Origin of the sequence: Bacteroides stercorirosoris, from assembly GCF_900142015.1 — a bacterium.
Lineage (GTDB): Bacteria > Bacteroidota > Bacteroidia > Bacteroidales > Bacteroidaceae > Bacteroides > Bacteroides stercorirosoris.
The window spans coordinates 57,672-110,450 of sequence record NZ_FQZN01000022.1 but is presented as its reverse complement, the minus strand read 5'-3'; the positions used below and the strand labels follow the sequence as shown (position 1 = coordinate 110,450).

Sequence of the window (52,779 nt, the reverse complement as noted above, 5' to 3'; positions counted from 1 at the left end):
GTTTAGGGGAGTCGGAGATATACCATTCTTTATTTTTAGATTATGCAAACTGACAGCGTAAATTTAACATACCCACAGGGTTTTCGGACTGACCCTTTTGTATATCCTAATTCTTTAAAGTTCAACGAAGGGGAAGAAAGAAATCCTGACAGCCAATTAACTGGTTATCAGGATTATTTCAGATGAGCGGCAAGCGAGGTTCGAACTCGTGACCCTCAGCTTGGGAAGCTGATGCTCTACCAACTGAGCTACTGCCGCATTGCTTTCTTTGAAAGACGCTGCAAAGGTAAAAAGAAGTTTTTTATATTCAAAAATAAAAATGTAATTTTACAGCCACAAAATTGAAAAATTAATGAAACGAATCATATTCATCACAGGAGGTGCCCGCTCGGGCAAAAGTACTTATGCAGAAAAAATGGCGTTAAGTCTCTCTCCTAACCCCGTTTATCTGGCCACTGCACGCATCTGGGACGAAGAATTCCGCCAACGAGTCATCCGCCACCAACAAAGACGCGGACCAGAATGGACAAACATAGAAGAGGAAAAGCAATTAAGCCGCCACCAATTGACAGGGCGAATTGTATTGATAGACTGCGTAACTCTGTGGTGCACCAACTTCTTCTTTGATGTAAATGCTGACACGGATAGGGCCTTGACTGCCGCCAAAGAAGAGTTCGACCGCTTCACCCGGCAAGATGCCACCTTTATTTTCGTAACGAATGAAATAGGTATGGGAGCGACTTCGGATAATGAGATCCAACGAAAATTCACCGATATGCAAGGCTGGATGAATCAACACATCGCGGCACAGGCTGATGAAGTTTGGTTGATGGTATCGGGGATTCCGGTGAAGGTGAAATAAAGGAATGGCAAGATACACAGAGCGATGAAAATAATAAACTGACAGAGTAATAGAGTGAGAAACATATGAAAACATTTAAAATTGTACGCCCGGATGAGAATATCCGTCCGGCATTGATAGATAAAATCAATAATCTGACCAAACCGAAAGGGTCACTAGGTACTCTTGAAGAATTGGCCCTGCAAATGGGATGGGTACAACAGACACTGTCTCCTACCCTGCAACATCCGCAAAATATCATCTTTGCTGCCGATCATGGCATTGTGGAAGAGGGCGTCAGCCTTTCTCCCAAAGAAATCACCTGGCAACAAATCAGTAATTTTCTGCACGGTGGCGCAGGGGTGAACTTCCTCTGTCGTCAACATGGGTTTACGCTAAAGATTGTAGATGCGGGAGTGGATTATGATTTGCCTTATGAGAAAGGTATTATCAACATGAAAGTTCGCAAGGGCACCCGAAACTATCTGCATGAAGCCGCCATGACGGAAGAAGAAATGGAGCTCTGTCTGGAACGTGGTGCAGAAGTTGTACGCCGTTGTCACGAAGAAGGAAGTAATGTACTCAGTTTCGGAGAAATGGGCATCGGAAACACCTCTTCATCTTCCATGTGGATGACTTGTTTCACAGGGATTCCTCTGGAACAGTGTGTAGGTGCCGGTAGCGGACTGGATAATGCAGGCATCCGCCACAAATATGAGGTCTTGAAACAATCTTTAGACAATTATCAAGGAAATAGTTCTCCCCGCGATATCATCCGCTACTTCGGCGGGCTGGAAATGGTGATGGCCGTAGGCGGCATGCTTCAAGCCGCCGAGTTGGGAATGATTATTCTGGTAGATGGCTTCATCATGACAAACTGCATCCTGGCCGCCAGTAAACTATATCCCGAAGTTTTGGATTATGCCATCTTCGGACATTGCGGAGACGAAACCGGACATAAGTTATTACTCAACCATATGGGAGCAAAACCGCTGCTGAACTTAGGACTTCGCCTGGGAGAAGGAACCGGGGCAATCTGTGCGTATCCTATCGTAATGTCTGCCATACGGATGATTAACGAGATGGATAACTTCGCACATGCATCCATAACGAAATATTTCTAATGATATGAAGATTCTTGCAGCATTCATCTTTTTCACACGTTTGCCTTTTTGGAGGATAAGGGAAGTTCCGGCGGAATACTTCAAACGAATTGTTCCCTACTGGCCCCTGGCAGGATGGCTGACGGGCGGTATTATGGTCGGTACATTATGGCTGTCCGCCCAGGTTCTCCCGATATCTATTGCATGGCTTCTTGCAATCATCTCCCGGCTACTTGTCACAGGGTGTCTGCATGAAGACGGGCTGGCGGACTTCTTCGACGGTTTCGGTGGAGGAACTACGCGTGAACGGACACTCGCCATCATGAAAGACTCACATATAGGCAGTTATGGTGTCATCGGATTGATTGTTTATTTTCTGCTGATGTTCCTGCTCTTAGAAAATCTGCCCCTGAAACTGGTTTGTGTCCTCGTTATCTGTGGTGATTGCTATTCTAAATTCTGTGCGTCGCAAATCATTAATTACCTGCCTTATGCGCGAAAAGAAGAAGACAGTAAAGCGAAAGTAGTTTATGACCGCATGACGCTGCAAGAATCACTGACAGGGCTTGTCTGCGGCCTATTGCCGATTGTAGTTTTCCTGCCAATCGTTTTCTGGCCGGTAATGTGTTTCCCGCTCCTCACTTTCACCGCATTGTGCAGACTGATGAAACGCCGTCTTCAAGGTTATACCGGAGATTGCTGCGGAGCCATGTTCCTGCTTTGCGAACTCTCGTTCTATCTTGGTGCCGCCATTCTGCTATACACACATATCAGATACGGTAATCCGGACTTTATCAACACCTATTTAAAATAGTAATCATATGGAAGTTATTTTCATCAGACATACTTCGGTTGATGTACCTCCCGGAGTATGCTACGGACAATCAGACGTCCCCTTGCGTGGCAGTTTCGAACAGGAGGCTGCCGTCACCTCAGAGAATCTGGAGAGTTATCGCCCGGAAGGTAGGGCTTTTGACCATGTATATACCAGCCCCCTATCCCGCTGTGTACGCCTTGCCACCTATTGTGGTTATCCCGAAGCCGAACGGGATAATCGCATTATGGAAATCAACTTCGGTGACTGGGAGATGAAGAAGTTTGATGAAATAACTGATCCGAGATTGCAAGAATGGTATGCCGATTATATGAATGTACGTGCCACGAACGGCGAATCATTTGCCATGCAATATCAGCGTGTTGCCGATTTTCTGGACGAACTGAAAGAAAAGGATTACGAAAAAGTAGCCGTCTTTGCGCATGGAGGCGTATTGATTTGTGCACAACTTTATGCAGGAACCATAAAGCCGGAAGAAGCATTCAGTGCACTGACCCCATACGGGGGGATTGTCAGATTAAAACTTGAACACAGAGGTACGGAGTTTTAATTTATTTTTGATGAGTTTTGATGCACCACAGATTACACAGATTTACACAGATTAGGGAAGATATCTCTGATTATTAATAAATTAAATCTGTGCTAATCTGTGTAATCTGTGGTGAAATAATTCATTTCTGCACAGTTATTCTCTTATCTGAATACTAAACGAAACCCACGGTCCTTCCGCCGTATCTGCCTGTACCTTATAGATACCACCAAAAGCATGAATGAAGTGCGCATTGATTTCATGACGGATGAGTGCTGTCTTATTCTCAAAGCGCACTTTCGCAAGAGGTGTACCAACCACTTTAAACAGTAACAGATTCTTTTCCCGGTCATGTTTGATGCGGATAACAATATTGTACGAATCTTCATCACTCTCCACCGGTACCAGCAAACTGGTTAACAATGAAGAAAACCAATTTTTATCCGTACTTATCATCAGACTTTCTATATCCGTCTTTAAACGAACAGCCACGTGCCCATTGCCGGACTCTATGGCAGTAGCGATTTCTTTCCGGCACAAAGCTATCACCTCGCACTCTTCCTGCATATATTGCGTCTTGCCGGATTCCAAACGGGAAAGTTCCAAAATACTGTTGACATACTTCAGGAGATTCTCCGCATTCTCCTGAATCATCTTGCCATATTCCATCTTCGCTTCCGCCGTAAGCTCTTTAGGCTCCGTCAGCAGCTCGGCAAAACCTACCACCACATTCAATGGCGTACGTATATCATGGCTGATTTCTGATTGCAGACGATCCTTGGTTACATTGTCCGCTTCCGCCTGCATGGCAGCATCCGCCGTTATTTTTTCAGCCGTGACAATCTTCCGGGATAAATAACGCGTATACAGATAAAAGATAAGCACCAGTACCAGCAATGTGACCAAAAACAGGAAACCACGTTTGTAATTGATATCTTTTATCTTCTGTTTTTCCATAAGAAGATCATCTATATGGTAAATTTCCTTCATCTGCTGCAATTGATTTGTAGAAAAAGCATTATCCAGGGAGTCCTGAGCCCGTATCAAGTAACGTCTTGTTTCGATTGCTCCGTCAATATCACCCTTGTTGATCTGGGTAGACGCTTTGTAATTAATCAGTGTAGCAAAAGTAGATACATAATGATTCAACACTATAGGCGTCACCTCATCTACCAATGCGATACTTTTATCATACTCCTTCGTACGTGCATAATATTGTAACTGCACAAGCTGGACATTGAGCCAGAAAACAGGATCGACATGGTCTTCCAACAATGCTTTAGCCTTGTCTATATGCTCTTGTGCAACATGAAAATCCCCCCTATTCATAGATAGAAGGACGTACTTAATCTGACAGTCGATTTCGAAGTTGCTCCAATTCTTCCGTGCCTCGGGTTCACGTTTTACGACTTCCTGCAATTCTTCATCCATTTGTTGCAAATAAGGTATTCTCAGACTGTCTCTGCCTGTATTTCCATACACCTGGGCTATGCGCGAGAGAATATCCACACGTAAACTGACCTTTGTCTGTGGAGTAAAACGCCGATAAGCTTTCAAGAAAACCTCCAAAGCTTCATCTACTCTACTGGACACCCCATAAGCACACCCCAAGCTGTTGTATGAGGCTATTTCGCCATTATTGCTATGATACTTCAGAGATTCTTCCAATGCCTCCTTTGCCACATATACAGCCTTTTCTATTTGCCTTTTAGAAGCCAGAGCACGGCTGATGGCAGCTTTTTGTTCCAGATAATAATCATAAGTTCCCACTTCGGGAGCATATCCTTTCAGTTTATCCACCCAATATGTCAGGCTGTCCGGATCATGCCGCTTATCATAGCAAGAAGCCAGATAATAAGCGCCCAGGTTCTCGTAGATTACATTTTCCTGAGCACAGGCTTCTTCATATAAAGCGGTAGAGAAAGCCTTGTTATAGGGGGCATATTGATGCCTGTAAGCCATATCACGCAGATAAGTCAGTCTGGCGAGCGTATTCGGCATGGCTTGTGATCCTTTCAGGATGCTGTCCTGATATTGTTGCGCATGGGTATCTTCCGCATACAGCATATCAGGACGTATGCCCAGCAAACAAAGCAATATTATTACGATATGTTTCATGATACAGCTCCCTCCGTTTTAGGTTTATACTTCAACGGATGCGTAAAACAGAAGCGAGCACCCTGTGTATAGTTGCTATCCACCCATATCCGTCCTCTCATGTGAGTCACAATCAACTGGCAAATGGAAAGTCCTAAGCCTGTTCCCTGTGCAAAGTCATTCAATTTTTCGAAACGTTCGAAGATTACTCCCTGTTTTTCAAGAGGAATACCGCACCCTGTATCGGTAACGGAGAAGAAAGCCGTATTGCGGTCGGATAACTCCAACTTCAACACGATTGAACCTTCTTTGGTAAATTTGGTGGCATTCACCAGTATATTAATCAAAACCTGGCGAAGACGGGCATCATCCGTCTCTATCATCAGCTCAGGAAGCTCTGTATCAAAACGCAGTTCAACCTCAAGTTTGCGGGAAGCGGACACGGTTTCCGTAGCTTCTTTGCAAAGCTTCACAGCGTCATAAGGGCGGACGTTGAATGTGATATTGTCACTTTCAAAATCAGAAAAATCGAGAATATCATTTATCAGTTTCAGCAGTTGGAAAGAATTGACCTTGATGATTTCGCAGAATTCCTTGCGTGAGTCTTCATCAAACGAGTCATCATCCGAAGCCAATACCGCGGAGAAACCGACAATGGCATTGAGTGGCGTACGAACTTCGTGACTCATATTCGAAAGAAACATGTTTTTCTTCTGAATGGCCCGCTCCGCTTTCTGTATCATCACTTCCTGCGAACGTTTCGACTCTTTCAGGCGGAATATCTTTCTCCAGCTGAGATACAGGAAAAGAAGCAGAGTAAGCGTACAGACCACGATGCCTCCCAGATAAAGACGATAAGAGAACAGTCGGTCGCGCTCATTCTGGTAGGTCAGTTGATCGGCTTGAAAGCGGGTAGTCAGTTGATCTATCTCTTTAGGATAGTTCTTTTCGAACGACGATTTGATGTAGGAAAAGACTTCACCATATTGTTCATATGCTTCCTCTTTTCGCCCCATCTTTACAAGCAAATCCGCCCTATTTTGTAATACCTCTTTATATAGGCTGCTGTTGATTTCGGCATTATCGGCATCAAAAAAGGCATCGTAAGTAGCCAAAGACTTTTCATACTCTCCGGTCCGTTCCCAATACATGGCATTCGCTATCAGGAGATGCTGACTGATGCCGGGAACCAATTCCTCCTTCAACGGCTCTACCGCATCCAAATGCTGGCGGGCTATCTTCACAGAACCATTAAACAACTGGCAATAGGCATTGAAGACATGGCGTACGGCCTGCTCCTGCCCCGAAAGCTTATCTGTCGGAAAACGATTCAGACGGGTCATGAAATGCGCAGCCTGATGGAAATTGCGGATGCGGAGATTGTATTCTATAAGTTCCACCAACAACATGCGGACGTGTATTTCTTCACCATGCATCTGGTCGAACATTTCCAGTGCCTGCACATGGGCGGCACCAGCCTCCTTGTTCCGACCGGTATAGGAATAAACTTCACCAATGGCATTCAGGGCAAGAGCCGTCCCCAAAGCATGGGAGAGTACACTTGCCTTTGAATACATCTGTTCGCTCCAGACAATGGCCAGGCGGATTTCCCCCCGAAAGAGATACGACTTTATAAGTATCCTTTCCAGTTCAAAATAAGTTCTATATTGTTTAGTGGATTCCAGATAATTGAGAATGCTGTCTATTTTGATTGCCTCACCTTCTTCCTTGGTCAGATAATCGAATCCCATGCTGCTGTGAAAGGCGTCTACCACTTCATTCAGCCGGGCGTCGTGATTGGCTTCTGCCGGACTGCCCTCTCCTGCCGACAAAGGGGAAAGACACCCAAAGCATAGTATATGGAATATAAGATATTTCAGTAAGTTTCTCATGAAGTTTTTTGTTTCGTGCTGTGTGGTGTTTGTGTTGTCATTCACCGCATACGTGGCAAATATATTCATTTTTTTTCAAAGAGACAAAAATAGTGAACCACTAAATAAGAAAAGAAACCAAAGTGGCAGTCATTACCAAAATTATTATCATTATCCCCTCGGCACGGAGGTTGACGCGGGTTGCAATCTGCATATCTTCGGTAGTTAGAAGCCTGCCGTTACTGCCGATAGATGGTTTCCAAACTTCTTCACCAAAATAATTGTGCGGACCACCGAAACGACAGTCCAGAATACCGGCAAGAGCAGCTTCGGGATAACCGGAGTTAGGGCTGGCGTGCTGATTACCGTATCTGCCGACAAACTTCAGCAAATACAGAAAACCACCCGGTTGGAGAGAGCCGTCTCCGGAAACAAGATGCAAGGGAGTGTTTTTACGAGTCCGGGGGATAGCGGCAAGTATCATCAGCATGGCGGTCAGGCGGGCAGGTATATAATTTGCCACATCGTCCAGGCGGGCGGCAAAGCAACCGAAAGCACGGTAACGGTCGTTACGATAGCCAATCATAGAATCAAGAGTATTCACCATTTTATAGGCCAACATGCCGGGAACACCTAAAAGCATATACCAGAATAAGGGAGCAATCACTCCATCGCTCAGATTTTCAGCCAGAGTTTCGAGAGCAGCAGTACGTACTTCCTGAGCGGACAGTTCGGAAGTATCACGCCCCACAATACGGGCTACTTGCATTCTGCCATCTTCCAGAGAGCGCTCTACGGCTCCGAATACCATGCGGACTTCACGAATAAGAGTTGTGCCTGCCAGACAGAAAAAGACAGCAAGTATCTGCAATGCCAGAAGCATGACCGGAGAGAATGCAGCAGCCCAGCGAAGTAGGAAGAAAGCTGCGAAATAAACAATAAGGACGAGGAAAACAGCAATGAATGCACCTTTCAATCGCCGGCATTTCCCTTTATTCAAAAGATGTTCGGAGAATGAAATCATCTTGCCGAATGCAACAACGGGATGAGGCAAACAAGCAGGATCGCCCAGCTGGCGATCGAGAAGCCAGGCCACAAGCAGCGGCAGATTAAGATGAAAGGCAACGCCTAAAATAACGAGAATATTTTCCATTGCATCCATATTAACTTTCAAGCCATTGCCTTATTGCCTGCACAAGACGGTCATTCTCTTCCGGCGTCTGAGTAGCAATGCGGAAGAATTGCTCATCCAAGCCTTCAAAATTGGAGGCGTCACGGATAAGAATGCCGTGTTCATTGGCAAGATATTCCTTCAATGCAGCAGCCCTTCCGAAACGGAGGCGAACCAGCATGAAATGCGTCTTTGTCGTCCATATTTCAAGACTGCCCAGACGCTCCAAAGCATCATGCAGACGGGCTGTTTCCTTTAAGTAAGCAGGCACATCCAGAGGATTGGGAACATCTTGTCTCAGAAGATGAAGTCCGGCTTCGATGGCAAGTTGATTCACCGACCAGGGCATACGATGGGTACGCAGACGGCTGAGCAACCCGGCATCTCCTGTGATATATCCCAAGCGCAACCCGGGAACAGCATATCGTTTGGTCATGGAATGCAGCAATAATACATTCGGATATTCCGCAGCTTCTTTCGGAGTGAATAGCGGCTGCAAAGTGAAGTATTCGTATGACTGATCGATGATGAAACAGACTTGCGAATTGTGCTTGATTAACTCTCTCAGATACTCTTTATCAACCACCGTCCCTGTTGGATTATTAGGATTACAAAGCCAGAGCATGCGTATATCTTCCGGCAGGAGGTATCCGTCTTCTTCCGGTGCAGGAAGCTGATAGAGTGAAGTAACCCGGTGCCCGTGCATACGGCAGGCATCAGCGTATTCGCTAAAGGTTGGTTGCAAAATGGCAGTATTCGTCCCGCGGAAAGTCTGTGCAATGAGGTAGATGGCCTCAATGGCACCGTTGGTCACACAAACGGCATCAGCAGGCAGATGATATCCAGCGGCAAGGCGGGATTCAAGAGTATAGGGTTCCGGTTCGGGATAATTCCCGATAGCGTCAATCCGTGTACACAGATGTGCTTTCAGTGCGGAAAGGTCTACTTTACTATAGACGTTAGAGCTGAAATTAGCAGTTATCGGGCGCTGGTATTTATAGGAGTCATCTCCGTGTCCTTCAATCATGAGTTGTCAGTATTTTATAGATAAGCGGCAAGTCGACATGGCTACGCACATGGTCGGCAAGTTTATCGTATTGTTCTTCTTTGAATTGATGATAATCGAAAGATTTCCCGGCATCAGCAAGTTTATCGGCGAAAGGTTCCAGAAGGAAGTCGATGAACGGGGCATTGTCAAGAATTCCATGAATATAGGTTCCCATACAAGTGCGGTCAACAATATAGCCGTCGGTACGGCCGTCTTCCAGAAGATTCAGCGGAGAAGTCGGGGCACCTTGGGTGGGGACGGTGGTGCCCATGTGGATCTCATAACCCTCTAATAATTGACAATTGACAGTTGACAATTGAAAACGGACTTGCCGGGTGACTTTCACACCTGTCATATGGGTGCTGACGGGCAGAAGGCCTAATCCGGGCAAGCGTTCAATCTCTCCTTCCACATGGTCGGGATCGCAAACTTCTTGCCCCATCATTTGATATCCTCCACAAATACCCATAACCGTAGTTCCTTCGCGGTGGGCACGGATGATGGCTTGAGCCACACCGTTGCGGCGCAGCTCGTGCAAGTCGGCAAGGGTACTTTTACTTCCCGGTATGAGTATGATATCGGCTTTTGCCAGCTCATCGGTGTTGTTGGTATAAAAAAGATGAATACGCGGGTCGCGTTCCAGCACATTGAAATCGGTAAAATTGCTGAGATGGCGCAGCAGGACAACGGCTATATTGACTTTACCCAGTTCGGCCTGCACAGATTTTGTGGCAAGAGCAAGGGAGTCTTCTTCTTCGATATATATTTCCTTATAATAAGGAACAACCCCTATCACCGGGATGCCGCAAAGTTCTTCGAGCATCTTGATGCCGGGCTCGAACAAGCGGATATCGCCACGGAACTTATTGATAAGAATACCCTTAATGCGTTCACGCTCGTGAGGGCGAAGCAACAGCAACGAACCGTAGACACTGGCAAAGACACCGCCCCGGTCGATGTCTCCCACAAGGATAACATCTGCTCCGGCATGCAGGGCCATAGGAAGATTTACCAAATCAGTGTCCCGCAGGTTTATTTCGGAAATGCTTCCGGCACCTTCCATCACCACAGGATTGTAGCGGGCAGACAGACGGTCGTATGCGGCACAGACTTCGCGACGCAGTTCATCACGGCCTTCGACACGGAAATAATCGTAGGCATCACGGTTACCGATGGGACGCCCATTGAGCACAACTTGTGAGGTATGGTCGGAAGAAGGTTTCAATAGTAAGGGATTCATATCCGTATGGCAAGGCACACCTGCGGCTTCGGCCTGAACGGCCTGGGCACGACCTATCTCCAGCCCTTCGGGTGTGGCGTAGGAGTTGAGCGCCATATTCTGTGCCTTGAATGGTGCCGGACAGTAACCGTCCTGACGGAATATGCGGCAGAAGGCGGCGGCAATAATGCTTTTACCCACGTCGCTACCTGTCCCGGCAAACATAATAGGATGAAGTTTCTCCATATATAATTTGTTTTTAACGGAGACAAAGATAATGCAAATCGAATGCAGAACTTTCATGCTTGCATGAAAAAGTTCTGCTGAAATGCAGCTTATCTTATGCAAATGCAGTGTGGAATTACAATATATTTATTTACAAAAAGAGCAGTAAAACGCTTTCCTTTTTTCGGTTTTCCCTTTGACCCGTTGAGTGAACCTGATTCAGTCCTGGACTGAATGGCATTGAGTCCAGGACTGAATGCCTTTCAGTCCAGGACTCATTGTACCCCCATTCAGAAGGCGTCTGAGAGGGGGTGAAAAAGGTACCAAGACAGGGCAGATATAAAAATGAATATTTCATACAAACAACATAAATTGCTTCCTTGCGGTATAGTTATGAATCTTTTCACCACAGAGTAGCACAGAGTATCACAGAGTTTAATCAGTTTGAAATCAAAAGAATAGGACTCCGTGATACTCTGTGTTACTCTGTGGTGAAAACTCATTTCTTTTTCAAAACATCAAAAAAGAGTAGAGATTGAACAATAGAAAGAAAGGAGTGTTTGAGATAAATATCACTATTATAACCTAAACGAACCAGTTAACATATGAAACCAACCTTATTTATCGCCCTGTTGGGAGCGAGTCTTTCTGTGGCGGCACAAAACACCGTCAATATTCCATCCGATGCCCCGGATGTGCCTCAGTCCCTCTCCCTCAGCTACGACGACGCTCTGCAAATGCTGCAAAAGAGCAATCAAAGTCTGAAGATTGCCGACAAAGGCATCGAAACAGCCCGCGCGGAACGGGATAAGCTGAACGCTTTGTGGTATCCCAGCCTGCAAGGAGCAGGAACTTACGTTCACATGTCCGAAAAGATAGAAGTGAAGCAACCCCTCTCCCAGTTCACCGATCCGGCTAAGGATTTTGTACATACCATCCTGCCGGACGACCAGTTCATCAGCGGTATACTGGACCAGATAGGCAGTTATACTCTTGCCTTCCCCCTCGCCCCCCGAAACCTGACCAGTGTGGGACTGACAGCCGAATGGATAGTCTTCTCCGGTGGAAAACGTGTACGGGCAGGCAAGATAGGCAACCGGATGATTGACATCGCCCAGGAAAGCCGTGCACAAACCGACGCCACACAGCGAACCCTATTGGCCGAAAGTTACTACGGCCTCAGCCTGGCCCGCGAAATCGTATCAGTCCGCCAGGACACTTACAATAGTTTGAGGCAACATTATGAGAATGCCCTCAAACTGGAATCTGCCGGAATGATTGACAAAGCCGGCCGCCTCTTCGCACAAGTAAATATGGACGAAGCCTGGCGGGCACTGGAATCCGCCCGGAAGGAGGTCACCGTTGTAGAGAGTGCTTTACGCATACTGCTCAATATGGAGGATACTTGCAGCATAGAGCCTACCTCTCCCCTCTTTATCAATGCCACACTGCCTGTAAAAGAAGAATTTGTGCAAACCATGCGTACAGGAAACTACCTCTTGAACCAACTGTCATTGCAACAGAACATTGCCAAACAACAACTGCGGATAGACCAAAGCGGATATTTGCCGGACATTGCCCTTTTTGGCAAACAGACACTTTACGCCCACGGCATACAGAGTAATCTGGTTCCACGTACTATCATTGGCGTAGGTTTCACTTGGAACCTCTTTGACGGACTGGCACGGGAAAAACGTATACGCCAGTCGCGCATTGCCGAACAGACCCTCGCATTGGGCAAAGATAAGACACAGGATGATTTGACGGTAGGCATAGATAAACTGTATACCGGATTGCAAAAAGCACAGGACAACGTTCGTGCCCTAAATGCGACCATCGCCCTGAGCGAAGAGCTTGTACGCATCCGCAAGAAATCCTTCACCGAAGGTATGGCAACCAGCACCGAGGTAGTGGATGCAGAAACAATGCTTGCCACCGCCCGGGTAGCCCGCCTGGCCGCCTATTATGAATATGATGTGACATTAATGAACCTGTTGGCCCTCTGTGGCACACCGGAACAATTCAAGAAGTATTTTAATGAGGAATGAAGAATTTCCTTTCAGTATGCTTTCACAGCGTAGTCAAATTCTTCATTCTTCATTAAAAAGTATAAACCAAAACCCTTTAAAATCATGGAACTTTCTAAAAAAAGCATCAGCACTGCATTTGTCATCATACTGGCAATCACCATACTCGTCTCCATCCTGGGAATGGTACTTATGAGCCATCAACCCCTCGTACTTCAGGGCCAGATAGAGGCCACCGAAATCCGCATCAGCGGCAAACTGCCGGGACGAGTGGATTCATTCCTCGTACGCGAAGGTGACTGGGTAAAGGCAGGCGATACGCTTGTCGTCATCAACAGTCCGACCATAGAAGCCAAATACCGCCAGGTGAATGCCCTGGAGCAAGTGGCACAGGAACAGAATAAGAAAATAGACGCCGGCACACGGCGACAAATCGTCGCTACCGCCCAGCAACTCTGGAACAAGACCAAGAGCGACCTGACACTGGCACAAACTACTTATCAGCGTATTCTTGCATTATACAAAGACAGTGTCGTCACCTCGCAGCGGAAAGATGAAGTAGAAGCCATGTATCGTGCCGCACAAGCAGCCGAGCGTGCCGCCTACGAGCAATACCAGATGGCAGTGGACGGAGCGCAAAGCGAAGACCGTGCATCTGCCCGAAGCATGGTGGACGCAGCACGCAGCACGGTTGACGAAGTGTCTGCCCTGCTCGTCGATGCACGGCTAACAGCACCGGAGGCAGGACAGATTTCAACGATATTCCCTAAACGCGGAGAACTCGTTGCACCGGGCACACCTATCATGAACCTGGTTGTCATGAACGATGCGCATGTCGTGCTCAACGTGCGTGAAGACCTGATGCCACAATTCAAAATGGACGGTACATTCCGTGCGGATGTTCCTGCTATCGGCAAGAAGAATGTGGAGTTCTGCATCTATTATATCAGTCCGCTGGGCAGCTTTGCCACCTGGAAATCAACCAAGCAGACGGGAAGTTATGATATGCAGACATTCGAGATACATGCTCGCCCGACACAGCCCGTAGAAGGTTTACGTCCGGGAATGTCGGTGTTGCTGACAATCAATAATAAATGACTAAAAGACCCTGTCCTATGAAACGACCTTTATATAATGTACTTCGCCGTGAATGGCAGCGCATGACCTCTCGCAGGCTTTATCTCGGTGTGTGCATCGTGTTACCCTTGTTCTGCCTGTTCTTCATGGCTACCATCTTCGGCAGCGGGCAGATGGAAAATATCCCTGTCGGCATTGTAGATAAGGACAATACCGCTACATCCCGGCAGATAGCACGAAACATCGCTGCCGTACCCACCTTCAGTGTCACCCGGCATTTCACCGACGAGGCTGCCGCACGCGAAGCTGTACAACGTAAAGAAATCTATGGCTATCTGTCCATCCCCACCGGCTTTGAACAGCGTGCCACTACAGGAATGGATGCCACGCTTTCTTATTATTACCATTATGCCCTCCTTTCCGTAGGTAGCGAGCTGATGGCGGCTTTTGAGACGGCGTTGGCACCCGTCGCACTCTCGCCTATTGCGATGGAAGCTGTATCATTGGGTGTCAATCAGGAGCAAATAACAACTTTTCTCCTGCCTGTGCAATCCAGTATGCATCCACTTTATAATCCCGATCTGGACTATTCCGTTTATCTGAGCCAGCCTTTCTTCTATGTCCTGTTTCAGATACTCATCTTGTTGATGACAGTCTATGCCGTGGGAAGTGAATTGAAGTTCCATACGGCACAGGAGTGGATGACGACAGCACGGGGGAATATTTTAACTGCCATAGTTGGCAAACTGTTGCCTTATACATTCATTTTCTCGATAATCGGCATATTGGCTAATTATGTCCTGTATGGCGTATTGCATATACCTTTCCAGGGAAGTTTGCTGATGATGAACCTGATGACGGTGTTATTTATTATTGCGACACAGGCACTTGCAGTGTTCATCTTCTCTATCTTTCCGCGGATAGCTTATATCATCAGCATCGTGTCGATGGTCGGCTCGCTTGGGGCGACACTTTCCGGTGTCACTTTTCCTGTAACGAGCATGTATCCGCCTGTGCATGCGGCATCCTATCTTTTCCCTGTGCGTCATTTTACGGAAATAGCGCAGTCGATGCTGTATTTTGACTCCGGGTTCGGATATTACTGGCAATCGACAGCCATACTTCTGCTTTTTCCATTGCTGGCACTGCTGATACTGCCGAGGCTGAGGAATTGGATATTGAAACACGGAGAAGAAACAGAAACACGTATGCCGGCGAATCATACAGCCCCTCTTTCGCTATCAGATATTATCTGCCGTGAATGGCGTGCCATCAGCACCAATCCGGCAATACTTTTGGTATTGATAGGCGGTATCTTCGCCTACGGGCTACTCTACAACCTGATGTACGCCCCTAACCTTGTACGGAAAACGCCTGTTGCCGTTGTTGATAATTCACATTCCGCCCTTAGCCGGGAATATATCCGCCTGCTCAATGCCACTCCACAGGCGTCAGTCTATGCCCTGACACCCAATTATCTTGAAGCGAAAGAATGGTTGAAACAAAGCAAAGTAGATGGTATTCTCTATCTTCCCGCTGACTTTGATGCACGGGTAGGCCGGGGTGAACAATCTGTCTTTAGCGTCTATGCCGCCACAGACGCTTTCCTGAATTTTAAGAATTTGCAGGAGGCTTCTTCGCGCGTAATGCTTGCCGTAAACGATGTCCACCGTGCGGAAGGTACTGTGTTTCTTCCTCCCCAGGGACTACTTGCTGTAGCCTCATCCGCTCCCGTCAATGTATCGGGAACGGCTCTCTACAATTACACAGAGGGATATGGGTCGTATCTGATTCCGGCGGTCATGATTATCATTATCTTTCAGACATTGCTGATGGTGATAGGAATGGTAACCGGGGAAGAGGCGGAAGCGAGAAGGAAAGAGGTGAAGGCGACGGTCGAAAAAGCGGAAGTGACGGTCGAAAAGACAGAAGTGACAACCGAAGTGACAGGAGAAAGAACGGCTTCTGACAGTTCCGCCTGGCACAAAGCATTATACAATATCTCCGGCAGGACTTTTGTCTACGTAATGCTATATCTCATTTTTGCCCTGTTCCTGTTGGGCCTGCTTCCTCATTTTTTCAGTATTCCGAACATAGGGAACGGCAGGGATATTATCACTATGATGATCCCTTTCCTTATAGGAACGAGTTTCTTCGGACTGGCGGCATCACGGTATTTCACCGACTCCGAAGCCCCCTTATTAATGATCGCCTTCTTTTCCGTAGGATATATTTTCCTCTCCGGTGTCTCCTATCCTCTCGAACTGATGCCTTGGTATTGGCAAGCTGCACACTACGTTGTTCCAGCCGCTCCTGCCGTGCTGGCTTTCGTTAAACTGAATTCAATGGGAGGGGATATGGCGGATATTCGTCCGGAAATGGTGACATTATGGATACAGGTCTTTGTATATTTCCTACTCAGCCTGTGGGTGTTCAGAAAAAAGATACTGAATTTCTTTCCCGCAAAGGTAGTATATATTCCCTAAAACTCTTACCTTAGCTGCCCAAATAAAAGTAAATTACTATGATTACTGAAGAACTCAAGAAATTATATTGTGCTTACACCGGGCACGAACCGGAAGCAATCGACGAACTTCCTTCGTCCGGCTCCAACCGCCGTTATTTCCGCCTGTCAGGCACGCCTACACTTATCGGTGTAAGCGGCACTTCCCTCGAAGAGAACCAGGCTTTCCTTTATATGGCAAGCCATTTCCGGAAGAAAGGGTTGCCCGTACCGGAAGTTGTGGCAAAGAGTGAAAACGACGCTTTCTATCTGCAGGAAGACTTGGGCGACACGCTCCTGTTCAATGCCATCGAAAAAGGGCGCAAAACAAGCGTGTTTGATGAAGAAGAAAAGCAACTCCTGCGCAAGACCATGCGCCTGTTGCCCGCCGTACAATTCTCCGGTGCCGACGGAATGGACTTTTCCTATTGCTATCCGCAATCGGAATTCAACAGCCGCAGTATTTTGTGGGATTTGAACTATTTCAAATACTGTTTCCTGAAAGCAACCGGAATGGAGTTTCAGGAGGACCGTCTGGAAGATGATTTCCAGAAGATGACGGATGTATTGATGCGCAGCAGTTCGGCTACTTTCATGTACCGGGACTTCCAGAGCCGCAACGTGATGATTAAGGATGGTGAACCGTGGCTCATTGATTTTCAGGGCGGACGTAAAGGGCCTGTTTATTATGATGTAGCTTCTTTCCTGTGGCAAGCCAAGGCGAATTATCCCGATAGTCTGCGCAAAGAACTTTTGAAGGAATACATTGATTCACTGTGCAAATATCAGCCAGTAGACGAAAAATACTTCTATGCCCAGTTGCGCCATTTCGTACTGTTCCGTACCATGCAGGTGCTGGGTGCTTACGGTTTCCGCGGCTATTTTGAAAAGAAGCCGCATTTCATCCAGAGTGTACCTTTCGCTATTGAAAACCTGCGGCAGTTATTGCAGGAGCCGTACCCCGAATATCCGTATCTCTGCCACGTGCTGAAAGAACTTACCGAACTGAAACAATTCACTGACGATTTGCAGAAACGCCGCCTTGTTGTGAAGGTTACCAGCTTCGCATATAAGAAAGGTATTCCCGAAGATTCCAGCGGAAACGGAGGTGGTTTTGTATTCGATTGCCGCGCGGTGAACAATCCCGGCAAGTACGACCGCTACAAACCTTTCACCGGGTTGGACGAACCCGTTATCCGTTTTCTTGAAGATGACGGGGAGATAACGACTTTCCTCGAACATGTGTATGGTTTAGTGGATGCTTCGGTAAAGCGGTATATGGAACGAGGATTTACAAATCTCTCCATCTGTTTCGGATGTACAGGCGGCCAGCACCGTTCCGTTTATTCGGCTCAACATCTGGCGGAACATCTGAACAAACTGTTCGGAGTGCAGGTAAATCTTATCCATAGGGAACAGAATATAGAACAGACGTTTAAAGCAAGAAACTAAATGAGAGCAATGATCTTTGCCGCCGGCCTCGGCACCCGCCTTCGTCCGCTGACCGACAATATGCCCAAAGCTCTTGTCTCCGTCGCAGGCAAGCCCATGTTAGAACGTGTCATCCTCCGGTTGAAAGATGCCGGATTCAATGACATCACCATAAATATCCACCACTTTGGTGAACAGATTATAGATTTCCTCCGCGCTCATGATAATTTCGGCGCAGATATCCACATCAGCGACGAACGGGGCGAATTGCTGGATACCGGTGGCGGAATCAAAAAAGCCCGTCCTCTGCTGGAGAGCAACGAGCCTTTCCTTATACATAATTCAGACATTCTGACGGATTTAGACCTCAATGCCTTCTATCGCCACCATCTGGAAAGCAATGCAGACGCCACCCTGCTCACCAATCATCGGAAAACCTCCCGCTATCTGCTGATGGATAAAGATAATCGCCTTTGCGGCTGGACTAATCTTTCCACCGGCGAAGTACTTCCCAAAGAACTTGATTATCCCGGCGAGCACTACCAATTACAGGCTTTCGGCTGTGTCCATGTCCTTTCACCCTCCATCTTTCAATTTATGGAAGATGAGCGTTGGACAGGCAAATTCTCTATCATCCCGTTTTACGTGGATATCTGTTCCAGAGCACATATCCAGGGATATCCCATAGATAGTGAAAACTGGTTCGATGTGGGGAAACCGGAAACTCTGGCAAAGGCAGAAGCCTACTATAATTCATTATAATACAGGCTTCATTTTTATCAGTTTTCCTTGTCCGTCAAACATATATTCGTAGTTGAAAGAACCATAAATGCGGTATTTCCAACGAGCACTCTTTTCAAAACGGCGGCTGTCATCCAGGACAGTCGCCTGATATTTATCCTCTAATTCGCCAACAAACGCCCGAGATTTCGGATCCTGGAATCTATAAGTAGCAACCACTATCCGAGCATCCGGATATTGGTTCCGCAAATCATCCAATTCTGCACGGACACCGTCTATCCCATCATTCAACCAGAAAAGCAAACATACCGGCTGCCCCTTTCCTGCAATATCCGAGAATTGCACACTATCTTTTTCTGCGTAATCCACCTGTCTGAAATCAATAAAATCATCTCCGGACATCATACTGCGGGTTCCGTCAAGCAAACGTTTCAATCCTATCAATACCGATGTACTGTCCCGCATCTGCGGATTACTGTTCTGATATAATTTCTCCAGTTCATCCGGATATATTTCCGCCCAACGGTCGAAGACCATCCACCCCATTGCATTACCCGCATTCTCAAATACGAACTTCCGGGTTTCCTCACGCGGAAAGAGCTCTTCATGCCAGAGTTTCCAAAGGCGCACATTCAACGAACGGGGATTAGTGCTCTTGTCCGGCACAGGCATTTCCGGCGGAGTTACATTGGTCAGCGTCAGTTCCCCCCTTTCGGGATAGAAAAAGTTCATGCTATGGCGATGCTCTATACCGTAGAGATGCAGCGTATCTTCTTTTCCGGAGAATATGGCCTGCCCGTTTCTGATGATGGCAGAATCCAGCGGTCCTTTTCCATAATCCCTGTCTCCCGTCATGCGGTCGGCACCATAGCGCCACAGATATAATGTGTCTCCTTCGTGAGCATCCAACCCGATGCAATGCACAGTAAAAGTACGGTCTTGAGATTGGCAACTCACCATCCCCAGAAGCATAGAAAGAAAGATCCAGCAATTGATTTTCATAAGGCGCAGACAATTTAGTGAATAAACAGATAGTGCAAAAGAACAATCTTTTTCAGAAAGATGCAAGCAAAAAATAGATTATTAGGAAACGATTGTTTACGGATTTCCATATATTTGTAGCATAACATTAAAGTAACTGACTATGAAACGACTGAAATTTGGTTTATGGATATGCCTATGTCTGTGCGCCACTACCCTTGTGGGGCAAAATAAAGTGAAAACAACAGCCGAAAAAGTAATGCTATTCATCGACGGCGCCCAAGTGACACGTACCAGGCAAGTAGACATCCCTGCGGGAACCTCCACTCTCATCTTCACCGGACTATCCCCATACATGGATGCACAAAGCATGCAGGTAAGTGCCAAGGGTAAACTTACCGTTACGGCTGTCAATCAGCAATATAACTATACTGATAGTGCTTCCGTCAGTCAGAAACAGCAAAGCCTGCAAGAAGAGCTGAAAAAAACAGAGAAACAACAGAAAGAACAGAAAGCCGAACTCGGACTGATTAATGCCGAATATGAAATACTGAAAACAAACTGTTCCGTCAGCAATAAGAATACGGCTACCTCTCTGGCTACCATCAAAGAGGTGAACCAATATTATTCCACCCAACTGAAAACTCTGAAATCGAAAGAACTCGCCATCAACGAGAAAATAGAAGAACTTACCCGGAAGCAAGAGCAACTGAATGCAGAGTTAGCGCAACTGAGCGGTAAGTCTTTAACCCCCATGAGCGAGATTGCAGTAAACGTAAACGCGCCCGCTGCCTGCAAAGCCACATTTATACTGAATTATTATGTGAAGAATGCCGGTTGGTTCCCCTCCTATGATGTCCGTTCCGGTAGTCTGTCCGAGCCAATTTCCATTGTTTACAAAGCGAATATCTTCCAGAATACTAAAGAAGATTGGAAGAATGTGGAGTTGTCCCTCTCTTCTTCTAATCCTACGACCGGAAGCGTAGCTCCGAAATTAGCCACCTATTGGCTGGATTACGGACTTGCAGCACCACGCTACAGCCTGAATCAAAATGGGAATTCGGTTTCGGGAGTAGTGCTCGACAGTGGACGGGAACCTATCATCGGAGCGAATGTAATGATACCCGGTACCACCATAGGCACTATCACCGACGTGAACGGTAAGTATTCCATCACCATCCCCAACGGACAAAACCAACTCCAATTCTCATTCATCGGTTTTCAGACCCAGACCAGAGATATACGTGGAAACATCATGAATGTCGTTCTTCAGGAAGATATGCAGATGTTGGAGGAAGTGGTAGTAGTGGGATATGGGACAGAAGCGTCCGCATCCTCCCACAGGCCTTCTACCAAATCCATCAAGAAAGCTGCCGCCATTGAAGAGGAAGCCAGTATGGCCCTCAATGTCGAGCAAACCCAGGGACAGATGGGCTACGAGTTTGAAATCAAAATCCCCTACACTATCCCTTCAGATAGTAAGCCGGTAGTTGCCGAAATCGGACATTATGAGATTCCAGCCTCTTATACCTATCAAAGCACTCCGAAGATTGATAAAGATGCATTCCTCATAGCCCGGGTTACCGATTGGGAGAAACTGCACCTGCTCGAAGGCGAGGCGAATGTTTATTTTGAAAACACTTTCATCGGCAAATCCATCATGAACGTCAGCCAGCAAAGCGATACTCTCTCCTTCTCACTGGGACGTGATAAACGCATCATGATACAGCGTACGAAAGAAAACGAATATACTTCCCGCAAATTCATAGGTTCCAGCCAGACGCAATCCATTGCCTGGAAACTCTCTGTACGTAACACACGCCCCGAGCCTGTGACACTCACTCTTTACGACCAACTGCCCGTATCACGCAACAACAACATCACCGTGACGGCAGAAGAAATCAGTGGCGGCACACTGGATGAAGCCAAAGGCATCATCGCCTGGCAAATGACCTTACAGCCCGGCGAACAACGTGAGTTACCTCTGCGATATAAAGTGAAATATCCTAAAGGACGAAACTTACTAATAGAATAACGCTTCTTTATGCCACCCTAAGGCAGAGATTATCCGGTATTCCCCTGTACATGCAAATCCTGGCAGGAGCCAACAATGCTTTAATTATCAATGCATTATATTTACCAAGTATTTTCATTATGATGTAAAAGCATTTACCACCGGATGTAACGGCCTTTACCCCATATTGTAACGCTCTTTACCTCGGCATGTAACGGCCTTTACCTCGGTATGTAAATGGAGTTACCATGTGAGGTAAATGACGTTATCATATAGGGTCGGCAGAATCAGCACTAATAGTAAACCAAACTTTACTATATTCTTTATAATATTTAGCATACCGTTTGCATCTTTTTCATTCCCAGATTGTTTATTTTGTAGATTAGAGTAAAACAGAACAATAAAAGAAGAAATCATGAAAAAGATTATCGCATTAATGATGTTAGTTTTCATAGGTGCCTCTACGGCAATGTATGCACAACAAAGTAGTAGTGAAAACCGCCGTGCCGAACGTAAAGCTCAGCGTGACGCAGAAAAAGCCAGGGAAAAAAGAGAAGAAGCACAGGCGTATGCCAATGCTGTACAAGCCATCAACAACAGAAAATTTGTATTGGAAGCTGATCGAATCACATTCAAGAGAGGACGAAGCGCTTTTGTTACGTCAAACACCAACTTTGTACTCTTAAATGGTGAAAAAGCATCCGTCCAGGTTGCTTTCAACGGTCCTTATGCAGGCCCTAACGGTATAGGAGGTATAACAGTAGACGGCAGGGTGGGCGAAATAAAAACGACCACAGACAAAAAAGGAAATGTGAACTGTAATTTCAATGTGGTAGGTGTCGGAATTTCGGCACAAGTTTCTATCAGATTGACTCATGATACCAACAGCGCATCCGTCACAATCAATCCGAACTTCAACTCGAACAGGTTGTTACTGGATGGCAAAGTAATTCCTTTGTCCGAATCGAGCGTATTTAAAGGACGGGCGTTTTAATGAGATTCAGTTGACGAGGAGACAAGAGGTTGTGCTATGCCTGTAGGCGAAAGATTTTTCGCCCCTACAAGCATATGCAAAATCGGTTCATGGGATTGGAAGTTTGGTTTCAATTATGAAGTAAACGATAAAAAGCATAACTTTGTACTGTTGAAACCGACCGATATGCCAGTTGAACGGTATGTTAAGGTTTAAAAGAACATTAATCCGTATTGTAAAGATAGACCTTACGTGACATGAAACATACGCAAATAATCCTCGTCACCGGTGCCTCTTCCGGCTTTGGAAAAGTCATCGCCACGCAGTTGGCCGCACAAGGGCACACCGTCTACGGCAGCAGCCGGAAAGCCGTTTCCGATAACCCGGATTTCAAGATGCTGCAACTGGACATCACCGACCCGGCATCCGTCTCCAATGCCATATCGACAATTCTGGCTGAAGAGGGACGAATTGATGTGCTTGTCAACAATGCAGGTATGGGCATCAGCGGAGCCATAGAGCTGACTACCGAAGACGAGATACAACGCCAGATGAATACTAACTTTATAGGTGCCGTCCGTATGTGCGCCGCCGTCCTGCCCTCCATGCGCGAGGCGGGACAGGGACGAATCATCAACATCAGTTCCATTGCAGGAGTGCTTGCCGTTCCTTACCAGGCTTTTTACAGCGCCTCCAAATTTGCAATCGAAGGTTATAGCGAAGCGCTTTACCAGGAGGTGAAGCCTTTCGGCATACAGGTATGCGTCGTTGAACCGGGAGATTTCCGGACGGGCTTCACCGCACAACGGCAGATGAATGAGGCCACTCTCTCCCATTCACAATATGGAGAACACTTCACAAGAACAATGCAGAATGTGGAGCAATCCGAGAATAACGGTTGCCACCCCGAAAAGTTGGGAAGAGCCGTCTGTAAACTGGTGAACAAACGCCGACCGGCATTTCGTACCAAAGTAGGCCCGTGGGAACAGGTATTCTTCGCCCGCATCAAGCCCATGCTGCCATTCTGCCTGACAGATTGGTTAATCAGAAAATTCTATTAAATGATAATCCGGCTACATAATTGCTTGTAATCATATAATTTATATCTTTGCGACAAAATAAACATCAACCCCTTACAAGGTTCAAACAATGAAACAGACTATTCTCACCGTTTTCTTTTCAATCATAGCATTAGGAGCAACAGCCCAATCCCCTATTTCCTTTCAGGTAAAAGCCGGAGTCGGCACCTCCAACTTCTGGGGAGAAAATGTAGAAAGCAACACACGCATCGCCTATAAAGCAGGTGTCGGCATGAACTATGAACTCAACAGGACATGGGTGTTCCAGCCCTCACTGAACTTTGTGTCAATAGGTGCCCGTGAAGATATAGAATATGTAGGCAAAGCGGACATGAATGAACTATACATCCAACTGCCTGTTATGATGGCGGCCCGCCTTCACCTCGGCAAAGATTACAGCGCTTCACTGAGTGCTGGTCCTTACATCGCTTATGGTGTAGGTGGCAAAACGTCGGGCGAAATGCAGGAACAATATGATTATAGCAGTAGTGTCCATCACGGAGGAAGCGGCTACAGATTCCGTTTAGATACTTTCGGCAATATGATAGACGACAATATGGGCAACAAGCGCTTTGATGCCGGACTCATGTTTGCCCTAAACTTTGAATACCACAAATTCATTTTCGGAGCGGAACTCCAATTGGGAATGATTAAAGTAAACGACCAACTGGACAATCTGCTGCAAAACTCCGGCATTGAAAAATTCTCTCCCAAAAACCTCGCTTCTTTCTTTACTGTGGGATATAGATTCTAATCTCCAGCAGGCTGCATTTGCTCCGCCTGTTTCCGTTTCATCTCATTCAGCACACTGCCTGTCAGCGGAATGGCAAGAAGGAAAGTAAGAAGGTCTGCAGCAACCTGACACATTTCTACTCCCTGCAATCCCAGATAGTAAGGCAGGATAAAAATCAACGGAATAAAGAACAGTCCCTGACGGGCAGACGAAAGAATGGTAGCCTTGACGGGTTTACGGATAGTCTGCAACATCATATTACTGACAACAATCCAGGCACCCAGCGGGAAAGTAATGAATTGCCAACGCAATGCGGCAGCCCCCACCGCTATCACATCAGGGTCTCCCTTGCGGAACACGGAAACAATTTCTTCAGCAAATCCCATACCAAGCACTGCACATACCAGCAAGAATATGAAACCTACCTTCACACAAAACCAGAAACCCTGGCGTACACGTCCGTAAAGCCCCGCTCCATAATTGAAACCGCACACCGGCTGGAAACCTTGTCCGAAGCCTATCAGGAAAGCATTGATGAACATAGCGATACGGGTGACAATAGACATACCCGCAATGGCAGCATCACCGTAAGCACCGGCAGCCACATTCAGCAAGATAGTTGCCACGCTTGCCAATCCCTGGCGGGCAAGCGACGGTGTACCTCCGCCGATAATCTCTTTTATGAAAGCCAGTGAAGGTGTGAAATTTCTGAAACGAATACGGATATTCCCTCCCTTACTGCCCATATACAGCAACAGAGAGAAACTGCATATCTGACTGATGACCGTAGCCCATGCCGCACCCGATATTCCCATATCAAAAACGAATATCAGTATCGGGTCCAGCACCACATTGATGACTGCACCCGAAACAATTCCCACCATCGCATACGCTGCATTGCCCTGAAAACGTATTTGATTGTTCATCACGAGAGAAGCAGTCATGAATGGAGCACCCAGCAAGATAATACCCAGATACTTCTCTGTATAAGGTAATATGGTAGGCGTAGAACCCAATGCTAACGAAAGCGGAGTAAGAAATATCAGTCCGGTTACTGCCAGGGCAATCCCCATAAACAATGCCCAGAAGAAGCCTGTTGCCGCCATCTTCTCGGCATTCCCTGTCTCCTGCGCACCCAGCTTCCGCGAGATGTAGTTTCCTGAACCATGCCCGAAGAAGAATCCCACCGCCTGGATGATGGACATGACGGAGAACACAATTCCCACAGCCGCCGTGGACTGGGTATTGATTTTCCCCACAAAGTACGTGTCCGCCATGTTATAGAACGATGTAACCAACATACTGATAATCGTAGGCACAGCCAACGATACTATCAGACGGGGCACCGGAGCTGTAGTCAGATAGACATAATTATCTTTTGCCGAATGTCTCATAGAATTTTCACAATCTCTGCAAGCAGTGAATCAAAGGAAATCACCACACTATAAAGGTATACAGAATTCGGGCACAATATTCGTCATTTTTAGGGAGATACGCAAATTCTTCATTCCTCATTTTTCATTTAGAAATTCATCAGGTCATTCAGCGCTTCGCTCATGCTGGGATGTGTAAAGATGTAATCTCTCAAGAAAGTATATTCCTGTCCCGTTTTCATTACGATTGATACGATGTTGATAATTTCACTCGTTCCCGGACCGAACAGGGTGCAACCCAATATTTTATTGGTATGGACATCTACCACCACCTTGAACAATCCGTCCGTCTCACCCAACGTTCGTGCACGCGGAATGGCACCGACGGGCAAAGTATTTACCTTTATATCCAATCCTTTCTTGCGTGCTTCCGCCTCACTCAGTCCGACACGTGCCAAAGGAGGATCAATAAATACTGAATAGCTGACCGGCTCGCGGTCATCCGTCCGGCGCTCTCCGGCACCGAACAAATCTTCACGGATTATACGGTAATCATCCAAAGAAATATAAGTGAACTGTAAACCGCCTTTCACATCACCGATAGCACGGATATGGGGATTGGTAGTCCGCAACCACTTATCCACAATAATAGCTCCGCGGTCATCCACTTTCACACCTGCCGCATCCAGGTTTAAACCCGAAGTATTAGGACGACGGCCTGTTGCCAGCAAGATGGCATCTCCTTCCAGATGATGAATCCCGTTCGTCGCAACATCCTGATAAATCACCGTTGAACCGTCTACCGACTGCACACGTGCGTTCAGATGGAAAACAATGCCTTTCTTCTCCAATACCGACTTTACACTGTCTGCAATGTCCCTGTCTTCACGCCCTATCAGTTCCGGATAGCCTTCAAGCACCGTCACCTTCGAACCGAAAGAAGCATACATGGAAGCAAATTCCAGCCCGATATAACCTCCGCCCACAATCACCAGACGTTCGGGAAGTTCTTCCAGTTCCATGATGGAAGTGCTTGTATATACACGGGGATTATCCTTTATCCCTTCGATGGAAGGTATGATGGTTTCCGCTCCGGTATTTATGAATATCTGCGGCGCCTGCAATTCTATCACTTCTTCCGCCGTCCTGACTTCTACCACATCGGGGCCGACAAATGCACCTACACCCGTATAAACCGTTATATTGGGATTATCGGCCAGATTATGATAGTTCTTGTTCCGCAGAAAAGAAGTGACCTCTTCCTTGCGGCCGATGGCCTGACGGTAATATTCCTTCTTCTCTTCCCACACAGCCTTTACCGGGGTTTCCTTGGCCAGATGCACCAGCGTCTTTGTAGGAATACAACCGATGTTGATACAAGTGCCTCCGTACATACGGTTTGAACGTTCCACTACTGCAACCGTCTTCTGGCGTTTTGCAAATTCGGCAGCCAGGGTCTTTCCTCCCTTTCCGAAGCCGATAATGATAGCATCATACTTTTTCATATCTCTATTTCTTTAATTGTTTCAGTACGCTTTTCGCACTGTCTGCTAATATAACAATTGCACCGGCCAAAATGGCTGTATCTTTTATAACTAATCTTCCGGCACCGGTCAATAATGGGAAACCGGACTCGCCACTGCCCAAATCAGGCACCCATACTTCGGGCGTGGTGACAAGGAAAGACAGCGTGCCGAGAGTCATGATAATTGCAAGCCCTGCTCCTACCAGACCGACTTTCGGCCAGAAGATGCCCAGAAAAGTAAGAACACCAATGGTCATGATGAGAATGCCCAACCCATGAGAAAAGCCATACGTATTGTTTTCCTTATGCCACTCATGCTTCACGGCATCAAATTCACCTTCTTTCAGTTTGTATTCCTTATATTCAGGAGCACTATGCGTATAGAAGAAGCTCATAAAAGGACTGTTTGCCACAAAAGGTACGATACCTTCGGCTTCATAATTCCAGAACTTCAATCCGCCTATCCAAACGAAAATAACCAGAATTGCCACGCGAATAAGATTGATACCCAACTTCTGAGTTGACGCAGCCAAAGTAAGGGCCGCCACGAACATTGATTGTAATTTTGTTTTCATACGATTATTGCATTAATTAATTGTTTTGTTTTTCTGATGCAAAAATCGGGGTTTATGTCGGGACGTGAAATGGCAATTCTGCCGTATCAGTTGGCAATATTTCCCGTTGTGTTCGATTTACGGAAATCCGACACACTTTCGCCCGTCATTTTCTTGAAAAAGCGACTGAATGTGGATAAATCTTCGAAGCCCAAGAGTTCACTGATTTCCTTGGCGCTTTTGGGAGTGTAGAGCAGTAAACGTTTAGCTTCCGCTTCCACCCGTTCGTGAATGATGCGCAAAGGAGAAGGGACTCCGCAGGAAGAAAACAGATTGGAAAGTGTCTTGGGAGAACGGAATAAGAGGTCGGCATAATCCTGCACTTGTTTCTTTTCACGGAAATTTTGGTCAACTAATATATAGAAACGGCGGACGATATCGAAAGCTTTCTCCTGTTCCGGAGTAACGCCGCACTTCTCACGGGCAATGCGGGTACAGGTGATGATGAAACGTTTAAGGATGATACGAAGCATCTCTTCCTGAAGGTTATCACGAACGGCAGATTCCTGACGGAAGATACGGACAATATCATTCAGATTGACAGCCTGCTCCTGAGAGAGCTTTAATCGCATCACCTGGGAGGAACCGTGAAAAAGGAAACCATTGCACGACACTTCGTCATCATGGCCGAAGATGCAGTAGAAATTACTATTGAACAGAAAAGTGAGGTATTCACCTTCCACCGATTTTATTTCGATATGATGCAGGGGCGTAAGACAGGCTATTTCGTCTTGTTCCAGCCGCATCGGGATATGATCTATCTCTACTGTCAGGATGCCGCTGCGCACCCATATAAATTTGTATAAGGTAGTGTTTTGCTGTAGTGCTTTATTTTCGTGAAAGCAAGAAGTCATTGCCAGATTCCCGTTCAGGGGGGTATTTAATTGATAATCCATCATATAATTAAGAGTTAGCGTTCTTTGTCGCACATTGAAGTACAAAAATACATTATTCCGGGTGGGGATGCAAGAAAAAGCAATAATTTAGATAGAATTCTTTTACTTTGACATATGCGACAATTAATTCGTTATCTTAGTCATTAGCCCTTGTATATCCACTTTTTACGAAACGCTGTAAATCAGTATAAATAGGCATAGCTTCCACCATCATCATCATGAAGCTCTCCCAATGTACGGAAGAAATCCATATTTTTCCTTATTAATCATATGCCACAACAGCTTCTGAGGCATATTTAATACTATTTCGCACATCATTGGATTAATTTTCACAAAAATGCCTTACCTTTGTCCGCTGTGTAATACAAAAGATTAAGAGACATGAAAAAACTTGCATTGTATATGTTTATGCTCGTTCTGAGCATTGGTTACGCTTCAGCACAGGGGAAGGCTGACATTAAGTTTGATAAGACCACTCATAACTTCGGTACGTTTTCAGAAAACGATCCGGTTGTAAGTTGTGTGTTTACATTCACCAACGTGGGCGATGCTCCGCTGGTAATCCATCAAGCTGTAGCTTCCTGTGGATGTACAGTACCCGAATATACTCAGGAACCCGTATTGCCGGGTAAGACCGGAACCGTCAAGATTACGTACAACGGCACAGGCAAATATCCGGGCCACTTCAAGAAGTCCATCACCTTGCGCACAAATGCCAAAACTGAAATGATGCGACTCTTTGTAGAAGGAGATATGACAGCGAAAGATGCGAAATAAGCATCTTTATATATAAGAATAAAGGAGAATTTTTCAATTCTCCTTTTTTTTTGCTTTCTTTGAAGACTTTTTCACCACAGATTACGCAGATTTACACAGATTTCCGTATCTGCCCAATTTATATATAGTAAAAATAATCTGTGGAAATCTGCGCAATCTGTGGTGCAAATTCAAATCATAATATAAAACTAAATAAGAAACTATGAAACAAGAAGAAGAGAAATTGACTGGTTTGCCGGAAAATGCATTCCGCGAATTGAAACCGGGCGAAGTCTACAACCCTTTGATGAGTCCCGACAAGAAGTATCCGGAAGTTAACCTCTGGTCTGTGTTGTGGGGTATTGCTATGGCTATCCTCTTTTCGGCTGCGGCAGCCTATCTGGGGTTAAAAGTAGGTCAGGTATTCGAAGCCGCCATCCCTATCGCAATCATTGCCGTAGGCGTATCGGGCGCCGCCAAACGTAAGAATGCGTTGGGCGAAAACGTCATTATCCAATCCATCGGTGCCAGTTCCGGCGTCATCGTGGCAGGTGCCATCTTCACCCTGCCCGCCCTATATATCCTGCAAGAGACTTATCCGGAAGAAATCACGGTCACTTTTACCCAGGTATTCATCAGTTCATTGCTGGGAGGCGTACTGGGCATTCTCTTTCTCATCCCTTTCCGTAAATACTTTGTCAGCGACATGCACGGCAAATATCCTTTTCCCGAGGCAACAGCCACCACACAGGTGCTTGTATCGGGCGAAAAAGGCGGAAGCCAGGCAAAACCGTTGCTGATGGCAGGTATTATCGGTGGTCTATACGATTTCATTGTGGCTACATTCGGCTGGTGGAACGAAAACTTCACTACGCGAGTATGTGGCTTTGGCGAAATGCTGGCGGAAAAGGCAAAACTGGTGTTCAAGGTAAATACCGGTGCTGCCGTACTCGGTCTGGGCTATATCGTAGGTCTGAAATACGCTTCTATCATCTGTGCCGGTTCACTGGCTGTCTGGTGGATTATCATTCCGGGGATGTCCATGATTTGGGGAGACAGTGTACTGAACCAATGGAACCCGGAAATCGCAGCTACCGTAGGCAGTATGGCGCCCGAAGAAATATTCAAGTATTATGCCAAGAGCATCGGTATCGGCGGTATCGCTATGGCGGGTATCATCGGTATCATCAAGTCATGGGGCATCATCAAGAGTGCCGTAGGACTGGCAGCTAAGGAAATGGGTGGAAAATCCAATGTAGAAGCCAGCGTGAAACGTACACAACGTGATATATCCATGAAGATTATCGCTATCGGTTCTATCATAACATTGATACTGGTGTTCCTGTTCTTCTACTTCGACGTGATGCAGGGAAGTCTGCTACATACAGTCGTAGCTATTTTGTTGGTAGCCGGTATTGCATTCCTGTTCACCACGGTGGCTGCCAATGCTATTGCAATTGTAGGTACGAACCCCGTTTCCGGTATGACACTGATGACACTGATCCTTGCATCTGTAGTGATGGTATCTGTCGGGCTGAAAGGTCCCGAAGGTATGGTGGCTGCATTGGTTATGGGTGGCGTTGTTTGTACGGCGCTGTCTATGGCAGGCGGTTTCATTACCGACCTGAAAATCGGTTACTGGTTGGGCAGCACGCCTGCCAAACAGGAAACATGGAAATTCCTCGGAACCATTGTTTCCGCTGCAACCGTGGGTGGCGTAATGATAATCCTGAACAAGACATACGGCTTCACCAGCGGACAGCTTGCAGCCCCGCAGGCTAATGCAATGGCAGCAGTTATCGAACCGTTGATGAACGGTGTAGGCGCTCCGTGGTTGCTTTACGGTATCGGTGCGGTACTTGCCATTGTGCTGAATGCATTCAAGATTCCGGCCCTCGCATTTGCATTGGGTATGTTTATCCCGCTGGAACTGAACGTCCCTCTGGTGGTGGGCGGTGCCGTCAACTGGTATGTGACAAGCCGTAGCAAAGATGCTGCCCTCAATGCAGAACGCGGTGAGAAAGGTACGTTGCTGGCTTCCGGTTTCATTGCCGGTGGTGCCCTGATGGGAGTAGTCAGTGCGGCTATGCGCTTTGGCGGCATCAATCTGGTGAACGACGCCTGGGTAAACAACACCTGGTCCGAAGTGCTGGCACTGGGTGCTTATGCACTGCTGATAATCTACTTAATCAAGGCCTCAATGAAAACAAAATAAGAAAGATTTATGAAAGTAATTTTATTTTTCACAGCATTGTTTATGTCAACACTGCTATCTGCCCAAAAGCCCGTTGAGATGCCCTTGTGGCCCAACGGGGCTCCAAATACAAACGGCCTGACAGGCGACCAGGAAGACCTGAACGGCGGTCGCGTGGCTAACGTTGTCAATCCGACTATCACAGTCTATCGTCCGGCAAATCCTAACGGTATGACTATCCTTATGTGTCCGGGCGGCGGATATGCCCGCCTGGCCATGAACCATGAAGGTCATGACATGGCTTCCTGGTTCAACACACAAGGAATCACCTATGCCGTTCTGAAATATCGTATGCCGAACGGACACCGCGAAGTTCCCCTCTCCGATGCGGAGCAGGCTATCCGCATCATTCGCCAGCACGCCAAAGAATGGGGCATCGATCCTAATCGTGTAGGCGTTATGGGAGCATCGGCAGGCGGACATCTGGCTGCTTCGCTCTCTACTCTTTACAGTAGTGATGAGACCCGTCCTGATTTCCAGATCCTGCTTTATCCCGTCATTTCCATGGTACCGGGTATCACCCACGGAGGTTCCCGCCAGAACCTTCTCGGCAATAACCCGACAAAGGAACTGGAAGAAGCTTATTCTCTTGAACGTCGCGTATCAGCCCGCTCTCCGCAAGCCTTCATCGTACTTTCTGCGGATGACGGCGCCGTACCTCCCATGAATAGTATCGGCTATTTTCTGGCCCTCAACGAACAGAAAGTTCCTGTTTCCATGCACATCTACCCTATCGGTGGACATGGCTGGGGATTCCGTGACAACTTCACTTACAAACGCCAGTGGACAGAAGAACTGGAAAAGTGGTTGCGTGACGGACTAAAATTTGAGAAGAAATAAAAATCATTATAGCTCATGAAAAGACTGACTTTTATCACCTGCCTCGCCTTGCTTCCTCTCGCCCTTCCGGCACAGGAGGGTCGCTACGAACAGTTGACAAACCCGAAGTTGACCCACATCAACAAAATGTCTCCCCGAAGTACATTCACTTCTTACATAAGTGAAGAAGATGCCATCGTCAATGACCGGACCAATGGAACCTATCGTCTTTCCCTCAATGGAAAGTGGAAGTTCAACTACGTGGAAAATTTTGCTGACCGGCCTACGGACTTTATGAACGCACGTACTGATGTCAGCCGCTGGCCGGATATCAACGTACCGGGCAACTGGGAATTGCAAGGCTTCGGTACCCCCATTTATGTCAATCAACCTTACGAATTTTGCTCCAAGGGCTACGAGCCTTATTGGGACAAACCCAATCCGCCATACGTGCCCAAGGAGTGGAACCCGACAGGTACCTACTGCCGCGAGTTTACCGTAGGCAACGACTGGGAGGGAAAAGAGATTTTCATGAGTGCGGATGGTGTACGCGGCGCTGCCTTCTATTACATCAACGGCAAGTTTGTAGGCATGAGCAAGGATTCCAAGACTCCCGCCCGCTTCAATGTCACCGCTATGGTGAAGAGAGGCAAGAATATAATTGCCATTCAGGTACACCGCTTTTCGGATGCCAACTATCTGGAGTGTCAGGACTTCTGGCGCATCAGCGGTATAGAACGTGATATTTATCTCTATGCCACTCCCAAGATTTACATTGCCGATTTCAAGGCAGAAACTCCGCTGGATCCTTACTACAAAGACGGCATTCTGAAGCTGAAAGTGAAGCTTGCGAACGAAAGCGACATCAAATCCCCATATGTAGTGTCCTATCGTCTGCTGGATAATGAAGACCAACAGGTCACCCAATCGTCTACCCGTGTGGAAGGCGACCAGACCGAGGTGGAATTTACCAAGAAAACCCTTCGTGGCGTAAAACAGTGGACAGCCGAAACTCCCAATCTCTATACACTCGTCATCAGCCTGAAACGCACGAACGGCGAAGTGATAGAAGCCACCAGCTGCAAAGTGGGTTTCCGTACGGTCGAGATTAAGGACAAGCAGCTTCTTGTGAATGGCGTACCCATTCTTGTGAAAGGTGTCAATGTTCACGAACATAATGAATACACCGGACATTATGTTCCGGAAGAGCTCATGCTGAAGGATTTCGAACTCTGGAAGAAATATAATGTGAACACGGTGCGTACTTGCCACTATCCGCAACAGGAACGTTTCTACGAACTTTGCGACCAGTACGGCATCTATGTGATTGATGAAGCCAATATCGAAAGCCACGGCATGGGATACGACCTGCACGTAGGCGGCACTTTGGGCAACAATCCGCTGTTCATGAATGCCCACCTCGACCGTACCATGAATATGTACGAACGTGATAAAAACCATCCGTGCGTAATCACCTGGTCATTGGGCAACGAAGCCGGAAACGGACTGAATTTCTATGTCACTTACAATACATTGAAGATGCTCGATAACCGTCCCATACAGTACGAACGTGCCGGATTGGAGTGGAACACCGACATTTATTGTCCGATGTATTCTTCTCCCCAGAGCATTGAAAAATATGCGCAAAATAAAGAAATGACACGTCCGCTCATCTTGTGCGAATACGCTCACGCCATGGGTAACAGTCTTGGCAACTTCCAGGACTATTGGGATATCATCGAAAAATATCCCATATTGCAGGGTGGCTGCATTTGGGACTGGGTAGACCAGGGCTTCGCCGCTAAAACCAGTGACGGACGTAAATATTGGACTTATGGTGGTGATTATGGTGAGAACGGCACTCCTTCCGATGGCAATTTCTGTATCAACGGTGTGGTTTATCCCGACCGTAGTGTTAAACCGCAAACCATCGAAATGGGTAAAGTTTATCAGAACATCAAGTTCATTAAATTCGACCCGCAAACCAGTACGGTACAAATCCGTAATGACTTCTCATTTACCGATCTGAATAAATACGACTTCCATTACATCGTCCGCGATCATGGAAAGGAAATTTATAAAGGTAAGATGGATAACATCAATGCAGCTCCGGGAAAGACGGCAACCAGCCCGTTCCTGCAAGGTATTCCTAAGGAAAAGAATACCGTAGGAGATGTACGCATCGAGTTCTATGCAACTGTACGCAAAGCCGAACCGTTCTTGCCTGTCGGCACGGTAATCGCCCGTGAGCAAACCTATGTTCACCCATTCTTCAAGAAAGAAGTTGCCTATCAGGCTCCTGCCAAAATGGAAGAAGTCTTCTCACAAGTTGTTTTCAGCGGTGACGGTTTCAAAGCAGCTTTTGATAAGCAAAGCGGTTTGTTGGTATCTTATGTCTACAATAAGCAGGAATATATTTATGACGGGCAAGGTCCGCGTCCTTTCTTCTGGCGGGCTCCTACTGATAACGATTACGGAGCCAAACTCCCCGTCCGCTTAAAAGCGTGGAGAGAAGCCAGTTATCAGACGCTTAAGGCCGAGTCATTCAATGTCTCTAAAGAAGGGGGTAATTCTATTGTGAAAGTAGCTTACCGCTTCCCACAGACAGATGCCCGTTGGGAAATCACCTACAAGGTATATGCCAACGGTATCATCAAAGTGAACAACCGCTTTGTTGCTGAAGGGACAGAAACTCCAATGATTCCGCGCGTCGGTCTGCGTATGCAGTTATCAGAGACACTGACCAATCTTACTTATTACGGCCGTGGCCCAGAAGAGAACTACCGTGACCGTCGCACATCCCAGTTCATCGGAGAATATACCACTCCAATCAAGGATTTATACGAACCGTATATTCGTCCGCAAGAGAATGAACACCGCACAGACATCTACTGGTGCGCCCTCACCAACAAGCAAAAAGGTGGTTTGCTCTTTATTGCCGACCGCACATTTGAGTTGAATGCTTCCAATTATCCGCTCGGTAGCCTGGACAGTGGTGAAACAATCGATAATGGCGCTCCGCGCACAGCCAATACAAACCATCGTCACCTCACTGATCCGCAACCGGAAAAGATGGTGGATATGTTTATTGACTATCGCATGATGGGTGTTGGCGGTGACAACAGTTGGGGAGCTATGGCACACGAACCGTATCTGATTCGTCCCGGTGTGGAGAATGCTATCGAGTATGGTTTCTCCATCGTACCGTTTGACAAAAAGACGGATTACAAAAATTTAATTTATCAATATTGAATTTAATCTGTCCAATTTAAGGATTTTTGAAAAGGATGTCGTACTTTTGCGGCATCCTTTTTATTTATATTAAAAACGAAAGAACAATGAAAACAATGATTACACTCCTGTTCAGTGCACTTTGTGTGGCTACAGTCAGCGCTCAAACAGATGACAAAGAAAATGCCATGCTGAACAATGGAATAAAATTTCTGGATATTCCTTACGTAGCACACACGTTGGAAGTAACCGACGGTGAAGAAGAACTTATCATCAATTGTGATGAAGTGGACTGCACTACTTTTGTAGAATATGCTCTCGCCATGGCCCTCTCTCCTACTGAAGACGGTCAGGTGGCCGAAGGTGACTTTGCCGATAAACTTCAGATGATCCGTTATCGTGATGGAAAAATAAGCGGTTACCCTTCCCGCTTGCACTATATTGCAGACTGGGTAAACAATGGAGTTCGTAATGGCTTTCTGGAAGATGTAAGTGCTTCTTACAGCCCGTACACACAAAAAGTTTCTCTTTCTTATATGTCTTCTCATCCGGAATTGTATAAACAGTTGAGCAACTCTCCACAAAACGTAGCTAAAATGAAAGAGATTGAAAGCTCATTGTCCGGACAAGAATTCCATTATATTCCCAAAGACCAACTTCCATTCAATGGTCTGCCCTGGATTAAGAATGGTGATATTATTGCCATCACAACAAATACTCCGGGACTGGATGTAACCCACATGGGTATTGCATTCTATGTAGATGGCAAACTCAGCCTGTTACACGCTTCCTCCAAAGAAAAGAAAGTGGTAGTTTCTAAGGTTGCTCTGGGACAAATGTTGCTAAGTAATGACAATTGGACAGGAATCCGGGTGCTGAGGATGAAGAAGTAAAAATTGATATTCTATAAACAGAATGCGGGAGTTTCGATTTGTTCGAAACTCCCGCATTCTGTTTATCCAGTGCATTTCAGCATATTCAAGCATTTTTATAAAGCTGCTTTAGTTTTTCACGCAGTTTCTTATTAACAGTAAGATTTCGTTCATCCATAACGTTTTCCCGTCCATCATATTTCACAGACGCAGTATACGAAGGGTAATCACTGGCTTTACTTAGATTATTTTTATAGTGCAGTGCTCTTATATTCAGCAAATTATCATCACCACCTAATGACATTGGTAGTATATGATCAATAATCTATCCGAAAGGATTATTTTTTCCAAATTTATCCCACATAATCAATGCTCCGCAAGCATCTTTGCGAAACATAGAATCGTCCAACCCATCCACAAAACGGGCTTTCTTCCACACCAATAACTTTATATCTTCATCCATTGCAGAACCTTCATGTTTGTACAAAAATAGAATAGTTTGTATACAAGAATTAGTTTCTCAATCAGAAATCCACAAGCATATAACAATCAAACAACATCCATTTATTGATTTTCTATGATGACTAGTCGAGTAAGGCAAGGGACTTTCACCCTCTTTACTCGACTAACCTAACATAAGGCACTAAAACTTTAAAGAAGACGCGTAACGCTGACTAAATTTGCATTCTCTTTATTGATCTCAATACCATTACTTAACTTCAGATGGAAAGAAACAACATTGAATTCTTCAACCAAAGGTTTTGAAGTAACAACTTCGGAAGAGGAGAGGCCACTCTTGGGAAGACCGGTAACCGTTAGAGGGTTTAAACGTATTTCTTCCATTTCTGAATCACGAAGATGGTTCTTGTTGTCACGATACCATTTGATGAAGTTACGATATTCAATTCCTTCAGAAATACAATAGGCATTGATCGAAATCTTCCGGGGAGCAGCATCCGTTTGATAACGGAAGAGAAACTCACTGTAAAGTTCACTCATGTTCATTATTTGTCGATTTTTAAGTTCGAAGCAAAGATAATAGACAAACAAAAACAAGACAAGAGCCATACAATGAGTGCTTACACGCTTACCTATAAATTATTAAGAAAAGGTGTTATGTGGGTCGTTTACTTTCACAACTTTAGCTTTTGGCGAACATACTAAACTATTAGGAGGTACGTCATCTACAACTGTTGCACCAGCAGCAATTACAGAATTATCACCTATTCGAATTTGACCAAGAACTAAAGCACCAGCATGAATGCGTACGTTATTTCCAATCATAGGAGATACAGATTTTTTCGTATAACCAATCGTTACTTGTTGATTAATCCAGCAATATTCACCTATACTTTCTGCACTTATTATCGTAGCAAAACCATGTTGAATAAACAAAGCTTTTCCTATTTTATCTCTCGAAGTCGTAATATATAAACTGCTGAGGGGAGGGAGAAGAATTTTATGCAGCAAAGAAACTCTCAATCGTTTATACATTACATTTCGAAATTCTTTATAATAAGTCAGGAAATACATCATACCTACTAAACCGCTATATCCTACGCTATAACACTTACTCCAAAAACGGACATCTTCCCTAATATTTTTATTAAGATAATAGCTTAAAATATGCGGTATATATCTAAATGATAGAACAATAGCTAGTAGAATTTTCACTTTAATTCTCATAACAATTACTTATTTGTTTAATGGTTGTATCTGAATCAAATACTGAATTCTTCATCATCTGAGAAGTTTTTACTCTTTGAGTTTCAGATAATTTGGAAGGAATATGGGAAATCCATTCATCCAAAGACTTATTGAGTGATAGATAATTAATTAGGCCTGTAATGTTTACGAGTTTTGTAATATTTTCAGAAGCCAATATTGGTAATCCTGATGCCTGTGCTTCAACTAATGTAAATGGTAATCCTTCAAATAAAGATGGAAAAACCATCAAATCAAACATTGAATAAAATCGACTTGTTTCAGAAATACTCCCGAGAAAAATAATATTCGGTTTGTTTGTTTCTGTCTTTATTTTAAAAAACAATGGCCCATCTCCAACGAGCACCAACTTTGATTCTGGATTTTTTTTATTATAATAATCAAAGCATTTTATCAAAAAATCATGATTCTTAGCCTCTACGAATCTACTTACATGCCCCCATACTAGGATGTTATCATCTATATTATATTTTTTACGTAATTCTATCCTTGATCGATTATTATATTTATAGGTATCAAGATTAATACCATTATTTATTAATTGGTATTTCTGTGAACCAAACATCCATTTAGCAGCTTTATCACTACATGATAGACGCACAACTTCTCCATGATTCATCAACCATCTATTGAAATAATGAATATATTTTCCAATAGCACCTCCTACATTATTGTTACTATTATGAGAATGGACTACGAACTTACACTTCGCTTTACGAGCAACCAGAGTCGGTATATTGTTTATCAAAGAATTAGCATGCAAATGAATTACATCATAGCCATTATCCTTAACAATAGAAAGGAGTTGTTTGTATGATTTAAAATAATGCTTCTCAAAAGGTAAAGTATAAAATATCTTCACATCCTTCTTTTCACACAGTTCTAATAACCTAACATTTTCATTCTTGTCAGATTGAAGAACAATATCAATATGGTACTGTTCTGTGTCAATTTTCTCAAGCACATTGTAAACAAAGGTTTCTGCTCCTCCTATATTCAAAGCTCTAAGATAGTAAAGGATCTTTTTCATTATTTCATTATTTCATCTAAGATAACAGGTATTTCTTGAATTGTATTACAAACATCAAATTTTTGAGCGACTATCATATTGTGACTACCAAACCTTGCTCTGTCTCCTGTATTATCAACAAGCTTTCTAATTGCCATTGCATATCCTTCAATATTATAAGGCTGAATGGTATAACCTGTAACTCCATCTTCAGTATAATCACGGATACCATTAACGTAGGATGAAATCAGTGGTAAACCAGAAGCCATACCTTCTAAGGCACCTATTCCAAGGCCTTCTCTTTGAGATGGGAAAACATAAATATCAGCTGCTTTGCATATTTCAGGAATATCTCTATGATAACCAAGGAAATGTACATTCTCTGCTATACCTAATTTTTTGCAAAGATTCTTTAGATAATCTTCAAGAACGCCTTCACCACATATAGCATAATGAATGTCCTTATCTTTAAGTTCTCCAAGAGCTCTAATAACCACTTCGTGATTTTTACGAGTCCCCAACTCGCCTACTGAAAGAAGCATAATGACATTATTTGGTATGCCAATTTCTTTTCTCTTTAGGCTCCTGTCCACACTCGCTTCTCGGAATTTCTTTGTATCCAATCCAACACCATGAACATAGAAAACGTCTTTGAATCCAAACGACTTTCCCCTATTGAAATCTTCCTTGTTAATTGTAATTAGATAATCTGCAAATTTAGCCATTATACGCTCTATTGGGTAAAAGATAAGCCAGCTACCCTTTGATGACCCATCAAAGAAGTGGAATCCGTGTACCATATATACTACTTTGGTACCTTTTTTTCTTGCGCTTCGCGCTGCTAATCGAGTAGCAATACTCATCACTGGCTCATTAGTCCAGATTAGATCAAAGCTATCATTATCAATGATTCTTTTTAAGTCTATTATTCCTTTATAATTTGATAGACTAAATGGACTTCTATTAAGGCGTATATATGATATTTTTACAGGTTTTTCTTTTATACGGTTACGCAATAAATCATCATAGCCTTCCAAAGCTGTACTAGCAATCTCAACATGATGCCCCATCTCCAATAGTTTCTCTATATGAGGAACTAAAAAATGGAATATCATAGCGTTTGTTGCTGTAAGCAGAATCTTACTCATGATTAAATTAATTTTGAAATTTTTTCTACAATACCATCAGCATCAATACCATATTGACCTCTCAGGTATTTCTGATTACCCACTCGAACAGAGTACTCATCATTCAATCCAACACGAAGTAATATAGCATTCCTCTGCTTCATCTCTGTCATTACCTCAGCAACAGCAGAACCAAAGCCACCGATAACATTTTGTTCTTCACAAGTTACAATCAGATCAAAATCCTTTGCAATCTGCTCGATTGTTTCTTTATCAATAGGCTTAACTGTTGGGAAAGTATAAACTGCAGGATTAATACCCTTTGCTTTCAAAACATCCTTTGCAACAGTTACTTCCTCAAAAATAGCACCTGTTGAGAAGATAGCAATCTTCGCACCATCGCAAACCTTGATAGCCTTTCCAATCTGGAAGTTCTCAATCTTATCGTGAATACGTTTCTCACCTCCACGACCAAGTCTAAGGTATGCTGTTCCTTTATACTTAGCTAATGCCTTAGTACATTCCTCAGCTTCTATAAGATCGGCAGGTGCAAGTACTACAACATTAGGCAATGCACGAAGAATTGCAAGATCCTCAGTTGCCTGATGGCTCATTCCAAGTGAACCATAGACGAAACCACCACCAATACAAACAACCTTTACATTGGCATTATGGTAAGCGCAATCGTTACGAATCTGCTCAATACAACGAAGTGTGGGGAAATTACCAATACTATATGTGAAAACGTTCTTTCCTGTGAGTGCCATACCAGCAGCCACACTTGTCATGTTCTGCTCAGCAATGCCAGCATTTGTAAACTGATCAGGACACTTCTCCCAGAAAGGTTGCAAAACGCCAAATCCGAGGTCTCCAGTTAAGAGCTCTATATTTTTATCTTCTTTGGCAAGTTCTACCAAAGTTCTTACAAATGTATCTCTCATCTCTATAATTATACGTTATGAACCTTTTCTGTTGTTCCAATCTTAGCATCCACTCTTCTCATCTTCTCAGGATATGTAGTATTCCAAGTGTGTGAGAATGTGTGATCATTGTAGATGTCATCCTTATCAGTAGGCAACTGAGGATTCTCGATGCCATTAGGAGTATAAGGATCATCACAACCCGCTGGCTTTATCTTATGCAACTCGCTAACCGCACAATCATACTCCCACCCATCATGCGGAAAACGATAGTGCCAAAGGATATCATTCTGCATGAATGGGATGCCAAAACCCTTGATGGTATTGGCTATAATTACAGTAGGCTTATGCTCATCATTAGCAGCATATTCTGCAACCTTTGCGAAAGCATACTTCAGTTCTTTATGATCGTTTCCGTTAATCTCAATTACATTCCAACCAAATGATGCCCACTTCTCCGCAAAGTTTTCTATCTCCAGAGTATTCTCGTTGAAGTCCATACTCTGCATATGATTGTGGTCAACGATCGCGCAAAGATTGTTCAACCGGAAGTGATTAGCAAACAATGCTGCCTCCCACACGCTACCCTCATCGCATTCGCCATCACCAAGAACAACAAATGAGCGCTCACTGCGTCCGTCTTTCTTCAATGCGAAAGCAAAACCTGCAGCGGCACCAAGACCATGACCAAGGCTACCTGTTGAGAACTCAACACCAGGAAGGTGATGAGATACGTGACCAGAAAGACGACTACCATTCTGATAATGAGTCTTCAGTTCTTCTACTTCAAAGAAACCACACTCAGCAAGTGCAGCATATATAGAAGCGCCAGCATGACCCTTACTTAAGATAAAGCGGTCGCGATCTTTCCATTTAGGATTCTTAGAATCGTAATTCAATACATCAGCATACAATATTGCCACAATATCAGCAACAGAAAGGATTGCACCAAGGTGGCTACCACCACTCAGGTGAGTCATCTCAACACCATGTCGACGAATTTTCCATGCAAGCTGCTCGCTTGTCCATTTACAATTTGCCATATATCTTATTTCTTTTGATTCTTTTCGTAATTGTCTAATATCTCCTGAACATCCTTTGGTAATTTATCAGACTTTGTGATTACCTTATATACTGTCCAAAAAATACACTTGATATCACCGAGGAACGAATGGTGGTTGCGATAATAAAGCTGTAATTTCAACTTCAAAGGACGAACTACATTCAGATAATAAGCATCTGGATCAATTGCTTCTGTAAATCCTTTGAACTGAGCAATATTAGCCATTGATGCCCAATCAGTAATACCTGGCTTCTGGTCGAGAATAGCCATCTCGCACTCGGTATACATATCAGTATAGTAGCGCAATTCAGGACGAGGGCCAACAAAACTCATATCGCCCTTCAATACATTTATCAACTGTGGTAGTTCATCAACTTTACTCTTGCGAAGGAAGTGACCAATAGGAGTGATACGATCATCATCATCGCCAACATTCCACTTACCCTTACCTTCACAATCAGGTTTCATACTTCTGAATTTAAAGATACGGAAGTCTTTACCATGCTGACCAACACGAACACCACGGAAGAAAACGCCGCCCTTTGATCCAGTAACAATAATTAAAGAAATAATCAAAAGTATTGGCGATAAACATACCAATCCAATAAAACTAAAAATTATATCAAATAGTCTTTTCATACCTTATTACATATTAGCACCATCAACAGGAATGTTAGTTGCCTGCATGAATGATGACTTATCACTTGCCATAAATATAACTGCATTAGCAATCTCCTCAGGAGTACCAAAACGGTTAACTGCCTGATGATGCCGAAGGAAGTCATCAACACGAGGGTTGCCTTCTTTTATAAATTTATCCCAGTAGCTGCCTTCAAAAGCCACAGCACCTGGCATAATAGAACACATAAGGATACCCGTAGGAGCCAACTGACGACCAACAGTTGTAATGTATGCGTTGAGGAATGCTTTAGAAGATGCGTAAAGTGGATTACCACGAAGTATCTGAGCAGATATTGATGAGATATGAATTACACGTCCGCTCTTTCTTTCAATCATAGGTGGAAGAAGAACACTATTCATATCAATTGATGCAAGGGCATTCATTCTCAATGCATGCTCCCAATCATCATAGCCTGCCAAATAATCACGACTTACGAGAGACGTCCCTACATTGTGAACTATAACATCAAACATACCATATTTTTCAATGAGATCTGTTGCAAACTGTTTGGTATTACATTCCATGATATCAGCAACTTCATAATTATATGATTCCGCACCAATAGCAATAGCCTTCTTACCTACTTTGACAAGAAGATCTTCTGTACGTGCAATATTTACGATATTACAATTTTCTTTTGCGAAGCCAATAACTATGCCTTCACCTATTCCCTTACTGCCACCAACAATAAGAATATTCTTTGATTTTAAACCTAATTCCATAATTATTTTTTTTGTAATGCTTCTTTTACTATTTGCGATTTCTTATCATTATAATAGAATTTTTTTGCATTTTCGGAATATACATCATAATTGACTGTTATATTAGAAATGGCATTTTTAAAATTTTCAAGACTGAACGAAGGAATACAACAGCCCATATTGTTATAACTAATAGTGTATCTTAATCCTGGTATATCATTACCAAGCATAGGAATGCCAAATTGAGAAAATTCGAACAACTTATTTGGAGCGCAATAAATTGAATTCAAAGGTGAAGTAAAAGTACCATATACAGGAGTATAAATTAGAATTCCAATAAAAGCATGACTTGTCACTTCTAAATGATATGGTGCAGTGATGTATGACAGTATTACTGTCTTTGAATATTTTCTCAAATGAGAACAATCACTTCCTGTCATAACCATAAACACATAATCATCACTCAATTCTTCTACTGCAGATGCTATTGTTTCAATTGGTCGTTCAGCATCAACTACGCCTTGGTAAAGAATGAGCTTCTTATTTACCAACTTTTTAATAAGATCTTTTGCTTCATCCGATTTTGTTATATCAGAATTTCTTTCAAACGTACTATCAACTGGTTTATTTGAAATAACTAAAGGGAGTTCTGTTAATTTTAACCATGCCTGAGTTATCTGAGCACGATTATACTCACAAACAATAACTTTATGAGCATAATGAGCAAGTTTTGCCAAGTCAAGCCCAAATGTCCAATGACTGCCTATATATGTTACTTTTTCAACCAGTTCGAACAGATGCAGGTTGTAGCGATAGTCGAGCAGCTTCATGCCCATATGCTTCAAGGTGATGTTTGACATTACCCACAAGAGGGTATCTTCATCATAGTGGGTATCGATATACCTCCAGATGCTCTTACGAACAGCAAACAAGTCTTTTAGTTTTGTCAGGGCAGAAGTCTTGTAGGAATACTCTTTACCGACTTTCTCTATGATTACCGACTGAGGAAGAACCTCCTTCAATTGATCACTTGCTACGGTAATGAGAACCGTTACCTGAGTGCCGGCATTCACCAACTCATTAATCAATGCTATGGTAAGAGGATAACCCAGAATGGAATCCACCTGTATGAGAATTACTTTATCGTACATATTAACTTCAATCTTTGAAATTTAATAAAAGATTAATATAGGAAAATTACTTTATTCTCAAACTCTTCTATTCACCAACTAACTTTTGATAAACAGTGATATGCTGTTTTGCAATATTATTCCAAGAATATATTCCTTTTCTCCCTATATCTACAGATGAGCAAGAATTCCATATTCCTTTGATGTTTTCGAGAATTTTTTCTTTTATAGGTTTGGTATAAAACAAACCTGGCACCTGTTCAGGATATATACCACAGTGTGTTGTACACAAAACTGGGGTATGTTGAGATAAACTCTCAAATATTACCAACGGAAGCATCTCAGTAACACTAGGAATTGCTGTTAGATAGGCTTCTTTATATAGTTGGCGCATGATATTGGGGTTAGTTTCTTTACCCCAAAAAACGACATTATTTCCAGCTATGTTTTTACATCGTTGATAATAATCCTGTTGACCTATACCGGGCTCTCCCACTATTAACAGATTTAGTTGTAATTCATTGGCTATTTCTATCAATGGTAGTTGGTTCTTGTCGGACTCTATTCTACCCACCACTATGATATAATTAGTAAATGGCAACTTTATGAAAGTATCATCTTGGCAGAAAAAGCTATCGTCTATACCATTGGGGATAATGCTTATCTCTTTATCAATCTTAAATATAGTTCTCAGTCGGTTCTTCTCAAAATTGGTTAGAGTAATAAAGCAATCTACCATAGAAAATATTTGGTTGAATCTCTTCATTACATAGAAAAGACCTGGAAATCTTGATGCAAGTAGTTTAAATTGATATGATTTATTAGAATATCTAGGACTACCTATCATAGGAGTTACAACAATCTTCTTACCAAGTTCTTTTGCCCTTTGCACTATTGGTAAAAACTCCGTAACCGAAGAATGTAAATGAATGATATCGTATTGACGAATTTCAGTGTTTGATAAGTTATACCAGTCAACGTCAATTCCCAGTTCTATCAATTCTCTATATATGTGCATTACCTGAGATTCAAAACCGCCCATATGAAGGGGGTATGACATAGGGGGTACAAATAATACTTTCATTATATATACTACTTCAGTGAATACTCTGTTTTATTGGATAACAGGCTCTTTCGCTTTGATTTCTGTTGGCTGTAAACTGGCCGTTTAATAGTACTTTGAGGCTTGTTAATAGATTGCACATAGGCATAGAATAGCAAAACTACAAAGAAAGGAATTCTCAAATCAAAATTGTGCACTGTCATCAGATTAATAGAATAACCCAGAAAGGCATAAAAATAGAAGGAATTACATGAAAGATACCTTTTCATTCGAGTAAATGCAGATAACCAAATAAAAGAGAATAGTGAAAACCCTAAAATTCCATTCTCTCCTAGAATCTGTAGGAATAGATTATGTGTGCCCAAACGAGATGGCGAGTAAGCTGGTGTTTGCCCTGTTCCAACTCCCAATATAGGGTTTGACATAAAATTAATAATGGCCTCAGACCATAACTCGAACCTACCTGATCCTCCTTCTGATTTGATGTTATCATTGATTGAGAAAATTCTGTCTACAACTTCTGGAAAATAAAGAAAAACTCCAATAAAGAGACCTATTACACACAATAAAACACAATAGAAACTTTCTTTTTTATTCACAAACAAAACATACAGCAAGATCAGGGTTGATACCAAAAATGAAGATCTGCTATAGGTAAAAAGAATACCTAAGTATGTAATTGATAAGCCAACCATTGACCCTACTGTGATTTTATTAGATACCAAAGACAACCAATAACCAAATGGGAACAAAAGCAAAGCTGCCAAGAAATTTGGTTCTTTATCTATAGGCACCCACCTCAACCAAGCCTTAATCAGATCATCTCCAAGCACTCCCTTTCCTGCAAAATCAGTACCAGCATAAATTTCACCTAAGTATGCTGTTTCGTTATTCAAGAAGTAGTACAATCCATATCCGGTAGCCAATATTCCTAACAGACCTATCCATCGTTCAACAAAAACGACATCATCTGCGTCGTTTAGAAGAAGTAATGCAAGGCAAAGGCTGATAAATGTAATGAAATCTACATTAATTGCACTACTAAACAATTCATCGTTGATGGTGTATAAATACGAAACAATCCGAATGACTAAGTAGAAAACAAAAGGAATAATCAACTTGGATAATGATAATTGTTTTCCACTAATTCTAAGCCTTCTAAAATTGAACAAAAAGATGATTGCAGAAGAGATGATAATTGGCGATGGCATATTCAAACTTGCCATTGATGAAAACAACAGAGAAACCATCACACAAAATGACGCTCTAGCTGACTTTATCGCAATACAAACTACGAATAATAAGAACACGATGCCAGCATTTGAGCCCATATTAGTGATTGAGCAATAACAGATCCAAATATAAAGACCTATTAAAAGCATATATTCAATGTATCTTCGAATAAAATTCATCTATGTTGCTATCTTTTATACAGAATGCTTAGTTTAGAATGAACAAATTTCGACAACAGGATTTTACACTCGTCAACATAAAATCCTCCCACATTCTTTATTCCATCATACCAGTCCGGAACTCTTTGAAGCAATATTTTCTTGATTTTAATACGCTTATACTGTCGATATTTTTTCGATGTAATATTCAAACGTTGAGATTCAACAACCTCATTTTCTGTTATTTTCCCTATATTAAATAATTTTGCTTCGAGCATCTCGCTAAATAACTTCTGAGCCCTTTTATTTCTTAAAATGATAGTAGACCAAGCCTCACCAGTATCTGTTATTCTTTTAATCCATGCGTCACCACATGAAATATCTGCCAACTCTCCAGTAGCATCAATACAATATACGCATCTATTATTTTTCTGGATAGGACTCAGTTGCGCATATTTAGGGTAAGGGTATTTCCATTCCCTACCACTATTATTCACAATTTTCATTAGACCTGGAACGCCATCACCTCTATGTTGAAAATACCTTACACCGTCAAATTTTGCAACATTATGAACAAAGTGGTCTATTTCTCTAAAATCGCGATACCCACCGCAAAAATTTGCGAGGGTTAGGACAATATTAATTGATGGATTGAGTACCTCTTGGTATTTTCTCCAGCCAGCTATCTGACACGGTGTTCCAATAAGAACGTATTTCTCTTCAGTTTTCAATTGACTGAGAATGGAAAGTGTGCTGGTAGGGCAATATTTTGAGCCTTGAGCTTCTATCAACTCCTCTTTATTTCGTGCGATATATGTAGTAGGTCTTGGAGTAGGTGAATCATATGTGTATTTTGTACAAATTACACCATCGGCATATCCCTTTTCAAGCATAAAGAGGGAAATTGTTGTCATAGCTCCTCCAGAGGATGCTTTCTTTAGCAGGGTAGCGTCTAAGCTCTGAACTAAATTTAACTCATTATACCAACCGAGTTCATAAGAATAATTCTTTGCGAAATGTATTCTCTTTCCGAAATCAACGATATCATAGCCCGCACCAGGGCATACAGCAATATGCCCTCTATCCTTCTTGCTATAATTCGATACAAGATTACCATTTTTCTCCACTATTTCAGTGTTCTTCTCTATTGCGTGGCAAAGTCCACATCCAAGGCAATAACCGTTAGATATAACTTTATTTATCGACTTAAGCTCCATTTTCTCAATGATTTTAAACAACAACAAATTTCATTATTGGCTGTTGATACAAATATTTATTGTACAATATATTCCTACGTTTTTTTTGCTGTTGTAGATGGTAGTAATCGTATCAGCTGCTGTCGACTATTCTCCACTATGTTCTTGTATTCTTTTAGTGTCTCAATAATTGCAACTCCATTATTAATTCCATCAAGAATTCTTTGTTTTACAATTTCAAGATTCGGATCATCTAAATCAATTATCTGACTTGGCAATCCTATACCTTTTCCTATGATGTCATGACTGCGAAAATCGAGACTCGAAGTGAGCATGAAATACGGTGTGCACATACTTGACGAATTGATAATTGAATGAGTTCTTTCCCCCAACATAAAATCGAGAGTTTGAATCAAAGGTCGCAGGACGTTTACAGGAAGATCCTCGCGAATAATCACAGCTTTTTCGCTATGTTTCATTCTCTTGTGAATATCTTTAGCAATCTTCAAATCGTTACCAGCACCCTCCTCTATACAATGCGGTATAAAGAAAAATATGCAGTTTATTTCTTCTGCTATGACATCAAGAAGATTTGCAATGAAATTTCTGTGATCATCAGACTTTTGTTTTGATTTCAGAAAGCTACCTTGAAAAGAAATTGAGTTCTCGCATATAGTGAGACCTATGTATTTCAAATTTTTATCAAAGCCTATTTTATATTTTTCAGCTATCATTCTACTCTCGCTGATCTCGTCAGGTGTCGACTTGCAGTAGAAGGCCATATCAGGTAATAGATATACACCCTTTGATAAGTTCAATTCTTGAAGATATTCATAACAGGTGTTTTCTCGTAGAACATTAAGATTAGAATAACTGAAAAATTTGTAATCTAATTGCTTGTTTGAAAAACTATACTTCTTTATAGGACAGAAGCCTGTTCCTGGAACAGAATAATGAAGTCCCATTCTCTTTATATACAAACCAAGTCCTGCACAGAAGGTATGATAAAAACCATCATGAGCTAATAGAATGACATCAGCTGCTTTTAAAACACTCAGCACCTCTGGATGCTTCGAGATACTGCTAACATATGGGAAAATACCCAATCTAAAAAAGAAGGCGCATATTAATCTTCGGATAAGCCCCATTCTGCCAACAAATCTTTGAGGATACTTATAAGTCGGATAACACCAGTTTACAGGAAAAGATGTAATATTATCCTCTTTTACAATGGTGTCAGAAGGACCGAAGACATAGAATTCAATATTCTCTTGGAACGCTTCTTCATACAATGATTGAATACCTCTTAAAATGGCTTCTTCCCCTTTGTTTTTTATTGGCAAAAAATCCGCAATAAAAATCTTCATGATTATTTGTGCTTTTTTAAAATTTTCAACTTTATTGTTCCTGTTACTAATCTTTGTTCTTTCTTATTTAGTCCTAATTTAAAGATAGCTACAGCAGAAAGTACAATATTTATTAAAGTCACAAGAATCAGTCTCAGGAATCCAATATCCAAAAGCTTATGCGCACCATAAGAAAACGGTAGTACTACAATACTAACGAGTACACAAGGCATCATTACATCAGTAAGATATTTTCTAATACTATATTCAAAAATACCTTTCAAGACAATCAAACAAACAATTTGATTTATTATAGATATTATTAAGCTAATCCAAAAAACTGTTTCTGGCGATGCGCCAAAATGCAGAAATACCCATGAAATTGGCAACATAGAAGTGAGAATTATGCTTGTAACAATTTGATACTTCTTCATTTTTCCTGTCGCATGTACAACTTGTGAAACTGGAGGATTAAAGTTCGTTACAAGCATATTCAGGACAATGATAATCGTAAATAATGCAGTATTCTCTGGTATATTATCCCCTAGCCATAATTGAAGGATGTACTTGATTTCAATCATCACTGGAAAAGAAATTAATATCATAAGAAAAAATGTGAACTTAGACATTGAAAACATTAATGTAGTTGTTCTTTGATAATCCTTAGATGAATACGATTGCATTAACTGTGGCCTAAAGGCTGTGAAAATATTGACCGAGAAACCATTTAGAGCACTTGCGACTTGATAAGAGATCGCTCTTGCAGCGTTTACAACAGGTCCCAAATAAGCATTCAAAAGCATATTTAAACCTTGATCCTTTATCATATAGGAAAACGATCCAAATATATTCCATCTCGAAAAAGAAATCATTTGGCTAAATATTTTTTTTTCTAATCCCCTTATTAACTTGATAAATTTAAACTGAATCTTGGTATATGAAAAATAAAACACAAAATTCACTATCGATACTAAAAAGATAAAAATACCATATAAAATCAAAGCATCTATACTATGGATAAATCTCAAAGCGATAACAGCTACAAATCTTAAAACGACATCGACTATGTTAACGACTGCGTAATAATTCATTCTTTCATAAGCCATTATTACAGCGACATAAGGCACTTGAATTATTACAAACAAAAAAGAAAAAACTGAAAACTGAAATACCCAATTTGCTGCAAACAGTCGTTCAGAAGGTATAACCATTACATTATTGATGTACCATATACCAACGCACTCTGCTATCACGAATAGTAATCCAGCCAACATGAGTTGAATATACAATGAAATTGTATAAATTTCACTAATATTACTACCATTATTTGCTCCTATATCTACATTAAAGAAGCGTTGAACACCATTCGACATAGACGCATTTAAAAATGCGAACATGGCAACAAATCCGCTGACAACATTGTATATACCGAAATCATTAACACCTAAAACGTCAAGTACTAGTCTTGAAATGTAAAGAGTAAGGAATAATACAATAATCAATCGCAGATACAGAATAATAGTATTCTTTGCTATTCTCTTGTTATTTGATACTATAGCAGCAGATGGCATAAATTGTTTATTATTTTGGTTAACAGAATTTGCTACCAGAAATATACATTGGAGGAATGACAAATGCTTCTCACTTGGACGCACCTATCATTAATTAGCCTACTTCGACCCATGGCTCAGACTCTGAGTTCCTTGTCTTTATCACCCTTGCTGGCGTTCCTACAACAATGGAATGTGGAGGCACATCTCTTATAACAACAGCTCCAGCACCAATAATTACATCATTACCTATCACAACCCGGTCTTTTATAAAAGCCCCGGTTCTAATCTTTACATTGTCTCCGATAATGCTTTTCCATCCGATAGTAACTTGTTGGTTAATCATGCAATTCTCTCCCATTTTGGCGCATGAGACAATTGTTGAGAAACCATGCTCAATAAAAAGCCCTCCCCCGATATCGCTGCATCCTATGAACAAGTTATGGCAGTTAAAGAATTGTAAGGGTTTCAAGAGTATTCTAAATATTAAGCAATTTATTCTTAACCTATAAAAAAACAAGTACCGAAATTCAGGAAGACCAAAGAACATGCTCAAGAATGATTTCTTATGCCATGTCTGAAATTTTTTATAATCAACTACCAATCTCCCTCCCCCATTAGCTGTAAAGTGATATTTATCATATATTTATGTTTATCCATATTAACCAGGAGGAGACATTTCACTCCTTCCAGAGGATGTGTCAACCTTCTGGTTGTTATTTTGCTAGTCTTCTAAATTACCTCGCCTCATAACGGTCAGTATCCTTGTCTGCGAGAACGGCGGCTATGCGACGGCATGCTTGACCATCACCATAAGGATTGACAGCATGTGACATCTTCTCATAAGCTGCGGGATCGTTGAGGAGGGTGCTGACTTCGGTGACGATTTTATCGTAATCGGTGCCCACAAGGTGAACGGTGCCACTGGCGAGTGCCTCAGGACGTTCAGTGGTGTCGCGCATCACGAGAACAGGTTTGCCAAGGCCTGGCGCTTCCTCCTGAATGCCACCAGAGTCGGTGAGGACAATGTTGGCTTTG

The 52,779-nt window shown here is 43.3% G+C and carries 46 protein-coding genes and 1 tRNA gene (1 of these 47 cut by a window edge); 19 read left to right on the top strand and 28 right to left on the bottom strand.

The annotated features are described in order from the left end of the window. Nucleotides 1–185 precede the first annotated feature (185 nt). A tRNA-Gly gene (locus BUC01_RS16790) sits at nt 186–258 on the bottom strand. A gap of 94 nt (nt 259–352) precedes the next feature. On the opposite strand from BUC01_RS16790, the gene cobU reads away from it, so the two are divergent. The 4 genes from cobU to cobC all read left to right on the top strand — a co-directional run bounded on the left by cobU (nt 353) and on the right by cobC (nt 3,329). Continuing rightward, nucleotides 353–862, top strand: coding sequence for a bifunctional adenosylcobinamide kinase/adenosylcobinamide-phosphate guanylyltransferase (cobU, locus tag BUC01_RS16785; protein WP_025835729.1), 510 nt, complete (start codon nt 353–355; stop codon nt 860–862). A 65-nt stretch (nt 863–927) separates the two neighbouring features. Then, the gene (cobT, locus tag BUC01_RS16780; protein WP_073314281.1) at nt 928–1,965 is read left to right on the top strand and encodes a nicotinate-nucleotide--dimethylbenzimidazole phosphoribosyltransferase; all 1,038 of its coding nucleotides are present in this window, start codon (nt 928–930) and stop codon (nt 1,963–1,965) included. A gap of 4 nt (nt 1,966–1,969) precedes the next feature. Continuing rightward, the gene (cobS, locus tag BUC01_RS16775) at nt 1,970–2,758 is read left to right on the top strand and encodes an adenosylcobinamide-GDP ribazoletransferase (RefSeq protein WP_025835727.1); all 789 of its coding nucleotides are present in this window, start codon (nt 1,970–1,972) and stop codon (nt 2,756–2,758) included. 7 nt (nt 2,759–2,765) lie between these two features. Continuing rightward, the gene (gene cobC / locus BUC01_RS16770; protein WP_073314279.1) at nt 2,766–3,329 is read left to right on the top strand and encodes an alpha-ribazole phosphatase; all 564 of its coding nucleotides are present in this window, start codon (nt 2,766–2,768) and stop codon (nt 3,327–3,329) included. Between the two features lie 135 nt (nt 3,330–3,464). Here cobC and BUC01_RS16765 read toward each other — a convergent pair whose 3' ends face one another. From BUC01_RS16765 to BUC01_RS16745, 5 genes are all read right to left on the bottom strand, one after another. Beyond that, a complete protein-coding gene (locus tag BUC01_RS16765; RefSeq protein WP_073314277.1) occupies nt 3,465–5,426 on the bottom strand; it encodes a sensor histidine kinase in 1,962 nt (653 codons plus the stop codon). After that, nucleotides 5,423–7,297: a sensor histidine kinase gene (locus BUC01_RS16760; protein ID WP_025835725.1), complete on the bottom strand. Its 1,875-nt coding sequence runs from the start codon at nt 7,295–7,297 to the stop codon at nt 5,423–5,425. Before BUC01_RS16760 ends, BUC01_RS16765 begins: the two co-directional genes overlap by 4 nt. Before the next feature lie 100 nt (nt 7,298–7,397). Further along, nucleotides 7,398–8,429 carry an adenosylcobinamide-phosphate synthase CbiB gene (cbiB, locus tag BUC01_RS16755; protein ID WP_025835723.1) on the bottom strand — a complete coding sequence of 344 codons (1,032 nt, stop codon included), beginning with the start codon at nt 8,427–8,429 and terminating at the stop codon, nt 7,398–7,400. Nucleotides 8,430–8,439: 10 nt separating this feature from the next. Next, nucleotides 8,440–9,474, bottom strand: coding sequence for a threonine-phosphate decarboxylase (locus BUC01_RS16750; protein WP_025835722.1), 1,035 nt, complete (start codon nt 9,472–9,474; stop codon nt 8,440–8,442). Beyond that, the gene (locus BUC01_RS16745; protein ID WP_073314275.1) at nt 9,467–10,960 is read right to left on the bottom strand and encodes a cobyric acid synthase; all 1,494 of its coding nucleotides are present in this window, start codon (nt 10,958–10,960) and stop codon (nt 9,467–9,469) included. Before BUC01_RS16745 ends, BUC01_RS16750 begins: the two co-directional genes overlap by 8 nt. Nucleotides 10,961–11,544: 584 nt before the next feature. Between BUC01_RS16745 and BUC01_RS16735 the strand changes: the two genes are divergently transcribed. From BUC01_RS16735 to BUC01_RS16715, 5 genes are all read left to right on the top strand, one after another. Then, a complete protein-coding gene (locus BUC01_RS16735; protein WP_025833085.1) occupies nt 11,545–12,987 on the top strand; it encodes a TolC family protein in 1,443 nt (480 codons plus the stop codon). Between the two features lie 84 nt (nt 12,988–13,071). Further along, nucleotides 13,072–14,064 carry an HlyD family secretion protein gene (locus BUC01_RS16730; RefSeq protein WP_025833091.1) on the top strand — a complete coding sequence of 331 codons (993 nt, stop codon included), beginning with the start codon at nt 13,072–13,074 and terminating at the stop codon, nt 14,062–14,064. A gap of 17 nt (nt 14,065–14,081) precedes the next feature. After that, on the top strand, nt 14,082–16,529 hold the full coding sequence (locus BUC01_RS16725) for an ABC transporter permease (RefSeq protein ID WP_175560892.1): 2,448 nt from the start codon (nt 14,082–14,084) through the stop codon (nt 16,527–16,529). Between the two features lie 38 nt (nt 16,530–16,567). Further along, nucleotides 16,568–17,998 carry a RapZ C-terminal domain-containing protein gene (locus BUC01_RS16720; RefSeq protein ID WP_025833094.1) on the top strand — a complete coding sequence of 477 codons (1,431 nt, stop codon included), beginning with the start codon at nt 16,568–16,570 and terminating at the stop codon, nt 17,996–17,998. Continuing rightward, on the top strand, nt 17,999–18,739 hold the full coding sequence (locus tag BUC01_RS16715) for a nucleotidyltransferase family protein (RefSeq protein WP_025833096.1): 741 nt from the start codon (nt 17,999–18,001) through the stop codon (nt 18,737–18,739). On the opposite strand, the gene BUC01_RS16710 is transcribed toward BUC01_RS16715, so the two are convergent. Continuing rightward, the gene (locus BUC01_RS16710; RefSeq protein WP_073314271.1) at nt 18,734–19,720 is read right to left on the bottom strand and encodes a DUF4369 domain-containing protein; all 987 of its coding nucleotides are present in this window, start codon (nt 19,718–19,720) and stop codon (nt 18,734–18,736) included. The genes BUC01_RS16715 and BUC01_RS16710 overlap by 6 nt on opposite strands. Nucleotides 19,721–19,862: 142 nt before the next feature. Here BUC01_RS16710 and BUC01_RS16705 point away from each other — a divergent pair, with 142 nt between their 5' ends. The 4 genes from BUC01_RS16705 to BUC01_RS16690 all read left to right on the top strand — a co-directional run bounded on the left by BUC01_RS16705 (nt 19,863) and on the right by BUC01_RS16690 (nt 24,519). Continuing rightward, nucleotides 19,863–21,734, top strand: a complete 1,872-nt coding sequence (locus BUC01_RS16705) for a DUF4139 domain-containing protein (protein ID WP_073314269.1) — start codon at nt 19,863–19,865, stop codon at nt 21,732–21,734. A 394-nt stretch (nt 21,735–22,128) separates the two neighbouring features. Then, on the top strand, nt 22,129–22,707 hold the full coding sequence (locus tag BUC01_RS16700) for a DUF4251 domain-containing protein (protein WP_025833098.1): 579 nt from the start codon (nt 22,129–22,131) through the stop codon (nt 22,705–22,707). Nucleotides 22,708–22,943: 236 nt separating this feature from the next. Continuing rightward, nucleotides 22,944–23,747, top strand: coding sequence for a 3-ketodihydrosphingosine reductase (gene kdsR, locus BUC01_RS16695; RefSeq protein WP_025833111.1), 804 nt, complete (start codon nt 22,944–22,946; stop codon nt 23,745–23,747). Nucleotides 23,748–23,835: 88 nt separating this feature from the next. Continuing rightward, on the top strand, nt 23,836–24,519 hold the full coding sequence (locus tag BUC01_RS16690) for a porin family protein (RefSeq protein ID WP_025833114.1): 684 nt from the start codon (nt 23,836–23,838) through the stop codon (nt 24,517–24,519). Here BUC01_RS16690 and BUC01_RS16685 read toward each other — a convergent pair. The 4 genes from BUC01_RS16685 to BUC01_RS16670 form a co-directional block, all read right to left on the bottom strand. Then, on the bottom strand, nt 24,516–25,892 hold the full coding sequence (locus BUC01_RS16685) for an MATE family efflux transporter (RefSeq protein WP_025833116.1): 1,377 nt from the start codon (nt 25,890–25,892) through the stop codon (nt 24,516–24,518). The genes BUC01_RS16690 and BUC01_RS16685 overlap by 4 nt on opposite strands. 128 nt (nt 25,893–26,020) lie before the next feature. Further along, the gene (locus BUC01_RS16680) at nt 26,021–27,376 is read right to left on the bottom strand and encodes an FAD-dependent oxidoreductase (RefSeq protein ID WP_025833117.1); all 1,356 of its coding nucleotides are present in this window, start codon (nt 27,374–27,376) and stop codon (nt 26,021–26,023) included. A gap of 4 nt (nt 27,377–27,380) precedes the next feature. Then, nucleotides 27,381–27,971 carry a DUF417 family protein gene (locus BUC01_RS16675; protein ID WP_025833120.1) on the bottom strand — a complete coding sequence of 197 codons (591 nt, stop codon included), beginning with the start codon at nt 27,969–27,971 and terminating at the stop codon, nt 27,381–27,383. A gap of 86 nt (nt 27,972–28,057) precedes the next feature. Further along, nucleotides 28,058–28,906, bottom strand: a complete 849-nt coding sequence (locus tag BUC01_RS16670; protein ID WP_073314285.1) for a helix-turn-helix domain-containing protein — start codon at nt 28,904–28,906, stop codon at nt 28,058–28,060. Between the two features lie 381 nt (nt 28,907–29,287). On the opposite strand from BUC01_RS16670, the gene BUC01_RS16665 reads away from it, so the two are divergent. The 5 genes from BUC01_RS16665 to BUC01_RS16645 all read left to right on the top strand — a co-directional run bounded on the left by BUC01_RS16665 (nt 29,288) and on the right by BUC01_RS16645 (nt 36,859). Continuing rightward, complete coding sequence (locus BUC01_RS16665; protein ID WP_025833123.1) at nt 29,288–29,683, top strand: DUF1573 domain-containing protein; 396 nt, start codon at nt 29,288–29,290, stop codon at nt 29,681–29,683. Nucleotides 29,684–29,885: 202 nt separating this feature from the next. Continuing rightward, complete coding sequence (locus BUC01_RS16660; RefSeq protein WP_073314267.1) at nt 29,886–31,877, top strand: OPT family oligopeptide transporter; 1,992 nt, start codon at nt 29,886–29,888, stop codon at nt 31,875–31,877. A gap of 9 nt (nt 31,878–31,886) precedes the next feature. Further along, nucleotides 31,887–32,756 carry an alpha/beta hydrolase gene (locus BUC01_RS16655; RefSeq protein ID WP_073314265.1) on the top strand — a complete coding sequence of 290 codons (870 nt, stop codon included), beginning with the start codon at nt 31,887–31,889 and terminating at the stop codon, nt 32,754–32,756. 15 nt (nt 32,757–32,771) lie between these two features. Then, a complete protein-coding gene (locus tag BUC01_RS16650; RefSeq protein WP_025833125.1) occupies nt 32,772–35,987 on the top strand; it encodes a glycoside hydrolase family 2 TIM barrel-domain containing protein in 3,216 nt (1,071 codons plus the stop codon). An 86-nt stretch (nt 35,988–36,073) separates the two neighbouring features. Continuing rightward, the gene (locus tag BUC01_RS16645) at nt 36,074–36,859 is read left to right on the top strand and encodes an N-acetylmuramoyl-L-alanine amidase-like domain-containing protein (protein ID WP_025833127.1); all 786 of its coding nucleotides are present in this window, start codon (nt 36,074–36,076) and stop codon (nt 36,857–36,859) included. Between the two features lie 304 nt (nt 36,860–37,163). Here the strand turns inward: BUC01_RS16645 and BUC01_RS25555 are convergent, their stop codons facing one another. From BUC01_RS25555 to BUC01_RS16585, 12 genes are all read right to left on the bottom strand, one after another. Further along, the gene (locus tag BUC01_RS25555) at nt 37,164–37,301 is read right to left on the bottom strand and encodes a hypothetical protein (RefSeq protein WP_175560891.1); all 138 of its coding nucleotides are present in this window, start codon (nt 37,299–37,301) and stop codon (nt 37,164–37,166) included. 188 nt (nt 37,302–37,489) lie between these two features. Continuing rightward, nucleotides 37,490–37,837 (bottom strand): hypothetical protein, encoded by a 348-nt coding sequence (locus BUC01_RS16635; RefSeq protein WP_244895754.1) that lies wholly within the window; start codon nt 37,835–37,837, stop codon nt 37,490–37,492. Nucleotides 37,838–37,939: 102 nt separating this feature from the next. Beyond that, nucleotides 37,940–38,524: a serine acetyltransferase gene (locus BUC01_RS16630; RefSeq protein WP_025833132.1), complete on the bottom strand. Its 585-nt coding sequence runs from the start codon at nt 38,522–38,524 to the stop codon at nt 37,940–37,942. Beyond that, nucleotides 38,514–39,593 (bottom strand): glycosyltransferase, encoded by a 1,080-nt coding sequence (locus BUC01_RS16625; protein ID WP_025833134.1) that lies wholly within the window; start codon nt 39,591–39,593, stop codon nt 38,514–38,516. The genes BUC01_RS16630 and BUC01_RS16625 overlap by 11 nt, the downstream gene beginning before the upstream one ends. Then, nucleotides 39,593–40,720, bottom strand: coding sequence for a glycosyltransferase (locus tag BUC01_RS16620; RefSeq protein ID WP_025833136.1), 1,128 nt, complete (start codon nt 40,718–40,720; stop codon nt 39,593–39,595). The genes BUC01_RS16625 and BUC01_RS16620 overlap by 1 nt, the downstream gene beginning before the upstream one ends. Nucleotides 40,721–40,722: 2 nt before the next feature. Next, nucleotides 40,723–41,640, bottom strand: coding sequence for a transketolase family protein (locus BUC01_RS16615; protein ID WP_025833138.1), 918 nt, complete (start codon nt 41,638–41,640; stop codon nt 40,723–40,725). A gap of 8 nt (nt 41,641–41,648) precedes the next feature. Further along, the gene (locus tag BUC01_RS16610; protein ID WP_025833141.1) at nt 41,649–42,662 is read right to left on the bottom strand and encodes a transketolase; all 1,014 of its coding nucleotides are present in this window, start codon (nt 42,660–42,662) and stop codon (nt 41,649–41,651) included. A 5-nt stretch (nt 42,663–42,667) separates the two neighbouring features. Beyond that, on the bottom strand, nt 42,668–43,321 hold the full coding sequence (locus BUC01_RS16605; protein ID WP_025833143.1) for a sugar transferase: 654 nt from the start codon (nt 43,319–43,321) through the stop codon (nt 42,668–42,670). Nucleotides 43,322–43,327: 6 nt separating this feature from the next. Then, a complete protein-coding gene (locus BUC01_RS16600) occupies nt 43,328–44,086 on the bottom strand; it encodes an SDR family NAD(P)-dependent oxidoreductase (protein ID WP_025833145.1) in 759 nt (252 codons plus the stop codon). 2 nt (nt 44,087–44,088) lie between these two features. Then, nucleotides 44,089–45,216, bottom strand: coding sequence for a hypothetical protein (locus tag BUC01_RS16595; protein ID WP_073314263.1), 1,128 nt, complete (start codon nt 45,214–45,216; stop codon nt 44,089–44,091). Between the two features lie 67 nt (nt 45,217–45,283). Further along, a complete protein-coding gene (locus tag BUC01_RS16590; protein WP_025833151.1) occupies nt 45,284–46,279 on the bottom strand; it encodes a glycosyltransferase family 4 protein in 996 nt (331 codons plus the stop codon). 8 nt (nt 46,280–46,287) lie between these two features. After that, nucleotides 46,288–47,376 (bottom strand): O-antigen ligase family protein, encoded by a 1,089-nt coding sequence (locus tag BUC01_RS16585; RefSeq protein WP_073314261.1) that lies wholly within the window; start codon nt 47,374–47,376, stop codon nt 46,288–46,290. 58 nt (nt 47,377–47,434) lie between these two features. On the opposite strand from BUC01_RS16585, the gene BUC01_RS25550 reads away from it, so the two are divergent. Continuing rightward, a complete protein-coding gene (locus BUC01_RS25550) occupies nt 47,435–47,608 on the top strand; it encodes a hypothetical protein (protein WP_175560890.1) in 174 nt (57 codons plus the stop codon). 70 nt (nt 47,609–47,678) lie between these two features. Here the strand turns inward: BUC01_RS25550 and BUC01_RS16575 are convergent, their stop codons facing one another. From BUC01_RS16575 to wecB, 5 genes are all read right to left on the bottom strand, one after another. Continuing rightward, entirely contained in the window at nt 47,679–48,866 is a 1,188-nt protein-coding gene (locus tag BUC01_RS16575; protein WP_139261880.1) for a Coenzyme F420 hydrogenase/dehydrogenase, beta subunit C-terminal domain, read from the bottom strand. Nucleotides 48,867–48,940: 74 nt separating this feature from the next. After that, the gene (locus BUC01_RS16570) at nt 48,941–50,212 is read right to left on the bottom strand and encodes a polysaccharide pyruvyl transferase family protein (protein WP_073314259.1); all 1,272 of its coding nucleotides are present in this window, start codon (nt 50,210–50,212) and stop codon (nt 48,941–48,943) included. A gap of 2 nt (nt 50,213–50,214) precedes the next feature. Beyond that, nucleotides 50,215–51,762 carry an MATE family efflux transporter gene (locus BUC01_RS16565; protein WP_073314257.1) on the bottom strand — a complete coding sequence of 516 codons (1,548 nt, stop codon included), beginning with the start codon at nt 51,760–51,762 and terminating at the stop codon, nt 50,215–50,217. 94 nt (nt 51,763–51,856) lie between these two features. Further along, entirely contained in the window at nt 51,857–52,087 is a 231-nt protein-coding gene (locus BUC01_RS26110) for an LbetaH domain-containing protein (RefSeq protein WP_262484017.1), read from the bottom strand. Nucleotides 52,088–52,478: 391 nt separating this feature from the next. Next, on the bottom strand, nt 52,479–52,779 hold the 3' portion of the coding sequence (gene wecB / locus BUC01_RS16555) for a non-hydrolyzing UDP-N-acetylglucosamine 2-epimerase (RefSeq protein WP_025833164.1). The gene runs 875 nt beyond the window's last position; the window shows 301 of its 1,176 coding nt (coding positions 876–1,176); the start codon falls outside the window, past its right edge — the gene reads right to left on this strand; it ends in the stop codon at nt 52,479–52,481.

Excerpts from the sequence above, each read along its gene's own strand:
- BUC01_RS16590 (WP_025833151.1), bottom strand. The coding sequence starts at position 46,279 with ATGAAAGTATTATTTGTACCCCCTATGTCATACCCCCTTCATATGGGC.
- BUC01_RS16665 (WP_025833123.1), top strand. The coding sequence starts at position 29,288 with ATGAAAAAACTTGCATTGTATATGTTTATGCTCGTTCTGAGCATTGGT.
- BUC01_RS16710 (WP_073314271.1), bottom strand. The coding sequence starts at position 19,720 with ATGAAAATCAATTGCTGGATCTTTCTTTCTATGCTTCTGGGGATGGTG.
- cbiB (WP_025835723.1), bottom strand. The coding sequence starts at position 8,429 with ATGGAAAATATTCTCGTTATTTTAGGCGTTGCCTTTCATCTTAATCTG.
- BUC01_RS16655 (WP_073314265.1), top strand. The coding sequence starts at position 31,887 with ATGAAAGTAATTTTATTTTTCACAGCATTGTTTATGTCAACACTGCTA.
- BUC01_RS16765 (WP_073314277.1), bottom strand. The coding sequence starts at position 5,426 with ATGAAACATATCGTAATAATATTGCTTTGTTTGCTGGGCATACGTCCT.
- BUC01_RS16745 (WP_073314275.1), bottom strand. The coding sequence starts at position 10,960 with ATGGAGAAACTTCATCCTATTATGTTTGCCGGGACAGGTAGCGACGTG.
- BUC01_RS16700 (WP_025833098.1), top strand. The coding sequence starts at position 22,129 with ATGAAAAAGATTATCGCATTAATGATGTTAGTTTTCATAGGTGCCTCT.
- BUC01_RS16620 (WP_025833136.1), bottom strand. The coding sequence starts at position 40,720 with ATGAGTAAGATTCTGCTTACAGCAACAAACGCTATGATATTCCATTTT.
- BUC01_RS25550 (WP_175560890.1), top strand. The coding sequence starts at position 47,435 with ATGATTGCAGAAGAGATGATAATTGGCGATGGCATATTCAAACTTGCC.
- cobU (WP_025835729.1), top strand. The coding sequence starts at position 353 with ATGAAACGAATCATATTCATCACAGGAGGTGCCCGCTCGGGCAAAAGT.
- BUC01_RS16600 (WP_025833145.1), bottom strand. The coding sequence starts at position 44,086 with ATGGAATTAGGTTTAAAATCAAAGAATATTCTTATTGTTGGTGGCAGT.
- BUC01_RS16690 (WP_025833114.1), top strand. The coding sequence starts at position 23,836 with ATGAAACAGACTATTCTCACCGTTTTCTTTTCAATCATAGCATTAGGA.
- BUC01_RS16575 (WP_139261880.1), bottom strand. The coding sequence starts at position 48,866 with ATGGAGCTTAAGTCGATAAATAAAGTTATATCTAACGGTTATTGCCTT.
- BUC01_RS16675 (WP_025833120.1), bottom strand. The coding sequence starts at position 27,971 with ATGAAAACAAAATTACAATCAATGTTCGTGGCGGCCCTTACTTTGGCT.
- BUC01_RS26110 (WP_262484017.1), bottom strand. The coding sequence starts at position 52,087 with ATGATTAACCAACAAGTTACTATCGGATGGAAAAGCATTATCGGAGAC.
- BUC01_RS16760 (WP_025835725.1), bottom strand. The coding sequence starts at position 7,297 with ATGAGAAACTTACTGAAATATCTTATATTCCATATACTATGCTTTGGG.
- BUC01_RS16735 (WP_025833085.1), top strand. The coding sequence starts at position 11,545 with ATGAAACCAACCTTATTTATCGCCCTGTTGGGAGCGAGTCTTTCTGTG.
- BUC01_RS16615 (WP_025833138.1), bottom strand. The coding sequence starts at position 41,640 with ATGAGAGATACATTTGTAAGAACTTTGGTAGAACTTGCCAAAGAAGAT.
- BUC01_RS16660 (WP_073314267.1), top strand. The coding sequence starts at position 29,886 with ATGAAACAAGAAGAAGAGAAATTGACTGGTTTGCCGGAAAATGCATTC.
- BUC01_RS25555 (WP_175560891.1), bottom strand. The coding sequence starts at position 37,301 with ATGGATGAAGATATAAAGTTATTGGTGTGGAAGAAAGCCCGTTTTGTG.
- BUC01_RS16750 (WP_025835722.1), bottom strand. The coding sequence starts at position 9,474 with ATGATTGAAGGACACGGAGATGACTCCTATAAATACCAGCGCCCGATA.
- BUC01_RS16565 (WP_073314257.1), bottom strand. The coding sequence starts at position 51,762 with ATGCCATCTGCTGCTATAGTATCAAATAACAAGAGAATAGCAAAGAAT.
- BUC01_RS16595 (WP_073314263.1), bottom strand. The coding sequence starts at position 45,216 with ATGTACGATAAAGTAATTCTCATACAGGTGGATTCCATTCTGGGTTAT.
- BUC01_RS16635 (WP_244895754.1), bottom strand. The coding sequence starts at position 37,837 with ATGAGTGAACTTTACAGTGAGTTTCTCTTCCGTTATCAAACGGATGCT.
- cobT (WP_073314281.1), top strand. The coding sequence starts at position 928 with ATGAAAACATTTAAAATTGTACGCCCGGATGAGAATATCCGTCCGGCA.
- BUC01_RS16630 (WP_025833132.1), bottom strand. The coding sequence starts at position 38,524 with ATGAGAATTAAAGTGAAAATTCTACTAGCTATTGTTCTATCATTTAGA.
- BUC01_RS16725 (WP_175560892.1), top strand. The coding sequence starts at position 14,082 with ATGAAACGACCTTTATATAATGTACTTCGCCGTGAATGGCAGCGCATG.
- BUC01_RS16605 (WP_025833143.1), bottom strand. The coding sequence starts at position 43,321 with ATGAAAAGACTATTTGATATAATTTTTAGTTTTATTGGATTGGTATGT.
- BUC01_RS16685 (WP_025833116.1), bottom strand. The coding sequence starts at position 25,892 with ATGAGACATTCGGCAAAAGATAATTATGTCTATCTGACTACAGCTCCG.
- BUC01_RS16680 (WP_025833117.1), bottom strand. The coding sequence starts at position 27,376 with ATGAAAAAGTATGATGCTATCATTATCGGCTTCGGAAAGGGAGGAAAG.
- BUC01_RS16650 (WP_025833125.1), top strand. The coding sequence starts at position 32,772 with ATGAAAAGACTGACTTTTATCACCTGCCTCGCCTTGCTTCCTCTCGCC.
- BUC01_RS16570 (WP_073314259.1), bottom strand. The coding sequence starts at position 50,212 with ATGAAGATTTTTATTGCGGATTTTTTGCCAATAAAAAACAAAGGGGAA.
- cobC (WP_073314279.1), top strand. The coding sequence starts at position 2,766 with ATGGAAGTTATTTTCATCAGACATACTTCGGTTGATGTACCTCCCGGA.
- BUC01_RS16705 (WP_073314269.1), top strand. The coding sequence starts at position 19,863 with ATGAAACGACTGAAATTTGGTTTATGGATATGCCTATGTCTGTGCGCC.
- kdsR (WP_025833111.1), top strand. The coding sequence starts at position 22,944 with ATGAAACATACGCAAATAATCCTCGTCACCGGTGCCTCTTCCGGCTTT.
- cobS (WP_025835727.1), top strand. The coding sequence starts at position 1,970 with ATGAAGATTCTTGCAGCATTCATCTTTTTCACACGTTTGCCTTTTTGG.
- BUC01_RS16645 (WP_025833127.1), top strand. The coding sequence starts at position 36,074 with ATGAAAACAATGATTACACTCCTGTTCAGTGCACTTTGTGTGGCTACA.
- BUC01_RS16610 (WP_025833141.1), bottom strand. The coding sequence starts at position 42,662 with ATGGCAAATTGTAAATGGACAAGCGAGCAGCTTGCATGGAAAATTCGT.
- BUC01_RS16625 (WP_025833134.1), bottom strand. The coding sequence starts at position 39,593 with ATGAAAAAGATCCTTTACTATCTTAGAGCTTTGAATATAGGAGGAGCA.
- BUC01_RS16720 (WP_025833094.1), top strand. The coding sequence starts at position 16,568 with ATGATTACTGAAGAACTCAAGAAATTATATTGTGCTTACACCGGGCAC.
- BUC01_RS16670 (WP_073314285.1), bottom strand. The coding sequence starts at position 28,906 with ATGGATTATCAATTAAATACCCCCCTGAACGGGAATCTGGCAATGACT.
- BUC01_RS16730 (WP_025833091.1), top strand. The coding sequence starts at position 13,072 with ATGGAACTTTCTAAAAAAAGCATCAGCACTGCATTTGTCATCATACTG.
- BUC01_RS16715 (WP_025833096.1), top strand. The coding sequence starts at position 17,999 with ATGAGAGCAATGATCTTTGCCGCCGGCCTCGGCACCCGCCTTCGTCCG.